The sequence below is a fragment of the Rhizobium sullae genome, assembly GCF_900169785.1.
Lineage (GTDB): Bacteria > Pseudomonadota > Alphaproteobacteria > Rhizobiales > Rhizobiaceae > Rhizobium > Rhizobium sullae.
In genome coordinates, this window is record NZ_FWER01000045.1 from 1 (window position 1) to 47757 (window position 47757).

Sequence of the window (47757 nt, forward strand, 5' to 3'; positions counted from 1 at the left end):
TGCCAATTGGACGGCCTAATCTGTCCCCGCGACTTCGCCTATCTTTCAAGGCATTCAAAAGAAAGGTGTAATCATGGAAAAGCGCATTCTCGGCCAGGGCCTTGAGGTGTCAGCCCTGGGTTTTGGCTGCATGGGCCTGAATTTCAGCTACGGCCATGCCCTCAGCAACGCCGACAGCGTCAAGCTCATCCGCGACGCCGTCGATCATGGCGTAACCTTCTTTGACACGGCCGAGGTCTACGGCCCTTTCACCAACGAAGAGATCGTCGGCAAGGCGCTGCGTCCGGTTCGCGACCAAGTCGTCATCGCCACGAAGTTCGGCTTCAAGATCGAAGACGGCAAGCAGACGGGCCTGGACAGCCGCCCTGAACACATCAAGGAGGTCGCCGAGGCGTCCTTGAAGCGTCTTGGCATCGACGCCATCGACCTTCTCTATCAGCACCGCGTCGATCCCAAGGTTCCGATCGAGGATGTGGCAGGTGCCGTAAGAGACTTGATCGCCGAGGGCAAGGTCAAACATTTCGGCCTTTCGGAACCCGGCGCGCAAACAGCCCGGCGCGCGCATGCCGTGCAGCCGGTAACGGCGCTGCAGAATGAATACTCACTTTGGACGCGCGGCCCCGAGACGAATGGCATCCTGGAGGCCTGCGAGGAGCTCGGGATCGGTCTCGTTGCCTACAGCCCTCTCGGGAAAGGATTCCTGACGGGGGCGATGGGCAAGGACAGCAAGATCGCCGAGAACGACTTCCGCAAGCTTCTGCCGCGCTTCACGCCCGAAGCCATGGAGAAGAACCAGGCGCTGATCGACCTTATCAGGCGCATCGGCGACGCCAGGAACGTGACGCCGGCCCAGATCGCGCTTGCGTGGCTCCTCGCGCAGAAGCCGTGGATCGTGCCGATCCCCGGCACCACGAAGCTGCATCGCCTTGAGGAAAATCTCGCCGCCGCCGCCGTCAAGCTGTCGACTGCCGAACTCGATGACGCGGCCGCCAAGATACAGGTCGAGGGTGACCGCTATCCCGAGCGGCTGATGAAGATGACGGGTCTCTAAAGGCCGTATGCCGGAGGAGGTTTGACGGCGCTTCGGCCCAATCTCTTTCCAGAAAGACGACAACCATGTCACACGAACTCGCGAGCTCTGCCGATGGCCTCGCAGCGCCCGTCGATACATCCTCCGTCAGCCCGCTTCCGCCCGGCAGGCGCGTCCTTGCCTTGCTCAGCGCCCTTATGGGATTCGCGTCGATCTCGACAGACCTCTACCTTCCGGCCATGCCGGCCATGGGCAGGGATTTCGGAGCGGATCCGGGTTCTATCGAGCTGACCGTGTCCGGATTCCTGATCGGCTTCAGTCTCGGCCAACTCTTCTGGGGGCCTGTCGGCGACAGGTATGGCCGCCGGCTTCCCGTGGCGGTCGGCCTTCTCCTATTTGTCATCGGGTCGGCCGGCTGCGCGATATCGGGATCGGCCGCTGAGATGATGTTATGGCGCGTCGTGCAGGCGATCGGCGCCTGCTCCGGCGTCGTGCTCGCACGTGCGATGGTCCGCGACCTCTACGAGGGAAGCCGGGCCGCGCAGATGCTTTCGATCCTCATCACCGTCATGGCCGTGGCTCCGCTTCTGGGGCCGATCGTCGGGGGCCAGATCCTCGCGATAGCCGGATGGCGCTCGATCTTCTGGGTTCTGGTCGCGGTGGGGCTGGCGACCCTGGCCGCTCTCTTTACGGTTCCGGAGACCCTGCCGGCATCACGGCGGAACAAGAATTCGATCACGGACGCCGTGCTTGGCTACGGCAAGCTGCTCGCTAACCGGCGCCTTCTCGGATTTGCTGCGGCAGGCGGCTTCTTTTATGCCGGCATCTACGCCTACATCGCCGGAACGCCCTTCGCCTACATCGACTACTACCATGTCCCGGTCGGACTATATGGCGTCCTTTTCGCCTTGGGGATTGTCGGGATCATGGTGACGAACATGGTCAACTCGAGGCTTGTGACCAGGCTTGGCAGCACGACCCTTCTGCGGTTCGGCACCTTCGGCGCGATGGCGTCCGGCTTTGCGATCCTGGTCGCGGGCGCGACCGGTTGGGGAGGCCTGTGGGCGCTCACAACACTGCTCTTCGTCTTCGTGTCCTGGTCCGGCCTCATCGTGGCCAATTCCATTGGCGGCGCCCTCCAGGACTTCCCCGAACAGGCAGGGGCGGTCTCCGCGCTCGTCGGAGCGATCCACTACGGCTCCGGCATCGCCGGCTCCGCGGCGGTGAGCGCCCTTGCCGACGGCACGCCCTGGGGATTGACGCTCGTAATAGGTGTCGCAGGCATCGGCAGCTTCGCGAGCCTTGTTCTTGTCGCTCCGGGACAGGCGCCTTGACCTTGCATCATTATGAGATGAAGTTGCGGTCATAAAGCCGCAGCCATTAGGGAGGTTCATGAATGAAGCGCGAGGAGCTTGCCGATCTCAGCGCCTTCCTGACCGTGGCCGAGGAACAGAACTTCACGCGCGCGGCGGCGCGCCTGGGGGCGTCACAGTCGGCATTGAGCCATACAATCAGACGGCTCGAAGCCCGCCTCGGAGTCCGTCTTCTAACCCGGACGACGCGTAGCGTCGCACCGACCGAGGCCGGTGAAAGGCTGCTTGCGACATTGCGGCCGGCGTTGGACAGTATCGGCGCAGAGCTGGCGTCCTTGAGCGAACTTCGCGACAAGCCGGCGGGAACGATACGGATCACGACGTCCGAACACGCCGCGACCACGGTGCTTTGGCCGGCCATTCAAAGGCTCCTTCCTGAGTACCCCGATATCCACGTTGAACTCAGCATCGATTCCAGCTTCACAGATATCGTGGCCGAACGGTTCGACGCCGGTGTCCGCCTGGGCGAAGCCTTGGCAAAGGACATGATCGCGGCCCGCATAGGTCCCGACCTCCGGATGGCCATCGTTGGATCGCCGGAGTACCTCACCGACCATTCGAAACCGACGACGCCGCAGGATCTCGCGTCGCATCGCTGCATCAACCTGCGTATGCTGAGCGGGGGCGGCCTATATGCCTGGGAGCTCGAAAAGGACGGGCGCGAGCTTCGCGTGCGTGTCGATGGCCAGCTCGCGTTCAACAACGTGAACATGATCGTCCGGGCGGCCGAGGCTGGATTCGGGCTCGGGTTCGTCATGGAGGATCATGTCATTGACCAGCTTTCCGACGGCCGCCTTGTGAGGGTGCTGGAGGACTGGTGTCCTGCTTTCGCGGGCTATCACCTTTACTATCCTAGCAGACGGCAGCCGTCGGCGGCTTTTTCGGTCTTGGTCGATGCTCTTCGGTATCGTGGCTGACCAGTTCATGTGGTGTCCGCTGCTGTGAAAGGAAGCCGCCTTCCGATGTCGGCCCTAAACCTCCGCGCGTGAGCGTGGAGGACGCGCTGAAATCGGCAGGCGAGGAAGCGGTCTACTACCGCACCCCTGTGACCGGCGCCTCCAACAGCCGTGCGAAGGCGCAAAGCGGCTTCGCGTCACCGCCACTTCTGTGGAAGGGTGCTTGATGCGTTGCCGCCATGGGGGTCGACCAATTCCGGGCCGCGCTTTCGTTCCGTGCGCCAACCATGACCGCGCAACGGCTCTCCTGATCCATGGAAGGGCAGCTGTGACCGCACTGCCCCCGCGGTTGAATTTCACCTGCACGGGGTACCTTATCGGTGGCGGGCGCTCTCCAACAGTGGCACATACTGATCTGTATTCACTCATAGGCAGGCTAGCAACCAGCACATCTCGCTTCGACTTTGATGGCAATCTTTGTCAGAACCTACGCAACAAGTGATCCATGGACATCAATCACGTTAGATACTTCCTCAATTTGGCCGAAACCCTGAACTTCACCGAGGCCGCGCGCCGAAGTGGCGTCTCGCAGCCAAGTCTCACGCGAGCAATCCAGCGTCTCGAGGAAGAATTGGGCAGTCCGCTGATCTATCGCGATGGCAAGGACAGCCGGCTTACGGCGCTCGGCCGCGACGTCCAGGCCGAGTTCATGCGGATTGAACTCGCACTTAGAAACGTGCGCGAGCATTCCGAGAGCACGGTGCTCGGCCGGCGGCGTATTCTCGACATCGCGGTTGCCCCGACCATCGGCCCCGCTGCCTTTGCCGCATTCTTCGATGACGCGCTTGGGGAGCTTTCTTCCATAAAGGTCCATATGCATCAGCTCTTGGCCGGAGAAGGTGCGGACGAAGTGCTTTCGGGCAAATATCACGCTTGCATCTTGCCGCGGGCGCCCCGTCCCAACCCCAAGCTCAACATTGTGCCGCTGTTTCGGGAGCGATTCCTCCTTGCCTGTGCGGAGAACCATCCGCTGGCGGGCAAAGACGTTGTCAGCACCGAGGCGATTGCAGCCTATCCCTATGTCGACCGGCTGGCCTGCGAGTTCCACACCGAGATCACCGAACACCTGATGGACCATGACGCGGTCATGCAACCGCGCTTCAGTGCGGAGCGCGAGGACTGGGTCCAGCAAATGGTAGCCGAAGGCCGCGCGATCTGCATCATGCCCGAGCGGTCCGTCGTAGTGCAAGGCATAGCGACCCGCCCGGTCGAGGGGATATCATTGGAGCGCGAACTGGTATTTGTAACGGTCTCCGGTTCCGGCACACCGCTCGAGATCCGCAAGATCGCGCAGATGGCCGCTCGGCACGACTGGGCGTGAGCGGGGCAGAACGGAATTTACCGTACGGCTATCGAATCTATGCACACCCGATATTGGGAATCCCCACGGGCCTTCGCCATATTCAGGCAACAAATCCAAGAACGGAGATAGGGCAATGACCTATATAAAGACCGACGAAGCGGTCAGCAAGCTCACACCCGAACAGTATCGGGTGACCCAACAGAACGGCACCGAACGCCCCTTCACTGGGGAGTATCATGACAACAAGAGACCGGGGATCTATGTCGACATCGTTTCCGGCGAACCGCTGTTTGCCTCCGCCGACAAGTTCGATTCCGGCTGCGGCTGGCCGAGCTTCACCAAGCCGATCGTGCCGGCAAACGTCAAGGAGCTGCGGGATGATTCTCATGGTATGACCCGTACGGAGGTGCGCTCGGCGCATGGCGGCAGCCACCTCGGCCACGTCTTTCCCGACGGTCCTCAAGACCAGGGCGGCCTGCGGTACTGCATCAATTCCGCCGCACTGCGCTTCATTCCGCGTGGGGAAATGGAGGCCGAGGGCTATAGTGCGTATCTCAACCAGGTGGAGGATATCTAAATGACCGAGAAAGCTGTTCTAGCTGGTGGTTGCTTCTGGGGAATGCAGGACTTGATCCGCAGGCTCCCCGGGGTCATTGGGACCCGCGTGGGCTATACCGGCGGCGATGTGGCGAACGCGACCTACCGCAATCACGGTACCCACGCCGAAGGCATCGAGATCATCTTCGATCCCCAGACGATCAGCTACAGGCGGATTCTGGAGTTCTTCTTCCAGATTCACGATCCGACGACAAGAAACCGACAGGGCAACGACGTCGGCGCCTCTTACCGCTCGGCGATCTACTACGTCGACGAGGAGCAGAAGCGAATAGCCGAGGACACCATCGCAGACGTCGACGCTTCGGGCCTGTGGCCGGGCAAGGTGGTGACCGAGGTCGAGCCGGCGGGAGACTTCTGGCAGGCGGAACCGGAGCACCAAGATTACCTCGAGCGCTACCCTAACGGCTACACTTGCCACTTCCCGCGTCCCGGCTGGGTGCTGCCTCGGCGGTCGGCGGCCGAATAACCGGCCGCCTGTCTCTGGCCGCACGGGTTGTCGGCGCATTCGAACCAACTCTGAAAAGCCCGGCGGATGCGCCGGGCGCACGGAATGGGCCCGCTGCGCAGTTTAGACGCCTCTCACCAAGGAGCGCCGGTAGTGCCGGCGCTACACTGACACGGCAGATCCGGGCAAAGATCCGGCTCGGGACGAACATCTACGCCAACGTCCAATCTGAGGCGGAAATTATTCACAGCCTATGAAGCCGGCAGTGTCCGGACTGCGCAAAAGCCATTGCGCAACGTCCGTAGACCTTATTGTATCTTGGTCCGGAACCTGCCTTTCGACTGACCGACGAATGACACTATGAAAAGTTGCTGCCTCCCAACCGAAATATCGAAGAGATCGGACGCCGGTTCGCCGACGCAGGCGCCAGTGCATCGAGCTCTATCTCCGGTCTCTGTCGATACGGCACAGATTCCAGGCGGGCTCGTGCTGGTCGGGACAGACAGGCCGTACCTGCCGGCGGACGGGGAGGGTCCGGTCCGCAAGCTCCGGCTCAAGCCGTTGCTGCTCGCCAAGGCAGCCGTCAGCAATTCGCAGTTCGCTGATTTCATTGCGGCCACGGGTTACATCACTGAGGCCGAGCAGCTGGGCTGGTCCTATGTGTTTTACCAGAATGTCGATCCTAAGGTTGCGACGTCAGGCGTCGTCGGCGCTGAATGGTGGCGGCGTGTCGAGGGCGCCTGCTGGCATGCGCCGTTCGGACCTGGTTCCGATGTCGAGGCATTCAAAGATCATCCTGTCGTTCACATCTCATGGCAGGACGCGGTTCGATTTGCCACTTGGGTGGGCGGACGGCTTCCAAGCGAAGCCGAATGGGAACATGCAGCGAAGGGCGGTCTCAGTGGCGCGATCTATCCCTGGGGCGACCGTCACCCGGATGATGATTTCACCCCGTGTAATATCTGGCAGGGCCGGTTTCCGGAGTTCGACAGCGGGGTGGACGGTTACAAGGGGCTTGCACCCTCCGTCTCGTTCGAGCCGAACGGATTTGGACTGTACAACATGGCGGGAAACTGCTGGGAGTGGACTGCGGACGTGTTTCGCGTGAGGTCCTTGCGCAAAACGTCGCAATCACTCAACGCCATGGCACGGCAGGAAAGCCGCCGCGTCCTCAAAGGCGGTTCATACCTCTGCCATGCGTCCTACTGCCACCGGTACCGTATCGCTGCTCGCATGGGCAGCACCGGCGATTCGACCACCGGGCATATTGGCTTCCGCGTCGCTTTCGACATTTGACCTGGACTTCGATTGACTTGGAGGGCCGCATAAGTTAATCCATTAACTTGCCGGTTTCATCGGGCCTTGAGGAGGGTTCCGGTGGAGAACACGCCGGCTTGTCGGATGTCTCTGGGAGAAGACACATGAAACTTGCCAATCGATTGAGCCGTTGCATTGCAGTTGCGCTGTGCCTGTATGGCGTTGGAGGCGCTGCGCGGGCCGAAACCCTTAAAGTCTATTGGAACGCCGGCCATGCGTATCAAGCATATGCCGACGTCATCAAGAAATTCGAGGCGGACCACCCCGGCTGGACGGTCGAATGGGGACGCTTCCAATGGCCGGATCTGCGCACCAAGCTGGTGGCCGATCTTTCGGTCGGAAATGCGCCGGACCTCGTTGCCGAGCCTGGCGGCTGGGTGCCGGAATTCGGCTTGCAGGGCATGATCACGCCGCTCAATGACTTTGTCGCAAAAGACGGCAAAGAGATGGGCTATCCGCAGGACTGGCAGGATTTCTCCGTCGAGCGCAACACGATCGACGGCAAGTACTACGGCATTCAGTTGCACCTGACCTGTGCGGCGTTGGTCTATAACGTGGACATGTTGAAGGAAGCCGGCTTCGACAAGCCGCCGGCCAATTGGCAAGAATTCCGCGAGGTCGCGATCGCGACCAGCAAGCGCGGCAGGTTCGGCTTTGCTCCCAACCAAGTGGCGACATACTACACGCCATGGATCTACCAGAATGGCGGCGCCTTATACGATGCCGCGGTCAAAAAGGTCGCTTTCGACAGCCCGCAGTCCGCACAGGCAATCCAGTTCGTGGCCGACCTCATTCATAAGGATAAAGCGGCACCCTTGCCGGTGGCCGGTGCCGACTACGAAGGCCCGCAGAAGCTGTTTACAGCCGGCCGGGCGGCGATGATCCTGACCGGCCCATGGGACGTTAGCCCGATCAAGACGGGCAATCCCAAGCTGAACTGGGACGTCGCACCGTCGCTGACGGAGAAGCAGCAGGCGACGATGGCAGGTGGCGTGAGCCTTTTCATCCCCAAGACGGCCAAGCATCCGGCCGAAGCGTGGGACCTGCTCAAGAGGTTCGTTGCGCTTGACACCGAACTTGCAGCCTCGTTGCCCAACGGCATGACCATGCCGCGCAAATCCTGGGCTGCCGATCCAAAGGTCAAGGCAGATCCCGTGCTCGGCAAATTCAGCCAATGCCTGCCTTACGCCGTCGATTCAGCCGCCAAGCTTGCGCTCACGGGCAAGAATGCTGTCGTACAGGATCTCTTCAAGACGGCCGTCCAGGACATCCTTTACAACGACAGGCCTGCGCAGGAGGTTCTCTCCGACTATGCGGCACGAGCCAACGCGGCACTCGCCAACAAGTAACGAAGCAGCAGCGGCCGTGCGTTTAGCACCGTCGCTGCCGCCCCCGAGATCAATGTTCTGACGGAGGTCGTCGGCATGAGGCTGCCTAACAGTCGCAAGGCCCGGGAGGCCGGATTCGCCTATATCGTCCTGCTGCCCGCCATCGCATATTTTCTGGTCTATTTCTTCTATCCGATCGTGGTGGAACTCTGGGCCAGTTTCTTTCGAGGTCAGCCGCTCATTGGCCAATCCGAATTTGCAGGCTTTGACAATTATCGTCAGGCCCTGATGGACCCCCGCGTGCGCGCCGCCTTCGGCCGCACCGTGGTGTTTGCAACACTCGGAACGGTTTTCACCCTGGTGCCAGCCCTTTGTCTGGCGGCCATTCTCAGCGGCCCGATCAAGGCGGCCACGACGATTCGCGCCATCATCTTCTTTCCCTATATCATCTCGTTCGTGATCGTTGCCCTGATGTGGAAGAGCCTGCTCGATCCCTATACCGGCATGCTAAACGCGCTGCTCTCCTATCTGGACCTTCCCACCCAGAATTGGCTGAGCACACCATCGACGGCCCTTCCGACAATCGTCGCGATCACCGTATGGAAGGACATCGGCTACGCGATGCTGATCTACATTGCCGCCATCCAGGGTATTCCCAAGGATCTCTACGAAGCCGCCGAGGTCGATGGCGCCTCGCCCGCGCAACGGTTCAGGCGGATAACAATTCCCTTGCTGATGCCGACGACACTCTTTCTTGCGGTCATCAGCACGATCGCTCACCTTCAAGATCTATCCGCGCCCTATCTGCTGACGGGTGGCGGTCCGGCCGAGGCGACCCGCCTTTACGCATTGCACGTCTACGAGGCGGCGTTCCTGGAGCTCAACATCGGCTACGCGTCGGCGCTCTCGTTCCTGATGTTCGTTGCGATCCTGGTGATAACGTTCCTTCAGTTCCGTTTCCTGAACCGGGAGGTGGTCTATTGATGATGGCCCGCTCCTCCCACCGCACGCCCCTTGCCACCTTTGCCGCCTATGGCACGCTCAGCTTCTTCGTCATCCTTGCGCTCTTTCCATTCTTTTACATGATCTCGCTCTCTCTGCAGAGCGACGCCGACCTCTCCAGCGGCGTGCCCGTGCTGGTTCCCTCGGTGCTGCAGTTCTCCAACTACGTGGCGATTTGGGAAAAGGCACCGTTTGCCCGGTTCATTCTCAACAGTTTCATCATCGCCGGCGGCATAACTGCGCTCCACCTCTTCTTCGACCCGCTCGTCGGCTATGTATTTGCAAAGCTGGAGTTTTTGGGAAAGCGGGCTATGTTTGCCGCGCTGCTCTCCACGCTGATGCTGCCATTCTTTATCCGGATGATCCCGCTTTACATCCTGACCGCAAAAATGGGCTGGTTGAACACCTACCAGGGCCTCATCATGCCGTTCGCCATGAGCGCTTACGGAATTTTCCTGATGCGGCAGTTTATCCGGCCGATTCCGGATGACCTGCTTGATGCTGCGCGTCTCGACGGGGCGTCGGAATGGCGCATCTATCGATCCGTCGTCTTGCCGCAGCTTGGCCCGCCGATGGCAACGCTCGGCCTGCTGACCTTCGTGTTCCAGTTCAACGAATTCCTTTGGCCCCTGGTGGTCGTAAGCTCCGTCGAGATGCGGCCGATTACGACAGGGCTGACTTTGTTCAATTCGGAGTTCTTCACGCAATGGAATTTGACGGCAACGGGCGGGGTGATCCTGTTTCTCCCGAGCTTCCTGTTGTTTGTCTTCATGCAACGCTATTTCGTGCAGTCGGTGATGACGTCCGGAATGAAATGAGCCATGGAAAGGTAGAGAATGAGTGCTTCTCCCAATGTCATCGTCTTTTTTACCGACCAGCAACGCTGGGATACGGTCGGGCTTCACGGTCACCCATTGAAGCTGACGCCGAATTTCGACCGCCTTGCCGAAGCCGGGATGTTCGTGCCGAATTCCTTCACCTGCCAGCCGGTGTGCGGACCCGCGCGCTCGGCGCTGCAGACCGGCCTTTATCCCACGACAACAGGATGCTACCGCAACAGTATCCCCTTGCCGAGCGGCCAAAAGACGCTCGCGCACTGGTTCCGGGAAGGAGGCTACGAGACCGGCTATATCGGCAAATGGCATCTTTCAGGCAGTGAGCCGGTTCCTGCATCTGAACGCGGCGGCTACGAGTATTGGCTGGCGTCCAACATTTTGGAATTCACCTCATATGCCTACGATACAGCGGTGTTCGATGGCGAGGGCGAGCGCGTCAAGCTTCCCGGCTACCGTGTCGACGCCCTGACTGACGCGGCGATCCGGTTTGTGGCGGCAGACCATGAAAAACCATACTTTCTTTTCCTGTCCTTCATCGAGCCGCACCACCAGAACGAGTTCGACAACTATCCTGCGCCTGTCGGCTACGAGGAGCGGATTCGAAAACAAATGGAATTGCCGCCTGATCTTGCGGCCCTTGGGGGATCCTCGGATGAGCACTATCCGGGCTATCTCGGAATGATCCAGCGTCTGGACGAGGCGCTTGGACGACTGACCGATGCACTGACGAGCCTCGGCCAGCTCGACAACACGATCATTCTCTTCACCTCGGACCACGGCTGCCATTTCAAGACGCGCAACAACGAATACAAGCGTTCTTGCCACGAGGCGTCGATACGCGTGCCGACCTTCTTTCACGGTCCCGGATTCATGGGACGTGGAAACCATCAGGGCCTGGTCAGCCTGATCGATCTACCGCCGACGCTTCTTGCTGCGGCCGGATTGAAGGTGCCTGCTGCGATGCAGGGAAGGTCGATCCTCGATCAACGGGCCGGCGGCGAAGAAGACGTGCTTGTGCAGGTCAGCGAACATCATGTGGGTAGGGCACTGCGGACGCGAAGATGGAAATATGAGGTCACCGCACCAGATCTCAGCGGTTGGGACGACATGGACAGCGCCAACTATGTCGAGACACATCTCTATGACCTTGAAAACGACCCTTACGAGTTGGAGAATCTCTGTGGCCGGGATGGCTATGAGGATATAAGAAGGCGGCTGCGCGAGCGGCTGTTGGAGCGGATAGTCGCCGCCGGCGAGAAATGCCCGAGGATTACGGCGACCTGAATGAGCAGCGAAGATATACATGACAGGGAGAGGCCGGCGACGAGAAACGAGCGATCCGTAACCGTTGCCGACGTTGCTCGGCTTGCCGACGTGTCCACCGCCGCCGTCTCCTTCTATTTCAGCAACCGCCAGGAACATCTGAAGCGCGTTGGGACGGAAGCACGCGAGCGCATCCGTGCCGCAGTCGAGGAACTGGGCTACGTCCAGAACAAAACCGCTCGCCACTTGCGTCGCCAACAGAGCGAACGCATTTGCATCGTCCTGCCGAAGCTTGGCATACCCTATGCCGACAAGATGGTTCACGATCTCGGATCGGTGGCTGTGCAGCAGGGGTTGCTGCCGATTGTGTTAACTGGCTCCACGATCGGTGCAGTCCAGAAAATCCTGGGCGAGGTTGAAGCAGGTCTGGCCGATGGCGTGATCGCTGAAGTCGGTTTCCTCACCGAGGAGCAGGTCGGGCAGGTATTTGCGCATTTCAACCGACCCTGTCTTGTCATCCATCCTACAGCACAACCTCGATCCTATTCTGTCCTTAACAACGGTCTGATCGACGCGCTTGAGTGTGCGTTTGATGATCTTCTGCACAAGGGACATCGCGATTTCGTCTACATTCAAAATGCCGAAATGCCGCATAATCCGCGAATTTCTGCGCTGAAGGCGCGTGCGGTGACTGCTGGTCTGTCTGTGCTGATCACCACAATGGTGGGAGCGGATGCTCGTGAGGCTACTGCTGGGTGCGCGCGACAGATCGCTGAAATGGCAAAGCGGCCGACAGCGATCCTGCTTGACTCCGACTATACGGCCGTGACGCTGATCGAGGAGTTTTCCCGCCTCGGCATTCGAGTGCCAAGCGACATTGCCGTCCTGGGCTGCGGCAACGCCGAGGAAGGCTTTTACTGCAATCCCCGCTTGACGACGATCGGTCCGGAATGGCTTTCGCTACTTGAAGCTGGCCAGCATCTCATCGAGAGTCTCGCCGCCCAGAAGCCCGTTGGGGCGAAGGCATTCTATACCCCCTGGAGGTTCATTCCGCGCGAGAGCGCGTGACGGCGGTGTTTTGGAGGATGCCGCGCCGCGAACTACGGATCGCCACTGCGTGATCCTACCGAATAATCGCCGCCCTCACGGAGAGCGGCGATAAGAGGATCATCTTGGGCATTAGGCCGGAAGTTGGAAGATCCAGTTTGCAATCAGCACAATCGCCAGACCGCCTGCAAGGGCGACATAGGGCAGAATGCCGGCCTTTTTCGTGCCAAGATCCTGGCCTGTCAGGCCCAGATCGTCCATCGCTCCTGCAGGGAATTTGCCGCCGTCCCGCACATAATGGCGATAGGCAAAGACCGGGAGGATGACGGCGGCGAAGGCGAAGCCGACCCAAAGTGCGTTGGCATAGCCCCAGACCTTGGCGCCGGCGCCCAGGAAGAGGGCGTTGACGAAGGCGAGAACCGTGTTGAGGCCGATCAGCCAGCTCGGCGCCTTCCAGGGACGTTCGACATGGCCGGAATCCATGCGATGGATCCAACCGGAGTTCAGGTTGAGGAAGTTGAAGATGATGTAGCCGACATTTGAGACCGCGAGCACGAAGAAGTAGCCGCCGGCATCCGAGGCGATCGACAATAGGAACAGGTTGAAGGCGAAGTCCGTCCACATGGCGCGGGTCGGCGCGCCGTTCTCGTTCACGTGGTCGAGGTATTTCGGCAGCCAGCCGTCTTTGGCGCCCTGATAGAGCGTACGTGAGGATCCCGCCATCGCTGTCATGATCGCCAGGAAGAGTGCCATGATCATCAGGACGACGAGAAGCTGGGTGATGATGCGGCCTGCGCCGATCAAACCGCCGAGGGCTTCCGCTACACCAGTACCGTCGACGATTCCAGGTGCCAGCATGCCGGCGTGGCCGAGCACACCTTGGAAGGCGAAGGGTACGAGGAAGAAGAACAAGCAGCATACAAGTCCGGAATAGAAGATCGCCTTGAAAGTATCGGTCTTCGGATTCTTTAGTTCCCGGGTGTAGCAGACGGCGGTTTCGAAGCCGTAGGTAGACCAAGCGGCGATATAGAGGCCGCCAAGGAAGAGCGTCCAGCCGCCGTTGCTCCATGTACCGTCCGCGTCTGAATATGCAGCGGTCGGCGGAAGGAGGCCTGTGACGTTCGCAGCAACGATCTGGCCGCTGAGGATAGGGTAGATGCCGATCAAAAGCAGCGGCACGAGCACGATGATCGCCAGCCACTTCTGCACGCTTGCGGTTTCCGAGATGCCGCGATGCTGGATAGCGAAGATCATCAGCATCAGGATGCCGCCGATGAAGAAAGTGGCGTTGATGTTGGCGGTGGCGAGGAACGGAATGCTGAAACTTGCGAGTGACCAGTTGCGGATCGCTGGCGTCAGCGCCGCTACTGCATCCGTGCCCAGCAAGGCTTTGATGGCATCGTCCGCCGTCGTGCCGGCATGGGCAACTATGTATTCTGCGACGCGCGGGCTATCGGCCGTTATCGAAGCGGCATGCGCAGCAATCCAGTCGAGGGCTGCTTGCGAGTCAGCCGCCGGAATTGGAAAAAATGCATTGAGCATATAACCGGCGGCGATGGCGCAACCGAGCGAAAGCACCGGGGACCAGGCAAACCAGTTGCACCAGACTGAAAGCGGCGCAATGAACTTCGAATATCGCAGCCAGGCGGTCGCGCCATAGACCGAGGCGCCGCCGGATTTGTTGCCGAACATGCCGGCAATCTCTGCGTAGGTGAAGGATTGCAGGAAGCCCATGATCATGGAAATGATCCAGACGACGAAGGCGAGCTTGCCTGTCGTGCCTGCAATGCCGCCGATGGAAAAAAGGACGAGCGGCGGCACGCCTGCAGCCACCCAGAATGCACCCTTCCAGTCGAGGGCACGTATAAGCTTACCTTCGGTGCCGGCCGAAATCCCGGCGTCCACTACGTCTGTCATTGCTGAAGTTCCCCATTCGATTGTTCCGGACGTCTCTTCGTGCGTCTCCTTGAACGTGCCTCTCCCGGGGCCTGCCCGGTTATTTGGCGATCCGCCTTGCCGCGGATTCTCGAGCTTTGACCTTGATGCATAGTGAAGATATTTTCTTTTTAGTCAATATGGGTTTACTTTCGGGCGGCATTTTGTAACGTTGTCTGGTGGGCGAAAGCGTGCTTCCAATCCCATGAGGGTCAAATGCGAGATCTCCATCCGGCGATGCTCGGGATACGGCCGGCCTCCCCGAGCATCGTCCGCTATCCTGGCATTCCCGCGCTACCGCAGGGCACGGAACGTTACCGCGTCAAGGGCGGGGGCTCGTTGGTCGTGCGCGTCGAGGTCGGCGACCACGTAACCGTCACCGACATGGAAGGCGGTCAGCCTTGCGAGCTTTCCTTTGTCGATGAGGCTGGGCGTTTCCTATCGGCTGGTCTCGGCGCGACGTTCACCAATGCCGCCAAGGGGCTGAAAGCCATCCTTTCGACGGAGAATGGCGATGCTGTCCGTGCCCGCGCAGCGCTTGCCCGTCGCGGCGCTGATCTTGCGTCGGCCGGCGCGCTCGGCCTCTTCGGAGCGGCAGCGACGCCCGGAAGCTCGGCGGAATTCACCATCGCCCTGAAAGGTCTCTTGATTATCGCTGCTCCCGCAGGCGCGATGTTGCCACAGGCGCAGGATACGGCGACGCCGATCGGGATTAGGATCAGGCGGAGCCAACTCATTCACGATTATTCCTCGGTCGTGCCCGAGCCGATAGCCGATCCGATCGAGGATATCCGCATCAAGGCGGCGACAGCCTCAGCCTATTTCGTCCGCGCCGGCGAATTCATTCAGATCATCGACGTCTATGGGCGGCAATGCACGGATTTTCAGGCTTTCGCCGCACGCAAGGTGGATAAAGGCCTCGATCTGGCCCTGGATTCGACGGTCACCCGCACCCTGCTCGGCCGCAGCTATCCGATGCCTGGCCTGCCGTCAAAGGCGTTCGATCGCGATTTCGAACCTCTCGTGGAGATTGTCCAGGACACGGTCGGTCGTCACGATGCCTTCGCGACCGCCTGCAATTCTCGCTATTATGACGATATGGGCTATCCCGGCCACGTCAATTGCACGGACAACTTCAACGCCGCGTTGGCGCCTTACGGGATTGCGCCTCGTAAGGGCTGGGAAGCGCTCAACTATTTCTACAATACAAACATCGATCACAATAATCAGCTGTACCTCGACGAGCCTTGGTCGCGCCCGGGCGATTATGTGATGATGCGGGCGCTGACCGATCTGGTCTGCGTCTCCTCCTCATGCCCAGACGATATCGATGCCGCGAACGGCTGGGATCCGACGGATATCCATGTCCGAACGTTTTCCGGAAAAGAGAAATTCTCACGAGCGGTAGCCTATCGCATGACACCTGACTCCGATGCTGAACTGACGCGCGAAACCGCCTTCCACCCACGCCTCTCGCCACTCACGAGGGACTACACGGAGTATCGCGGCTACTGGTTGCCGAACCGCTTTTCCTCCGCAGGCCCCATCGAAGAATATTGGGCCTGCCGGGAAAGGGCAGTCGTCATCGACCTCTCGCCGCTGCGAAAATTCGAAGTGACCGGTCCCGATGCCGAGGAGCTGCTGCAATATTGCCTGACGCGCGACGTGCGTAAGCTGTCGTCCGGACAGGTCGTCTATTCGGCCATGTGCTACGAAAATGGTGGCATGATCGATGACGGTACGCTCTTCCGGCTTGGCGACAAAAACTTCCGCTGGATCGGCGGTGATGATGCAAGCGGCATCTGGCTTCGCGAGCAAGCGGAAAAGAAAGGCTTTAAGGCCTGGGTCCGCTCGTCAACCGACCAGATGCACAATATCGCTGTGCAGGGACCGAGGAGCCGCAACATCCTGAAGGAAATTATCTGGACGGCGCCGCGCCAGCCGGCGATCGGCGAGCTCGAGTGGTTCCGCTTCACGGTTGGGCGCATCGGGAGCTTCGAAGGTGCCCCTGTCGTCGTCTCGCGCACCGGCTATACGGGCGAGCTCGGTTACGAGATCTTCTGTCATCCGAAGGACGCGCTAACAGTGTTCGACGCGCTTTGGAAGGCTGGTGAGCCGCACGGCTTGAAGCCTATGGGTCTCGAAGCCTTGGACATGGTGCGCATCGAGGCGGGGCTGATCTTTGCCCATCACGAGTTTACCGACCAAACCGATCCATTCGAGGCCGGCATTGGCTTCACCGTGCCGCTGAAATCCAAGGCGGATGATTTCATCGGCCGAGAAGCGCTGATCCGGCGCAAGGAACATCCGCGTCATCTGCTGGTTGGGCTCGACGTGCAGGCCAATGAGGCGGTCGGCCATGGAGATTGCGTTCACATCGGCCGCGCGCAGGTGGGCGTGATCACCAGCGCTACCCGCTCACCAATTCTTGGCAAGACGATTGCTCTCGCCCGTATTGACGTCATGCATGCGTCTGTTGGAATGGCGGTGGAAATCGGCAAGCTGGATGGCCACCAGAAACGCTTGCCGGCGGTCATAGTACCGCTCTCGCATTACGATCCTCAGAAGACGCGGCCGCGCGCTTAAGCTTCAGCCCGACTTGCGCTGGGCGTTCGAGATCGCGCGGGCAGCCTCCTCAGAGGCGTTGGCAAGCGCGCGCATTTCGGCTGCAAGCACGGCAAAGCCCGACCCTGCCGTACCCGCACGTGCCGCCTCGATTCCGGCATTGACGGCGAGCAGTTTCAAGTAGCGCAGTGATTGCAGGATCTCATTGGTCTTTGACGCCGTGACGCGCATACCCGCCGTTTGCTCGTCGATACGCTGGTAAAGGGACTTGATGTTAATGATGCTGCCTTCGAGGTAAAGCAATTCGCCATTCTCGTCCCAGACACCGCCGCCGGTTTCCGTCACCCAGATGAAATTCCCGTCCCGATGGCGGATCCGGTATTCCATCGTCCAGTCGGTGCGCTGTTCGAGCGCCAGGCCGACGACCTGGTCCATGATCGGCACATCCTCCTCACACATGATGGAGGTGAAGGTCCGCGTCCGGTTGCCGATCATCTCGTCAGCGCGATAGCCGAAGATGCGCTCGATGCCGTTCGTCATCTCCAGCATTGTGTAGTTTTCGTCCGCACGGCAGCGGTAGAGAAATCCGCTCATGCGGCTCAGAATGCTCTTTTGAAAATCCATAAAGGCCACGTTCGAAGTGAGTTGCAGATGAAATTGCTTCGTCTCATTTCAAAAACACCACGAAAAGGTCGCGATGAACGACCTTTTCGCGGTTGAGCGAGGACGTTGAAGGCTTCAGTTGCGCAGATACTCTTCCATCGAATCGTCGAGAGCTTCGACCCAGGGCGTATGGTGCTTCGGCGACATATTGCCGGTCATCAGCGATCGATAGGCGTGATCACGAAAGCCCATGATATTTTCCGCCTTGTGGTGTTCCCATTCCATGAAGGCGTTATTCGTGCCTTCGATGTCGAAGCTCGGGTAGTCGGTCTCGGCGAGCAGCTCCTTCACGTAGTCACCCTGATACCAGATCATCTGCTCGGCATCTTCGAGCGTCTCTTCGCGAGCACGCCACATGTCGAAATTCGCCTTCAGTTCTTCTGCCGGCGGCAGCTTGATGCGGCCCATCATGACATCGCGCGCCCACCAGGCCTGTACGTCGAACATGTTGAAGGTGTAGAACTGGTCCTGCATGCCGATGTAGAAGAGCTGTGGGTTCTTGTCGAAAATAACGCCCTTGTAGAGGCCATCTGCCCAGAGCCGGTTGGCAGTCTTCAGTCGTAGTTCGTCCGGCAGAAACGGAAAGTGGTGCTGGTAGCCGGTGCAGAGGATCAGCGCATCGACTTCCTTCATTGAGCCGTCGAGAAAATGCGCCGTCTTGTTTTCGAGCCGGGTCAAGAGCGGCCGCTCCTCGAAATTCTCCGGCCATTTGAAGCCCATAGGTTTTGACCGGTAGCTCGTCGTCACCGACCTGGCGCCGTATTTCCAGCATTGCGAACCAATATCCTCGGCCGAATAGCTACGGCCGACGATTAGGATGTCCTTGCCCTTGAATTCCAGAGCGTCACGGAAGTCGTGCGCATGCAGCACCCGGCCGTTAAAGGTCTTAACGCCCTCAAAATAGGGAACGTTCGGCGTTGAGAAATGACCGGTCGCAACAACGACATAATCGAATTCCTCGTCATACATGCGGTCCTCGATGCGGTTGTGGGCCGTCACCGTGAATTTCTTCATCTCCTCGTCGAAGCGGACCATGCGCACGGGCGTGCTGAAGCGCACCCAATCGCGAACATTCGCCTTTTCGACACGGCCCTTGATGTAATCCCAAAGGACCGCGCGCGGAGGATAGGAGGCAATTGGCTTGCCGAAATGCTCCTCGAAGGAATAATCGGCGAATTCCAGGCATTCCTTTGGACCGTTCGACCAGAGGTAACGATACATGCTGCCGTGGACCGGCTCGCCATATTCGTCAAGCCCGGTGCGCCAAGTGTAATTCCAAAGTCCACCCCAATCTGCCTGCTTTTCATAGCAGACGACCTCCGGGATTTCGGCGCCCTTCTGGGCGGCCGATTGGAAGGCGCGCAACTGTGCCAGCCCGGAGGGACCGGCGCCGATAACGGCAACTTTTGTCATGAAGCATTCCCCTCTTGATATACTGCATTGCTTCGGCGCATGGGCGCGTCAATCCGGGAAGACGCCGGGGCTGGTGGGCGCGCCGTCATCAAATTTCGAAAGCCAGTCGATCGTGTCCTCGCGGTAGCGGGTGAGCCCCTTATAGTCGATGAGTTCCGGCGGCAGGGTTCTCAGCACCCGTGGCATGCGTCGCGCCCATTTCGGCACGGTCACCAGCTCGTCCATGTTCATTAGGTAGCAACGGATAACGAAGAGGATGGCGTTCGAACGCGGCAGGCGCCACAGGCTCTGCAGCTCGACGCGCAGATGTACCTTCTCGCCAACATTCTCTGGTTTCACGGTCGTGCGATCCGGCCCCCATTTGTGGTAGTTTTCTGGGCTGGTATCAAGCCGTGGATTGATCGTCATCGTCCAGTTGAAGCGGCGCGTCGGCTTGCCCTGCTGCAGGTTCAGGAGGAATTTTAATGCGCGGTCGAAGACGCCGATCTGGTGGGCGAGTGGCACGGGTCCGTGCCACTCCATGAAATTCATGCCGATGTCGAAATCGAGCGACCAGTCGGCCTGAGTCGTCACCATTCCGGCATCCATCCAAAGATTGCCGTCGCGCTGGTCCACTATGCAGAAATCACCCTGCGCCTGCCGCGTGATATATTCGAAGGGCTCATAGGGCAGCGTCGAGACATCGCCGAAAGTGAACGTGTCGTCGATGCCGAGCGGCCGGTTGATCCAGCGCCACTGGTCGCCATTCCTCGCGAGGGTGAAGTGTTCGGGATAGCCAGCTGCCTGCTCTTTCATCAGAAGCTCGAGCGTATCCCACTGTGCGCTCATCATATGGGGCAGGGCCTGATAGCGGAGCGGATCCTCCTTCAGCACCAGCGTCCGGTCATGCATCTCGGCGACATAGTGTTCATCGACGTCGATCAGATTTTCGAAGGCGGTACCCGGTCTGCCGCGCACGTGGGGCTCCATGTTGACGGAATACATGTACTCGTCGCGATCGAAGGGGAACGGGAACCGGCTGATGTTCTCCGGGCTGTTCCGGTAGCTGAAATCGTCGCGGAAACTTTCCTGCTTGAAGGCGATTGCCATGTCCATTCTCCTTGTTCCGCTTTCAGTGCCGCTAGAGGTCGAGATGCAGCGTTTTCCCCTCGAAGCGGGAGACGCAGATCATGACCTTGCGGCCGGCCAATTTTTCCTCATCGGTCAGGTAGACGTCGTGATGCAGCAGCTTGCCATCGCAGGTGACGACCCCCGTCTCGCACTGACCGCAGGCACCACCTCGACAGAGGAAAGACGCATCGACGCCCGCCGCTTCGATGGCCTCCAGCATGCTTTCGTGATGGCCGACCCTCACGGTCTTGCCGGAGCGCACGAGCTCGACGGTGAAGGGCTTGCCCGGCAACGAGGAAAGGAAGCGTTCCGAATGCAGGTTCTGCTCCGGCCAGCCGGCCTCTATCCCGGCCCTTAAAACGCCGTCGATCATCCCGGATGGGCCGCAGACATAAAGATGCGTGCCGAGCGGCTGGCTGTCGAGCAGGCGGCCGAGCGGCATCGTCATGTCTTCGGCGTCGCAGTAGATCTTGATCCGTTGCGAGCCGTAGCGCTCGACCAGTTCCTTCCAATAGGCACCGCGATCGCGCGTGCGCACAGCATAATGCAGCTCGAAACTGGCCCCTTCGCGGGTGAACTGCTCCATCATGGCGATGAAGGGGGTTATGCCGATACCGCCGGCGATCAGTAGATGCTTGCGGCCGCGCCAATCCGGCTGGAAAAGGTTGACCGGATAGCTGACCTTCAGCTCGTCGCCTTCCTTGACCCTCTCATGCATGAAGGTGGAGCCGCCGCGCGAATCCTCGACATGCAGCACACTGATCTCATAAGCCGCGCAGTCGTGCGGTGGCGACATCAGCGAATAGGCGTTGCGGCGCACATGGCCGTCATCATTCATTGAGACAATGATATGCGCACCACCGGAGAAATATGGCATCGGCTTGCCGTCCAGCCGCTCGAAGCGGAAGCGCTTGATGCGCTCGGCCACTGGCGTAACCTTCGTCACGCGGACGGGAACTTCAGTACCACCACTCAAAGGAACAACTCCTCTGGATCGGGCGCGCTGCCCGGCTCTTCCGCATCGATGTTGACTCCCTGAAAGGCACCAAGCCGTCGCGAATAATGATCACGCACCAGAAGCGTCAGTGCGCAATGGCTGCAGGTGAAGGGGCTCGCCGTCACATCGTCAGTGATCCCCTTGCAATGCACGCACTGGACGCGCCGCGCCAGCGAGCCGCGATGTTCGGTGATGATAGAGGCGTGATCCATGCCGTGTTCGAGGCCCACCATCATTGCCTGCCCGATGAAACCTTCCGTTCCCGCGATATAGAGGCGCGCGCCCATGTGGGCGGTTGCCAGCAATCCCTTCAGCCGGAAAAGGAGCGTCGCAATCGTCGGCGCGGTCCAGAAGACATCTGTACCAAGGCTAAGTAGCGCCGTGTCATGGCACTGGCCCTTCGACCCGCGCGCGACATAGAGGACTTCGCTCCGTGACCGGATCGTTTCGTCGAGGGCCGGTTTCTGGTCGACGAGCGCGGTCGCGCCTTCACCCTCGAGCGCGAAGATATGCCGCTTGGCATGCGGCTCGATGTTCAGACCTTTGTAGACCGGACGGCTCTTGATGCCTGCAACGAGCATGGCGCGCTCCCTAACCTAAGGCGGTCCGCTTCTTCTTTTCCGGATCGTCAAAGGGAAGCGTATGGGCGCTGGCCATGGCCTTCACGCTCTTGCCGCGCACTTCGAGTTTCGTGCCGTCCACAGCCCTGTCGACGTCGAGTCGAGCGATCGCCATCGATTTCTTCGTCAGCGACGAATAGCTCGGGCAGGTGATGACGCCGACCTTTTGGCCGTCGGCCCAGACCTCATCGCCGAGATCGGCCGGGCCATCGGCATCGATCAGCATGCCGAAGATCTTGAAGCGCTCCTTGCCTTTGAGGCGCGCGTGCTCCTCGGCACCGCGGAAGCCGGTCTTGCCGGGACTGACGGTGAAATCGAGGCCAAGTTCCCAGAGGCTGTCGCCGGGCGGCTGATCGGCAAAAGGATACATCTGCGAATTATCATAGGGGTAAAAGAGTAAATAGCTTTCGACCCGCAGCATGTCGAGCACGCTGAAGCAGCAGGGAATGATGCCCATATCCTTGCCCTCTTCGACGACCCGATCCCAGACCATGACAGCATCCTGGCCGCGCACGAAGATCTCGTAGCCGCGCTCACCGGTATAGCCGGTGCGCGAGATCATCACCGGGGCGCCGAAGAGCGTCGTTTGCATATGGTGGAAATATTTGAGGTCGCGGATGCCGGGCACATATTTGGCGAGGTAGTCCACCGCCAAAGGACCCTGGAGCGAGAGATCATGCAGATCGTCGTCGAAGAGCACCGCACAATTGCGGCCAGCCGCCTGCTTGACGACCTCCTCGTGACCGGATCCGGAGCCATGCACCAGCATCCAGGAATTCGGGCCTGTGCGGTAGACGATGCAATCGTCGGTGAAATGACCGCTGTCATTGAGCATTGTGGCATAGACCGAGCGGCCGGGATAGATCTTCGTCATGTCGCGGGTGGTGACGTAGTCAAGTACAGCAATGGCATGGGGGCCGACTAAGTGCACCTTTTTTAGGCCGGAGACATCCATGATGCCGGCCTTGGTGCGGACGGCGACGTGCTCTTCCGACATGTCCTTCTCATAGGACCAAGCGGTTCCCATTCCGCTCCAGTCCTCAAGCTTCGATCCGAGAGCGCGATGCCGATCCGCCAAGGCGGAGAAACGCCAAGATAAAGCCATTCTTGTTCCCTCTTATTTCTTCTACGGAATATTTGTTTCCTGACTATAGTCGTCTTTTGCGTCGTGGCAAGCCGCTCCTACGGCATTCGATTCAAAACTTTTTGGGGAACACGCGCCCGCGGGGCAACGGTGTTGGACACTTTGAGCGCCGTTGCGGCGTAGTAGTTTGGGCGGAAGTCGAACAGAGGGATGCCGAGCTTTCTCGCCTTATCGCATCTTGCTGACAATGCCACGGCGATGGGTTCGAGCGGCTGCGCGCCCGGCCAAGAAAGAAGATCCCTGCGCTCAACTGCGCGTGAATTCCAGCCGACCGACACCATGATTGTCCGCTGCGCGTAGCGCTGCAAGCGACGCGCGCGCAGGCGGGCCCCGTTGGCGCGAAGCCGAGCCAGGACGTCTGTCTGCGCTGCCTCAACACCTTCATATCGATGTCCTTTTCCAAAACGTTTTGGCTTGATCTCCAAAACGTTTTGGTTCATATTGGCGCTGTATCTGGGAGGATACAGCAGTGTCTAACCTGAAACAGCTGGCCCAGTCGCTCGGTCTGTCGATCACCACGGTATCGCGCGCACTCGACGGCTATCCGGACGTATCGCCGGCAACCCGCGAACGCGTGCGGGAAGCGGCAGCGCTTACCGGTTATCGTCCCAATGCCTCTGCACGACGCCTGCGCAAACAGCGCGCTGAACTTGTCGCCGTCACACTCCCGAGTGATCCGGGTCACATCGGCCCGCCGCACTTTCTCGATATGCTCTCCGGCTGCGCCGAACATCTGGCCACAGCCGGCCTCAATCTTGTGATTGCCCCCGTACCGCGCGGCGAGAGCGAGCTCGACATGTGCCGCCGTTTCGTCGACGGGCAAAGGGTTGACGCCATGCTGCTCGTGCGCACGAAGCGCAGGGACGAGCGCGTGGAATTCCTGCAGGCGCGGGGCATTCCGTTCGTCACCAACGGCCGGACCGAGTCTGTCGTGCCGCATCCCTATCTCGACGGCGACGGTTTTGCCGGATTTCAAGCGGCAAGCCTTCGCTTTCATGCCGAGGGTCATCGCCGGATCGCTCATATCGCCGGCCCGCAGGACTATTACTTTGCCCATGTCCGCCGCATGGGCTGGCAGGCAGCCATGGAAGAAAGCGGCCTATCAACGGAACTTTGCGCCGAAGGCGCCCCGACCGAGCAGGGCGGATACCTGGCGGCGCTGGAATTGCTGCGCCATCCCCGTCGGCCAACCGCGATCGTCTGCGCGACAGATGAAATGGCGATCGGTGCTTTGCGGGCGCTTCGCGAAATTAAGGGCGGGGAGACGATCAGCATCGTCGGCCACGACGATCTGCCAACGGGCGCTTTTGCCAGCCCGCCGCTCTCCACTATGCGCATGGCAGGCGAGAACCTGGGCCGCAGCTTTGCCTCGCTGCTGCTTCGCGCCATTGCAGGCGAGCCTTCGGAAGAACTTCAGGAACTGCACCCGATCGAATTCGTCGACCGCGAGAGCCATCGGCGTGCGCCGCCAAATGCATAGAGAAGAACCAAAGAGGAGGAGAAAATGAAACATCTAGCGTCACTTGGAATTCTGGCATCGACCGTCCTTTTGGCCGCAACGCCGGTGCTTGCCGACACTGTATTCCTGTCCACGCAGCTTCGCCCGATCGCAGAAGCGACCGTGGTTCGCGAAGAGTTGCTCAAGGGCGTTCAGAACCCGGTCGACTACGTGGTCGAGGAGCCGCCGCAATTTGCCGTCCGCATGGAGGCCGAGCGCCAGGCCGGCGCGCACACGATCAGCCTGGTCGGCGCTTTGCATGGCGAACTGTCGCCGCTTGCCGACAAGGACGGACTTGAGCCGCTCGACGATGTCGCCAAGGCGCTCGCCTCGAAAGGCATGCCGCAGCCTCTGCTCGATCTCGGCAAGCTCGGCAAGTCCAGCCAGCAATATATCCCCTGGATGCAGGCGACCTATGTCATGGCCGCCAGGAAGGATGCCCTGCAATACCTTCCCCAGGGCGCTGATGTGAACAAGCTCACCTACGATCAACTGATCGAATGGGGCAAGAAGATGCAGGAAACAACCGGCCAGCCGCAGATCGGCTTTCCAGCCGGGCCAAAGGGACTGATGTCCCGCTTCTTCCAGGGCTACTTCTATCCGTCTTTCACGGGCGGCGTGGTGCGGCCGTTCCAAAATGCCGATGCCGCAGCCGGCTGGGAAAAGCTGAAGGAGCTCTGGGCCGTCGTCAATCCGAACTCCACCAATTACGACTTCATGCAGGAGCCGCTGCTTGCCGGCGAAGTCATGGTCGCCTGGGATCACGTTGCCCGCCTCAAGGAGGCGATTTCATCGGAGCCTGACCAGTATGTCGTCTTCCCGGCACCAGCTGGACCGAAAGGCCGTGGCTACATGCCCGTTGTCGCCGGTCTCGCCGTTCCGAAGGGCGCGCCCGACAAGGCTGGCGCAATCGCCGTCATCGAACACCTGACGACGCTCGACACCCAATTGCTCACCGCGCAGAAGGTCGGCTTCTTCCCGACGCTCGATGCCAAGCTGCCCTCCGACATCGATCCCGGCGTCGGCCTGCTGGCGGCTGCCGTCAACGCGACCCAGAGCTCGCCAGACGCGCTGATCTCGCTGCTTCCGGTCGGCCTTGGCGACAAGGGCGGCGAGTTCAACAAGGTCTATATGGACAGCTTTCAGCGCATCATCCTGCAGAACGAAGCCGTCGGCGACGTCCTGAAGGCGCAAGGAGCAACGCTTGCGAAGCTGATGAGCGACACGAAAGCCCCGTGCTGGGCGCCGGATGCCAAGAGCGACGGAGCCTGCCCTGTCGAATGAGCTTTGGCCCGGACGCCTTGTGTCCGGGCCTCTTCCTGGAAAGTCGCGAGGCGAAAGCCAATGCCGAACAACCGCCCCTGGATCCCCTATCTGCTGATCTTGCCCTCGGTGGCGTTCCTGGCGCTGCTCTTCGTCGTGCCGCTCGTGCAGACGATCTGGCTTGCCGTCTCCGACAATGGCATGCCGTCGCCTGCCAATGTCCAGCGTATGATCGGCGACCTCAATTTCACGCGCTCGGTTCAAAACACGTTTCTTCTGACGCTTGCCGTCGTGCCGGTGCAGATCGTCATTGCACTCGCCATGGGGACGATGGTCGCGAAAGTGGCGGCCGGTCGGGAAACGATCCTATGGATCTGGACCATTCCGCTTGGCATTTCCGATCTTGCCGCCGGTCTCGTCTGGCTGTCGATCCTGCAAAACAGCGGCTATCTCAATTCCTTCCTCTACGGCCTCGGCATCATCGAGCGGCAGGCGAGTTGGCTTTCCTACCAGACGCCATTCGCACTTTTTCTCGGCATAGCCGCCGCAGAGATATGGCGGGGAACGGCGATCGTGATGGTCATCATCGTTGCCGGCCTCAACCAGGTGCCGAAGGAATACCGGGAAGCGGCAGAGATCTTCGGCGCGGGTCCCTGGACGCGCTTTTACCGCATCACCCTGCCACTCATCCGGCCCGCGCTGCAGTCAGCGCTCATCCTGCGCACCGTATTGGCCTTCGAGGTTTTCGCCGTCGTCTATGCTCTTGGCGGCCGCAATTTTCCGGTGCTGGTTGGCGAGGCCTACAACTGGCAGAACCAGAACCAGAACTATGGCGTTGCCGCAGCCTACGCGGTTCTCATCATGCTGATCTCGCTTGCGGCCACCATGTTCTATCTGAAGGCGATCAGGGTCGATCCGGAGCGTCTTCCATGAGCACGATCGGCACCGCAAGCTTCGTGTCGTCCCGCCGCATTCTGCTGTGGAGCGGGATCGCCGTCCTCTGTGCCTGGGTTCTGGTGCCGATCTATCTGATCGCGCTCGGCGCCTTCGGCGGACGCAGTGCCGTCTACCTCTGGCCGAAGACCGGCCTGCCGACAGGCCTTTCCTTCGAGCCCTTCCTGCTTTTCCTGAGGACGGAAGGAGTTCTCGGCTCCTTCCTGAACTCACTTGGAGCCGCGGCGATCACGGTTGCCCTTTCCCTGCTTCTTGGAGCGCCCGCAGGCTATGCGCTGGCACGCTATAATTTTCACGGCAAGGATTCCTTCCGGCTCATGGTTCTTTTGACCCGCGCCTTTCCTTTGGCAATCCTTGCGCTTCCGCTCACCGTTTCCTTCATCCGTCTCGGCCTCTACGACACGGTCACTGGCGTCGGTCTCGTCCATACCGTCCTTGCCCTGCCTTTCGCGGTTCTTGTGACACAAGGCATCTTTCTCGGCGTTCCGAGAGAGCTCGAGGAAGCGGCATGGGTCTTCGGCTGCTCGCGTATCCAGGCGTTCTTCAAGATTGTCGCTCCCCTTGCCCTTCCGGGTATCGCAGCGACCGCCGTCTTTGCCTTCGTCATCTCCTGGAATGAGGTCTTTGCCGCTTCCGTGCTCACCGTCCGAAACCGGACGCTGACGGCTTACCTGCTGACCGTGTTGGCGGAAAGCCCGATGCATTACCGCTTTGCAGGCGGCCTCATGCTCATCCTGCCATCCGTGGTCTTCATCTTCGCGGTCAGGCGCTACCTCTTCGCGATCTGGGGCATTTCATCCAAGTAACGGGAACAGCTTCATGGCCAACATCGTAATCGACGGCATCCGGAAGAATTTCGGCGCCTTCCAGGCACTGAAGGAGGTCTCGCTGACGGTCAACGACGGCGAGTTCGTTTCACTTCTCGGCCCTTCCGGCTGCGGAAAGACGACGCTCCTGCGCATCATTGCCGGTCTTGAATCCGAAAGTGCCGGCGACATTCGGATCGGCGATCGCTCGGTGGTCGGGCTTCAGCCGAGGGACCGCGGCCTTGCCATGGTTTTCCAGAACTATGCCGTCTTCCCGCATATGACCGTCTTTGAGAATGTCGCCTTCGGCCTCAGGATGCAGAAGGCCGAAGAGGGGCGTGTCAGGCAGCAGGTCGAAAAAGCGGCAGCTCTCCTCCATATCGAGCCATATCTCGACCGCTATCCGAACAAGCTGTCGGGCGGCCAGCGCCAGCGCGTGGCCGTTGCGCGGGCGCTTGCCGTCGAGCCGAAGGTTCTGTTGATGGACGAGCCGCTTTCCAATCTCGATGCGCTGCTGCGCCTGGAAATGCGCACGGAGCTGAAGACCGTTCTCCAATCTTCCGGCACGACGACGATCTATGTGACGCACGACCAGACCGAGGCGATGGGCCTTTCGGACCGGATCGCCGTCATGCACGACGGCGAGATCGAGCAGGTTGGCCATCCCGTCGACATCTACAATCATCCCGCCACGCGGTTCGTCGGGGGCTTCATCGGCAATCCGCCGATGAATTTCATCCGCATGCCGGTGACGGACGGGCACGTGATCGCGGGCAGCGAGCGCTTCTCGGTGCCGCCGGAATCCGGGCGCGAGATCGTCCTCGGGATGCGCGGCGAAGCCGTCGTGCTTGCGCCGCCGTCAGAAGGATTTCAAATGCGCGTACGCGTCGCCGAGCCGATGGGTTCGCATCTACTTTTGACAGGATTGATCGAGAACCAGCCCGTTCGCGTCATCCTGCCGGCTGCCGAAAAGGTCGCAAGCGGCGACGTCATCGGCCTGAAACTCGATCCCGCGCGCATCTCTTGGCTCGCCCCCGATAGCGGCAAGGCCTATCTGGCGACCGCTGCCTGACGAATATCTGGAGTAAATGGCATGACGAAATACATCGATGAAGCCAAGGCGATTTTGGCGGCGAACGATCGTGGTGGCTACACCGTTCCGACCGACCGGCTTTATCCCTTTCAGTGGAACTGGGATTCGGCCTTCGTAGCCATGGGGTTTGCCGCCTACGACATCGATCGCGCCTATCGTGAGCTCGAACGCCTGGCCGAGGGACAATGGGCCGACGGCATGATCCCGCACATCGTATTTCATCAGCCGAGCGACAGCTATTTCCCAGGGCCTGACGTCTGGCGCACGGATCATGTCATCCCAACCTCCGGTATCACGCAGCCGCCGGTCTTCGCGATGGCTCTTCGGCAGATTTACGAAACGGCGGTGGCAACGGGCTCCGTCGCAGAGGAGAGAACCCTGGCGCTCTACGAAACTGCCCTGAAGTGGCACCGGTGGTGGTACCGTGCGCGTGATCCGGAAGGCACCGGTCTTGTCGCCCTATTGCATCCGTGGGAAAGCGGCAGCGACAACTCACCCGCCTGGGATATCGCGCTTGCCCGCGTGCCGACCGTCACACAAACCGTAGTCGTTCGAAAGGACACAGGCCATGTGGACCCAGCGATGCGCCCCCGCGACGAGGACTATAACCGATTCATCCACCTTCTTGACACCTATGCGGACTGCGGATGGGATCCGGCTAGGCAATGGCAAAGAGCCGAGTTCAAGATCGCGGATGTCCAGACCAGCGCGATCCTCCTCAAGGCCGGCGAAGACCTGCAATATCTTGCCGGCGTGCTCGGGCGCGGAGACGAAGGCGACGAGATCGCAGCGCTGAACGAGCGCACGCGGCAGGCCCTGAAGGCGCAGTGGCGTCCTCATTTTTCGCGTTTCGTCTCGCGCGATCTGCTTGCCAGCCAGGATGTCGCCGCTGCCACGCAGGCCGGCTTCATTCCTCTTCTTGCGCTCGATCTTGATGAGGCGACAGCCGAAGCTGCAGGGGCGGAAATGCGAAAATGGTGCAGCGGTATGCAAGTCGCCTTCCCGACGACCGAGCCCGGATCCGCAAGTTTTGAGGCCAAGCGCTATTGGCGCGGCCCCGCCTGGGCGATCATCAACTGGCTCCTGATCAAGGGATTACATCGTAACGGCCAGGCAGGATTTGCAGAAGAATTGCGCCGCTCGACGATCAGCGCGATCGAGAAGGAAGGCTTTGCCGAGTATTTCGACCCGAAAACCGGCGAAGGATGCGGTGGGCTCGGATTCTCCTGGACGGCAGCGGCTTACATCGCGCTTGAAAGGGCGGACAGTTCCGCAATTGTATAGGAGCCACCACCACCAACTCCGAAATCCGGTGCCCGGTTGGAGGGGCTTAACGCGGCCGGGCGCTAATTGCTTCCAAGCTAGAGTTTAATGCGATTCTCCCCGAGTGCACGACTATGCCGCCCTATGCCACCGTTGTTGAGGGAGCGACGGGCCCGCCAGTCTGCGACGCCTATTCGATGACGTGCTGTGGTGCCGACGTCGCAGTTGAAGGGAACGCGGCTGTTCTTGCCAATTTTTGCCATTGCTGCGATGGTCGATGGTCCTCCGTATGAGCACGTTAACATCTTCCCCGCCGTGAAGGAGGGGATTTTCAGGGGCGGCTTTAGGCCGCCCTTTCGAGTCCTCGGCTCCCGCCGGAAGTCTCCGACGCCGCCGATGGCAGTGTTCCAGCCAGGAGTATGTTGACCGCCGCGTTGACGTCGGCGTGGTCTGCGTGTCCGCAGGAGAGGCAGAGGAACTTCGCTTGGTTTTCGCGGTTTGCCTTGTCTCTCGACCCACACTTTGAGCAGGTCACGGACGTGTATCTCGGATCGACCTTCACGACGGTTCCGCCGCGGAAGGCAAGCTTGTAAGTCAGCAACAGCTCGAAGCGGTACCACGCCGCCGCGAGGATCGAGCGATTGAGGCCAGCCTTCCGGGCGACGTTCTTGCCCGGCTCCTCGACGGTCCCTTTCGCCGAGGCGCTCATGTTCCTGATCTTCAGGTCCTCGAGGACGACTGTTCCGAAGCGCCGCGCGATGCGCGTCGTCGTCACGTGTTGCCAGTGCAGCCGTTGGCGCGCCGCCTTCGCCGCGATGCGCGCGGCGTGGCGTCTCGCCTTGGCCTGGCGCTTCGAACGGCTCTTGCGCCGTGAGGCGGTCCGCTGCCACGCCTTGTGGCGGTCGTCGAGGTTGGTCGGCGGCATCGCGTGCATCTCGCCGGTGGAGAGCGCTAAGGTGTTGACGATGCCCCGGTCGATGCCGACGGGCGGATTGTCGTTTGCCGGCGTCTCGTGTTCGAACGCGCAGGAAAAGACGATGTGCCATCCGTTGGCCTCGCGCACGACCGTGACGTTGCCGACCTCGCCCCTGATCGGGCGGGTGTAGCGGAACTTCACGGCGCCGATCTTCGGGAGCCGCACCCGCGCCCACTTCGCGTTCAGCACCTCGATTGCGCCGACGCGGCTCGACGGGAAGCGCAACGCGTCGTTGACGAACTTGCGCCGCGGCTTCGGGTACCGCGCCCGTCCGGCAAAGAAATTCTGGAACGCCTGGTTGAGGTCACGCAGCGCCTGTTGCTGCGCGTCGATCGGGCATTGTGCCACCCACGGCACCTCGGCGCGGATCGCCGTCAGCTCGCGCGCCTGGGACGGGTAGGAGATGGCCTTTCCCTCGGCCTTCCTGAACTGCCGCCAGAAGGAGGATCGCTGCTCAAGGGCGATGTTGTAGACGAGGCGCACGACGCCGCAGCAGCGGGCGAAGAATTCCGCTGTCTGCTGGTCGGCGTAAATCCTGTACTTGTAGGCGCGGTTCGTCATGCCATGGTTGTATCAATTGGCCGGCGGCATTTGCAATACGGAGTATCGCACGGGAAGACATCGTGTTTTGCGTTGCACGTTCATTTGGTCCAGCTGTCGAAGCTCGTCAACAGTCTCAAGGGCGTGTCGAGCCGACTGCGGGAAGCGAGGCCGGAAGTGGCGGGGCGCTCCTTCAAGGGCGTGTTGTGGTCGCCGTCATATTTCGCCGCGTCATGCGGCGGCGCGCCTTTGGACATTATCCGCCAGTATGTCGAGACCCAAAGGTCGCGCGCTTCCTCCCCGCCCTTGAAGGACGGCATTTCCGCGCGCGGTTCCGATGATCTGATCACCAGCCATCCGGTGGCCGGATCATTGCGGTCTGCATACGAGTTGGGACTACCTGACGTGCGGAGCGTTTCGATGAAGCGATATCCCTATCTCATCCTTAATCATGACCGGCCAGATCATGTCGACGTATGGCGTGTGCTTCATGCTAAACGCGACATTCAGCAGTGGATGCAGTGGCCGGACAACCATTGAATTCGAACGGTTCCGCAGCTATGGGACCTTGAAAATTTGCGAAAGATCGGCCGTCGCCGTCTTTGTTTGATCATCGTTGGCTTAGGACCTGCTTTCTTTATCCCGACGGTAGTCGTGCCATCAAACAGCTCGAAGTCTGGTGTTGCAGTACATCAAAAGCCCAATACCGCTGATTCCAAAGAGCGCTCCGATAATCGACGTCCCCGAATAGGTCGTGATGAAACTGCCGATGGCGAAGACGAGCGCGCTCACGCCCGCGCTGAGAAAGATGTTGACGGAGATCAAGGCGCTACCAAGGCCTGGTCGCTCTGCAATGAGATCCTGGAGGTAGGTGATGGGGATGCTGATCAGCGCTGCCGCGCCAATGCCGCTGATGACCGTCAGGGCGTAAACGTGCCAGCGCTCTGAAGCAAGGCCGAGCAGCAACAGGTAGGCGGCGTATATGATCGTGCCGGTTACCAGTGCCGTAACCTGACCCGTCTGCTTGAGAATCCGCGCCCATGCGATGATGAAGACGATCTCAAGGACAGCGACAACGCCGACGATAATGCCGACATCGGCCAATGTGCCGCGAGCGGCGTCGGTGACGATCAAGGGTAGGATCGCGTCGTTGATGTGGAGCGTGCTCGTGATGAGGGCCACGGCAATCACGCGCGCAAGGATTCTGGGCGAAATCACCTCGCCAAGCGCTGCGAGATGAGAAAGGTGATGTGTCGCCGCCTTGTCCGTACCCTTTTGGCGCGGCGGGAACCGACTGATCAGGCCGAAGCAGCAAATGCACGAGATGCAGGCGAAAAGATAAGCCGGCAGCATGCTAGCAGATTCGGAAAGCAAGACGCCTGTGACGCCTGGCACGAGCACCCAGGAAAGGGAAATCATTGACCGGATGCCGGAGTTGACTGTCGCGATGTCCGTGCCGGACATGCCCCTGGTCGCCGCCCGTGCGTTGGCAAACAAAAGCGAGTTCAAAGAACCGTAGACCGGCAGGAGCAGAAGGACGCTGAGAACGAAAATGCCCTGAGATGGAAAGATATAGATTGCCCCATATCCCGCAATTCCGAATGCGGCCGCGAGGAACATCATGGAACGATATTCGCCAAGTCGGTCGGCGAGATTGCCGAGTAGGATGCTGACGATGACGTTGACCGCAGCGGCGGCAAAAATGAGTGCCGAGTACAGGCCGTTCGAAAGGCCGAGCTCGCGGATAGCGACGACCGACCGGTAAGGTCCCGTCGCGGCGCTTGCAAACCCGAAAGTGAAGATCGCAATCATGCTGACGCGGATAGCGGGACTGCGGAAGACGTCGGGAAAGAGACGGTGCATGGTGGTCCGGATAAAAAAGAGAGGCAGGCGGCGGATGTTAGCCTTTGTCCGGGGCCCGAAACGAAAGACAATCAGTCATGCCAGCGCGCTGAAAAGCACGCCTGCCGTTGTCGTCGAACTTGCGGCCGACCGGTCGCGTCCGGCGAACAATGGCAAAATGAACCTTGATCTTCAAATCCGCGAAATTCTCGGCGATAAAGGCGGGGTTTAGGATCAGACATTGCACATCAGCTCCTCCGACCAGTTCGTCTTATGCCGCGTTGGTCCTCGTCTGTTCGCATGATTCAGTGTGCGCCGCTCTGGATGGTTGCCAGCGAGACGCACGACCTTGCCATCTCATTTGATGCGCGCTCGGTGATCACCCGCAGCAGCCGTTCATCTGCCGTCACGAACCTCGACCTCGTTTGGGCCGCTGCCGCCAAGTAGGCGCAATCATATGCCGGGTGCGAAAGTTCGATTGCAAGTCTCGTTGCCCGCTCCAGTAAGCCGGTCACCGAGAGGACCGCTATTCCGGAGCGTTCAAGCAACCGCGCTGCAAGGACTGCTTCATCATGCATAAGCTCACCGCGTTGTGTCTTCTTCCAGAGAATGTTGGCGCATTCCGGAATGAGAAGCTCCGGGGCAGCAAACCTGAACCGCGAGCGCAGATCGACGGCGGCGTGAGTGCCCTCTTCCTCCACGACCCATTTTATCGCGATACTGGCATCGATAATCAGCGTCTCCATTACCGCTCGTCTCGGTCTTCGCGTAGGAGCACCTCGGAGGGTGTCTGTTTGCGTGAGGCCGTCAGCTTCCGCAGTTCGGCCGCGAGATCGTCGAAATCAGGTTCGGACTCGTTTGCCAGCGCCTGGCGCAGGATCTCCCGATGCTCGGCTTCCGCCGAGCGGCCGTGGCGGGCGGCGCGCATCTTCAGCTTCGCGATCAGGTCATCATCAAGATTGCGTACATGCAGGTTTCCGGCCATCGATATGGCTCCAATGCTATCATTGAGGGCAATGATAGCAGGCCCGTCATGTCCGCGCAATCACGGGAAGGAAGGGGAAGAAAGGATCTTAAATAGACGTCAAACGACATAAAAGGCAGGCGCGAAATGAAAGACATCAGTCCTGCCAACGCGCCGAAAGACGCGCCTGCGGTTGGTAGTCGAATTTGCGGTCGAGCGGGAAGACCGGTCGCGTTCGGCGACGGCTGGCAAGACGTTCGATGTCCTGGTTCACGACGCCCTCGGTCAGCGCCATGAGGTTCGGATTGGCAATCGGCGCAAGCTCGGGCGAAAGATAGCCCGATTTCACGACGAGCAGTCGAACCGATCGGAGATCGAGCCCCAGCCGCGTGAAATCCGCGATGTTGTGATACGGACGCCTGCTGGCGGCAAGAACCACCGTCACACCGCCGGCCCTCACCACTGCCTGGCGTTCGGCCTCGGGGCCGGGATCGTCGAGCCGGATCACCTCGGCTTCGATGCGAACGGGAAAGCTCGCTGGATCGAGACTGCCGCCGATTGAGAGCGGCACGGTCGCTCCCTTGCCGGCTGCAAAGCAGGCCTCGACGGCCGGCCGGTCGGTGATGCCGGCAAAAAGCGTGTTTTCGAACTTGCGGGAAAGGACGGCGCTTAGGACATCGGCTCGGTCGCCCACGCCGCCGCCGGTCGGATTGTCAGCGGAATCGGCGAGAATGACCGGTGCGGTCTTCATATCTGCTGCGATGTCGAGCATGTCGTCGAGTGGACCGGTGACCGGTCCGAAGCGGAAGTCCTCGCGGGCATTCCAATAGGAAAGGGCGATCTCCTCTGCGGCTTTTGCGGCAGCAGCTTTGTCCGAGCCTGTCACCACGGCGCAGGCCGTCGCCCTGGGCTCGTCGGCCCAGACATAGCCGATCATAAGATTGGCATCGAGAACGCCGTCGCGGCCGTCGAACTCAGCAAGCGCGTGATAGAGGTCCTTTGCCGGCTCATCTTCTGTTGAAGTCCGCTCGCCTGGCCACAGTACGGGCACCGACGCCCAGGCCACGCCCGGCCGGTTCCCGCTCTTCAGCGCGACGACGAGCATCGACCAGGCGCGTGCCATGGTCTCGCGCACATCGATATGCGGCGCCGTGCGGTAGGCTGCGAAAATATCGAGCTGGTCGACGATTTTCTGGCTGACATTCCCATGCAGATCGTAGCTCGCAGCGACGACGCAGTCTGGACCGACGACGGCGCGGGCCGCCGAAATCCAGTCGCCTTCGGCATCATCCAGTCCCTCGACATTCATCGCCCCGTGCATGGCGAGATAGAGACCGTCAAGCGGCATGGACGCTTGCAGCCGGTCGAGGAACTCCGTCTTGAACGCTTCGTAGGCGGCGCGCGACACCGGCCCGCCGGGAATGGCACGCGCATGAAGCAGCGGGAGGGGGTCGATCCCTTCCGCCTTCAGGAAGCTGAAATAGTCGGATACGAGAAGGTCTGCCCCGCGCAGGACGCGAAAATCCTCGATCGCCATCAGCACCGGCGAGTATGTGCTGCATTCCGTATGAATTCCGCCGACTGCAATCCGCATCGCTACCGTCCTGGAGTTTCGGGCCTAGAGTTTCGGGCTCAGCGGGACGATGGCCGCAAAGCGGTCCCAGTCCTTCTTGGCCTTCGGGGTCCATGCCGCCTCGGCGATCGCCGGAAGGCGCGGAAACACCAGGCGGTTGAAGTAGCCGCGCGACAGGAAGTGTTCGGACCAGATGCAGGCCTGCACGCCTTTCATCTTGTCGGTGAGCTCCTCGGGAAATGCGCCTTCTGCTTCATAGGCATAGGTGTGTGCCGGCGGTACCGTTCCTGCCCAGCTCGCCCCCGGCTCCTGGAAGGCTTCTGCCTGCACCATGTCCAGATAATAGGCCTGGCCGGGCGTCATGACGACGTCGTAGCCCTCTCGGGCGAGATCGATACCCACCTGCGGATTTTCCCAGGCCATCAGCAGCGTGTCTTTCGCTGCAACCCCGCCGCCGTGGGCCACCTCATTCCAGCCGGCGAGCTTGCGCCCGCGCGCCGCCAACATGTCCTTGACGCGTTTCAGGAAATAGGACTGCAGGCCGAATGTGCCGGAAATGCCTTCCTCGGCCATCAGCTTCTTTGCCAGCGGAGAGGCAAGCCATGACCCGTTTGCCACTTCGTCGCCGCCCACATGGATGTAGGAAGAAGGGAAGAGCTCGACCATCTCGTCGAAGACCCTTTCCAGGAATTCATAGGTGAGCGGCACGGCCGGATTCAAGGCATTGTTCGGATAGCCCTGAACGGAATGATAGCTGTCCGGCGCCTCCTGGCCATCGGTCAGTTCGGGAAGAGCGGCCAGCGTTGCGGCATTGTGGCCGGGAATATCGATCTCCGGCACGACCTCGACGTTCAAGGTCTGAGCATGGGCAACGATGTCACGGATATCGTCCTGCGAGTAGAAGCCGCCGACCGGCTCGGCGCCGTTGCCGAGCTGCGGCAACAACGGCTCGTCCGGGCCGCGCAGAACCCCGGTTGTGGTCAGCTGCGGATAAGCCTTGATCTCCAGCCGCCAGGCCTCGTCGTCGGTCAGGTGCCAATGAAAGATATTGAGCTTGAACCAGGCAAGGATATCGATCAGCCGTTTGACGTCGGCGACGGGATAGAACTGGCGCGATACGTCGAGATGGCAGCCGCGCCAGCCATAGCGCGGCTTGTCGGAGATGCTGCCGGAGATCGGGAAGCGGAACTTGCCCTTGGTCGTGCGCGCGCCGTTGAGCAATTGCGCAAGCGAGGTCAGGCCGTACTGGCGCCCGGCTGCATCGGAATAGGAAAGCGTGACCTTGTCGGAGGCAAAGGTCAGCCGGTAACTCTCCGCACCGAGCAAAGCCTGGCGATCGAGAACCAGCGCCCGGCCCTGCGGAGATGGCGTCAGGCTGAAGACGGAATGGTCGCTCTCAAAGAGGCGGCGCGAAAGGGAAATTACCGTCGAGATCGAAAGCAGCTCGTCGGAGCTTGCCCCTTCCGGATAAAGCACGACCGGAAAGCTGTCGCCTGGCTTGGCATCGATTTCTGCCGGCCAGGGCTGAAGCGCGAAGGGAACGTCAACGCGGCCCTCCGGCAGCAGCACCGGCGGCGGCTCGCTCACGCGGCCTTCAAGAAGCAGATCGGACACGGCGACGGCGGCATGCGTGCCGTCGGCCAAGGTCAGATAAGCGGACTTTGCCCCGTCCGTGCAATGCTGCGCCTTGCGGTGAAGGCCGGAGACCGTGAAGGTCCAGCTTTGCCCGGGTGCGATGCTGAGCCCCGCAGGCGGCGAAAATTCGTGGAAGTTCGCGTTCCGGCGCAGGAACCGGGCGTTTTCGCAGGCTGCGGGGTCGCTCACGCGCGTCAAGGACGTATAGACGAGCCTGAAGCCGGAAAGCGGGCTTTCGCAGAGGTTGAAGAGCGTAAAGGTGAAACGGCCGTTCGGTCCGCCGTCCGGGGTCCAGCTGTTTTCCAAGCGATAGTAAACCGGCTTCATGTCCTGTTCCTCTCTTTGATTATGGCTTCAGTAATGGTCGGATTGCGAGAAGGTGCGGGCAAGCTCCGCCTGGCCCGCCGTCAGGCCGCAATCAACGGGCAGGCAAACCCCGCTGATGGCCGCCGCCTGCGGTCCGGCCAGAAAGGCGACGGCATTGGCCACATCCGTCGGGTCGACGACCCGCTGAAGCGGATACCATCGCCGTGCCTCCTCGAAAACGTTGGGATTGGCAGCCGCGCGCGCTTCCCAGGCCCGGGTTCTGACCGTGCCGGGGGCGACCGCATTGGAGCGGATGCCAAACTTGCCGTATTCGACGGCAACCAGCCGCGTGAAGTGGATAAGACCCGCTTTTGCCGCGCTATAGGCCGGATGCCCGAAGACGTTCATGCCGTTGACGGAGGCGATGTTGATGACCGAGCCTTTTGACGCCTTCAGCATGTCTTCGACGGCGCGAAAGCATAAGAATGCGGCTTCGAGGTTGAGCGCATTGTCCATGCGCCAGATGGCAGGCGTGGTATCGTGAAGGCTGACGGCACGTGCCGCGCCGGCATTGTTGACGAGCGTTCGCAATTGTCCGAGCTCCGCACAGCGCCTTGCAAGATCAGAAACGCTCGTCTCGCTCGTGACGTCGCATCCGGCTGCAACGAAGCGGCTCTGCGCACCAAGCGTGGCCGCAACGGCCGCGGCCGCCTCAAGATCGATGTCGGCGAGGAGGACAATGTCATGGTCATCGGCGAGTCTAGCGGCGATAGCAGCGCCGATGTCTCCAGCAGCTCCCGTCACGATAGCGACCGATTGCGTCATGCTTCATGCTCCTTTTGTACGCCCTCAGTCTCCGAGGAGCTGACGGTCGTCGCCGTCGCGATGGGTAACGAGTTGCTGTTTGATGCGTCGCAGCGTCACCGCCGCCTTCGGTTGGATGGCATAGGCGACAAGGCTCGCGATGATGTCGACGGTTGCGATGTAGGCGATGCGGGTGGAGGTGGGGCGGAAGATGTTGTTTCCTTCCGGCAGATCGATCGGTACGACGATCTCGGCCGCCATTGCCACCGGGCTGCCGGTCTGCGTCAGTGCAATCGTCGTGACCTTTGCTTCGCGTGCCAGCCCGAAGGCGCGAACGAGTTCGGCATTGCGCCCCGAAAAGGACGAGCCGATCAGCACGTCGCCCGCTCGTGCTGCCGCCGCCATCATCAGTTGCATGCTGTGGTCCGAACTGGCTGTGATACGCAGCCCCAGACGGAAGAGGCGGTTCTGGAATTCGTCTGCGATCATCGAGGAGTTGCCGCCCGATCCGAAGGCGTAGATCATGTCCGCCTTGGCGATCTGCTCGGCGGCGTGCCCGATTGCGGCAATGTCGAGAGAGCGGTGCAGCAGGAACAGCGCGTTTTGCGCTTTGGTGATGATGTCCTGCGCAACGTCAGCGGGATCACTGCTTTTAGACTCAGGCTTCAGATAGCGGACGCCGATATGCGCCGTGCGGGCGAGCTGGACTTTGAAGTCGGAGAAGCTCTCGCAACCGAGACGGCGGCAGAAGCGCGTCACGGTCGGCGGCGAAACCTTGGCCTTTTCGGCAAGTTCGATGATGGAGGCGTTCACGGCAAATTCGAAATCGTTGACGATGATTTCGGCAATCCGGTTCTCCGATGGAGAAAGGCGGCCTTTGTCTTCCTGCAATGTGGAAAAGATATCCAACCGATCCTCCCGGTGATGGCGCCCTTACTGGTCTTTCTTCTTATAAGCGACGCAGTCGATTTCCACCTTGCAATCCACCATCATCGAAGACTGCACGCAGGCGCGCGCCGGAGGATGCTCGCCGAAATATTCCTGATAGATCTTGTTGAATGACCAGAAATCGCGGGGGTCGTCGAGCCAGACGCCGACGCGCACAATATCCTCGGCGCGGTAGCCCGCCTCTTTGAGGATCGCAAGCACATTGGCGATGGTTTTATGGGTCTGGGCGATAATGTTGCCGTCAATGATCTCGCCGTTTTCCATTGCAACCTGACCGGAAACATAAAGCCAGCCATCGGCTTCGACGGCGCGCGCAAACGGCAGAGGTTTGCCGCCGGCGCCGGTTTGAACAGTGCCATAGCGCTTGATGGACATTCCGGATCCTTGCAAATTATTTTCTTGATAAGTTGACAAATGACCACAGAAAGCGGAGTTTTGCCAGCGGAAAACACTCTTTATGAAAAGAATTTAAATCCGGGGCGGATATGCGCGATCCTTTCAAGAATCCCTTCCCATCGTCCGACGTAGCCAGGCATTCCATCTGGGAGATGCTCGTTCCACGCGATATCGACGCGTTTCTGGCTGCCGATTGGTCGATGGTCGAAAACGACTTCCTGGAAGACGGTTTCATCGGCATCGACAGCCGCAGGCAGGTGAGCCCGGACAAATGGCGCCTTGCCTTTCCGGCGCTTGCCGCCTATCGCGACGAATGGCTGCGGCAGGCCAAGGAGTTTGCGAACGAGAACTTCGCCGAAGATGCGCGCACAGCGATTTTCACAACGACGACGCTCGAGGACATCGAAATCGAAGGCGACATGGCGCTCGTGCACAAGAAGTTCGATGGCGGCATCGGCAAGGCCGACGGCAGCCGCGATGTCATGCAGTGGCAGACGCTCTATTACTGCCGGCTTCACGAGGGGCGCTGGAAGATCTGCGGGTTCACCGGCTATCTGCCGAATCCGATGGGTTGAGGCCTGCCGACAACATAAAGGCCAATCTCTTGCGCATTTTTACCGCGGCTCTGGCAACCGAGACCAACACCTTCTCACCGATTTGCGTCGACCGGCGGGCTTTCGAGGCCTCGCTTTACGCGCCACCGGGGCAGCATCCAGAAACGCCGACGCTTTGCACCGCGCCGATCACCGTTGGCAGGCGGGTCGCTGCGGCAAAGGGCTGGGAGCTGATTGAAGGAACGGCAACCTGGGCGGATCCGGCCGGGCTCGTCAACCGTTCTACCTATGAAGACTTGCGCGACGAGATACTCGCGCAGCTGCGCGCGGCAATGCCGGTTGATGCTGTAGTCCTCGGACTTCACGGAGCCATGGTGGCGGCGGGCTACGAAGATACCGAAGGCGACACCCTGTCGCGCATCCGCGAGATCGTGGGACCCGACATTCTCGTCTGCGCCGAACTCGACCCGCATAGCCATCTAACCGCCAAGCGCGTGGCGGCCCTCGACTTTGCCGTCTACTTCAAGGAGTTCCCGCATACGGATTTCGTTGATCGCGCCGAAGATCTGTGGCGCATCGCCGTCGATACGCTTGAAGGCAGGGTCAAGCCCGCCGTTTCCGTCTTCGATTGCCGCATGATCGACGTCTTCCCCACGTCGCGCGAACCTATGCGCTCCTTCGTCGACAAGATCATTGAGATCGAAAAGAGCGATCCGGACGTATTGTCGATCTCGGTGATCCACGGTTTCATGGTCGGCGACGTTCCCGAAATGGGAACAAAGATGCTCGTGGTGACGGATGACAAGCCGGAAAAGGGGGCAGCGCTTGCCCGTGAACTGGGGCTTGAGCTGTTTGCCAAGCGCGGAACCTTCATGGCGCCGCAGATCGACGAGAAGGAAGCGGTCGTGCGCGCTCTGGCCGCTACTGCCTGGCCCGTCGTCATCGCCGATGTCTGGGACAATCCGGGCGGCGGTACCGCAGGCGATGCAACGGTCATCCTCGAAGAATTGATGGCCCATGGGGCGCGGGAGACGGCAATCGGCACGATCTGGGACCCGATGGCGGTGCAGATCTGTTTTGCGGCAGGCGAGGGAGCTGAGATTCCGCTCCGCTTCGGCGCAAAATCGGCGCCTGGCACCGGAAATCCGATCGATGGTACCGTGAGGGTCGTCAAGCTCGTGAAGAACGCCGAGATGCAGTTCGGTGAGAGCTTGGCACCCTTCGGCGATGCCACCCACGTGATTCTCAACGGCATCGACATCATCTTGAACTCGACGCGCGCCCAGAGCTTCGACACCAGCCTTTTCACGGTCATGGGCATTGATCCGGCCAGGAAGAAGATCCTCGTCATCAAGTCCACGAACCACTTTTTTGCGTCCTTTTCAAAGATCGCCGCCGAGATCTTATATTGTTCCGCAGGGACACCTTATCCGAACAATCCGGCCAAGACGGCCTATCGCCGGGCGCCAAAAAACATCTGGCCGATGGTGGCCGATCCTCACGGACGAGAGCGTTGAGCCGCGTAGATGCAGGAAAACCGGTTTGCCGTGATCGCCGAGCCAGGCGATAGGATCGCGGATCTTTCGACGCCGCGACCGATCATCGACGAAGAACGGCTGGCGGCAAACATCAGCCGGGTGCAGGCCTATATGGATGCGCACGGCCCGCGTTTTCGTCCGCACATCACGACGCACAAGATCCCGGCTCTTGCCGCAGCGCAGGTCACCGCCGGTGCAAAAGGCATCAATTGCCAGACGATCTCCGAAGCCGAGGTTTTGCGGCAGCGGATTTCGAACACATCCTCATCACCTTCAATATTCTCGGTCCGCAAAAGCTCGAACGGCTCTCGGCACTCAACGAGAATATCGCCGAGGTGAAGGTCGTTGCCGACAGCGCGGTGACGGTTGACGGCCTGTCTACGCATTTTGCCGGCCGCACGCTCGCGACGTGTTCGAATGTTTGGAGCGTTATCGAAGCTGTCGTACCTTTTGCGCGGCGCAATGAAAACTTTAGGTCAGCGATGATCGACCATCCGGCCGTTGAGGCTGCCGTTTGCGCCCCGGAGCGCTTTGCAGGTTATAATCGTGCGTTTGTGGCCGCCGGGTAGCGATCATCATAAGGCAGATCGAGGGGTGCAGGCAGCCTCAGACACCGTCCTTGACGCGCTCCCATGCGTTCTTCAGGTGCCGTCCGAGTGCCTCTGACAACGCAGGCTTATTGCGCTGTTCCAGCGCGACGATCATCTCTTCATGCTCGGCAACTGCGGCCGCCCATTTCTCCGGGCCTTCGTGACCGACGAAACGAATGCGCTTCAGCCTCGTCTGCAACGTCCCATGCATGTTCGAGAGCGTTGCGTTGTGCGCCATCTGAACGATTGCCGTATGGATCGCCTGGTTGAGCTTGTAGTAGTTAAGCCGGTCACCCGACCTGTATTTCTCCAGCATTTCGTCGTGAAGAGCGCGAACATGGGCGATTTCCTCGACCGAGCCGAGCTCGCAGGCGAGCCGTCCGGCCAGCTCCTCCATCGACTGCAACACCGTCAGCATGTCTTCGACATCCTTCGGACTGAAGCGCTTCACGACCGCTCCGCGGCTGGGGACGAGCTCGACGAGCCCTTCGCTCGCCAGATATTTAATCGCCTCGCGCAACGGCGTCCTCGAAACGCCAAGCTGCTCGCCGAGCTGGCCTTCGTGGATACGGCTTCCCGGCGCGAGATTGCCCTCGATGATCATGTCGCGCAGGTGGTTCACAAGAGTGTCGTGCAAGGCTGTTCGCTGCAGCGGCGCAACGCCGCTGACATCACCCGCGCCCATGTTGATTGAGTTCGTCCGGACCACGCTGATTCTCCATTGAGGGCGCTCGCTGAGGTCACGTAATGAGACTCCGAGGCGATCAAGTCAACGGAATATTCTGCATACAGAATACAGTGCTCTTGATATTGAATGCCAAACTGTTGTATCTGCTGTTCCGAGGAGAAACATGTGGAGAGGCCCATGACCAAAGACGGCACAGCCGAAACGCGTCCAGTGATCGCCCTTGCAATGGGCGATCCGGCAGGCATCAGTCCCGAACTTACCGCCCGCATCATCGCCCTTCCGGAAGTTCGCGAAGCCGCGCACCTTGTCGTAATAGGCGACCGTCGTATTCTTCAGGGTGGAGCCAAGGAGGCGGGCGTTGAACTGAACCTTGCCAGCGCGTTGCTCCACAATTTTGAGGAGGCGGGTAAAGATCGCCATGTCTTCATCGATCTCGGCCATCTCGATCCTGCCGACGTGGTACGGGGCGAGGCGACGCTTGCAGGCGGCACTTTTGCCACGGCAAACTTCCGCACTGCGCTGGAGCTTGCCCACGCCTGCCGAGCCCACGCCGTCTGCTTTACCCCCTTCAACAAGAAGGCGATGCGTTACGCATATCCCGGCTACGACGACGAAATCCGCTTTGTTGCCGACGTCATCGGGTTCACCGGCAAAGCGCGCGAATTCAATGTTCTCGAACGGGTCTGGAACGCACGCGTGACTTCGCACATACCTCTAGCAGACGTTGCAGCCGCTCTATCGGTGGAAGGTATTCTCGCCGAACTGGAACTGACACAGGCGTGCCTGAAGAGCGCCGGTCGCGAAAATCCGAGGATCATCGTCGCAGGGCTTAATCCGCATGCCGGCGATGGCGGCAATTTCGGAACGGAGGAGATCGATATCATCGAACCGGCCGTAGCAGCCGCCCAAAAGGCCGGCTTCGACGTCGCAGGCCCGTTCCCTGCCGATACCGTCTTTCTGCGGGCACTCAAGGAAGAGTTTCATGCCGTTCTGACCATGTATCACGATCAGGGCCAGATCGCGATGAAGCTGATCGGTTTCGACAAGGGCGTGACCATGATCGGTGGCCTGCCGTTCCCGCTCTGCACGCCGGCTCACGGCACGGCCTACGACATCGCTGGAAAGGGTATCGCCGATGTAGGCGCTACCCGCGAGGCGTTGCTTCTGGCGGCACGCATGGCCAGAAGGGCTGCAGCGCTGTCTGCGGCGGCTTGACTTCAGAAATCTGCAGCATCTACCGGCATGGAGGAGGGTTCGTGCCGGATGAGTTCAAAGGAGGAGTAAAGATGAAGAAGCCTTTTTCTGTTGCATGCACGATCCTGGCGGCGTTAACCGCGGCCAGCCAGGCATTCGCATTCGAACCGAACCGCCCGGTCGAGTTCGTCGTCGCCTCGGGCGCCGGCGGTGGTACCGACAACTTCGCCCGCACCATCCAGTCCATCATTACGAAGTACAAGCTGATGGATCAGTCGATGGTCGTCCTCAACAAGGGTGGCGGCAGCGGCGCGGAGGCGTTTCTCTACGCAAGGCAGAACAAGGGTGACGCGAACAAGCTCTATTTCGGAACGAACAACGCCTATTTGCTGCCCCATGTGGCCAAGATGGCCTATTCGACCAAGGATCTGACGCCCGTTGCCGCTCTCGCGTTTGACGAATTCCTGATCTGGGTAAAGTCCGACTCTTCCTATGCGAAGCCGACGGACCTCGTTGATGCCGCCAAGGCAAAGCCTGGAACGGTCGCCTTTGCCGGCAGCCAGTCCAAGGACACGGACGAGACACTCGTTGCCCTGATCGAACAGCAGACCGGTGCGAGCTTCAAGTACGTGCCGTTCAACGGTGGCGGTGAAGTCGGCGTGCAGCTGGCGGGTGGTCACGTGACTGCAAACGTCAACAACCCGAACGAGAACATCGGCCAGTGGCAAGCTGGAGCCGTCAAACCCCTCTGTGTCTTCTCGTCCAAGAAAATGGCAAAAAGCGAGCCGATCCATGACGGCAAGGGCTGGCAAGACATTCCGACCTGCGTCGAGGCCGGTATTCCGATTGAGTCCTACAAGATGCCGCGCACCGTCTGGACTGCGGCTGATATTCCGGACGATGCCCTTGCCTACTACACCGAGGTGCTTCGCAAGGTGAGCGAAACCCCGGAATGGAAAGAGTATGTGGGCAAGACTTCGCAGACCGGGGATTTCCTGACCGGTAAGGCGCTCGGCGAGTTCATCGCAACCAGCGAGACGAATGCCGTCAAGGTCTTCAAGGCCGAAGGCTGGCTCGTGCAGTGAGATGACCGGTCCGGCGAACGCCGCCGGACCGGCCCTTTCTCATAAGGGAGGATAGCAAATGCACATAAGACGCATCCACATGGAGCTGATCGTCGCGACAGTAACCGCAGGCATCGGACTTCTTGCTGCGAGCGGATCGCTCGATCTTGGAGTGGGTTGGGAAAGCTCCGGCCCGCAACCTGGCTACTTTCCCTTTTATGTCGGACTGATCGTGCTCTTGGCGAGTGCCGCTTCCGCCGCGCAGACGCTTTTCGCACTCCGACAGGACGGAGAAAAGCGCCGGGAGATCTTCCTGGAGCGCGAACAGGTCAGGCGTCTGGCTTCTTTTTTCGTGCCGATGGCGGTTTTCGTGGTCGTTGCCATCCAGCTCGGTCTTTATGCCGGCAGCGCACTCTATCTCTTCTACGTTTCGTGGAGACAGGGAAGATATCATTTCCTTGCAGCCGTTTCCCTCGGTCTCGGATTTGCCTTGGCTCTTTATCTGATTTTCGAGATCGTCTTCCAGATCCCGCTGCACAAGGGTCCGCTCGAAAACATGTTCGGCGTTTACTGAAGGCCAGGGAGGCTTCGATGGGAGATTTTGGGCTGCTGCTGGACGGGTTCCAGATCGCTTTGACGCCCTACCACATCATGCTCATGGTGGTGGGCGTGATGCTTGGCTTGATCGTCGGCGTGCTGCCGGGCCTTGGCGCGCCGAATGGTGTGTCCTTGCTCATTCCGCTGACGTTTTCGATGGATCCGGTTTCGGCCATCATCCTGCTCGCGTCGATGTATTGGGGTGCCCTGTTCGGGGGATCGACCACCTCCATTCTGTTCAACATTCCAGGCGAGCCGAGTTCGGTCGCTACTACGTTTGACGGCTATCCGATGGCCCGCGCAGGCCAGCCCACGCGCGCGCTGACACTTGCCTTCATGTCGGCGGGCATCGGTGCTCTTGCCGGGGTCATCGTCATTACGCTTTTGTCTTCGTGGGCAGCAGGCTTCGCCTTGCGCTTCGGCGCGCCGGAATATTTCGCCGTCTATTTCCTTGCCTTCTGCGCTTTTGTCGGGATGGGCAGCGCTGCCCCGTTGAAAACGGTGGTTTCGTTGGGACTTGGGCTTCTCTTCTCGACAGTTGGCATGGATACCGTCACCGGATCGCTCCGTTTGACATTCGGGCTTGACGTGCTCCTGGGCGGCATCAGCTTTCTTGTGGTCGTCATCGGACTTTTCGGGATCGGAGAGATCCTCGCGACGGTCCAGGACGGGCACAAATTTCGCGGTCTCTCGTCAAGGATCGATCTCCGCGACGTACTGCGCACCATCGCTGAACTGCCCAGATACTACACGACAGTCATCCGTTCTTGCGCGATCGGTATCTGGATGGGCATCACTCCGGGCGGACCGACTGCGGCGTCATTCATGAGCTACGGTATCGCACGGCAATGCTCCAAGCCAGGTCCGGCCTTTGGCAGTGGGCGCGCGGAAGGCATCGTTGCGCCGGAAACAGCCGATCATTCGGCCGGAACCTGCGCGATGCTTCCCATGCTGGCGCTCGGCTTGCCGAGTTCGGCGACTGCCGCGGTGATGATGGGAGGGCTGATGATCTGGGGCCTCACCCCCGGACCGATGCTCTTCACAACGAAGCCCGATTTCGTCTGGGGCCTGATTGCCAGCATGTATGTGTCGAACATCGTCGGCGTGGTTCTGGTCCTTGCCACGGTTCCGATGTTTGCAGCACTCCTGCGCGTTCCATTTTCGATCATCGGGCCAATCATCGTCGCGATCTGCTTCGTCGGCGCCTATACGGTCTCCAGCGAAACGTTCGACCTCTGGCTGGTGATCATCTTCGGCGTCGTAGGGTTCGTCTTCAACAAGCTTGAATTCCCGATTGCGCCGCTGGTGCTTGCGATGGTGCTTGGCCACAAAGCCGAAAATGCCTTCCATCAATCGATGATCATCGCGGATGGCTCTCTTGGCGTCTTCTTCTCCAATCCGCTCGTCGGGACCATCACCACGCTGGCGCTCGCGCTCGTTGTCGTTCCCAAGGCCATCAAGCTGCTCTCCCGGTTGCGGCGGCGCGATGCGGCAAGCTCGGCCCGCTAAGGCCGTCTGCCGCTTTTTCTTATGAGGTCGGAGTCATCATGAACTACCACAGCTACTTCCCCAAAAGCTCCGCCCCCGTGGAATGCTGCATCGTCGGCACCGGCGCGTTCGGGCGCAGCTTCCTCGACCAGAGCCGCAGAACGCCGCTTATCAGCGCGCGTGTCGCGGTCGATCTTTCGGCGGAAACTGCAGTGGCG

The 47757-nt window shown here is 60.3% G+C and carries 43 protein-coding genes and 4 pseudogenes; 29 read left to right on the forward strand and 18 right to left on the reverse strand.

Annotated elements, in window-relative coordinates; genetic code table 11:
• The first annotated feature begins 73 nt into the window (after positions 1-73).
• From BN1800_RS28850 to BN1800_RS28910, 13 genes and pseudogenes are all read left to right on the forward strand, one after another.
• Positions 74-1051 carry an aldo/keto reductase gene (locus tag BN1800_RS28850; protein WP_087002377.1) on the forward strand — a complete coding sequence of 326 codons (978 nt, stop codon included), beginning with the start codon at positions 74-76 and terminating at the stop codon, positions 1049-1051.
• A 65-nt stretch (positions 1052-1116) separates the two neighbouring features.
• A complete protein-coding gene (locus BN1800_RS28855) occupies positions 1117-2364 on the forward strand; it encodes a multidrug effflux MFS transporter (RefSeq protein WP_087002379.1) in 1248 nt (415 codons plus the stop codon).
• Positions 2365-2426: 62 nt separating this feature from the next.
• On the forward strand, positions 2427-3320 hold the full coding sequence (locus BN1800_RS28860; protein WP_087002381.1) for a LysR family transcriptional regulator: 894 nt from the start codon (positions 2427-2429) through the stop codon (positions 3318-3320).
• Positions 3321-3373: 53 nt separating this feature from the next.
• Positions 3374-3526, forward strand: a pseudogene (locus BN1800_RS28865) (NAD-dependent epimerase/dehydratase family protein); the annotation flags it as partial.
• Positions 3527-3804: 278 nt separating this feature from the next.
• Positions 3805-4680, forward strand: coding sequence for a LysR family transcriptional regulator (locus BN1800_RS28870; RefSeq protein WP_087002383.1), 876 nt, complete (start codon positions 3805-3807; stop codon positions 4678-4680).
• Positions 4681-4795: 115 nt separating this feature from the next.
• Entirely contained in the window at positions 4796-5239 is a 444-nt protein-coding gene (gene msrB / locus BN1800_RS28875) for a peptide-methionine (R)-S-oxide reductase MsrB (RefSeq protein WP_087002385.1), read from the forward strand.
• A complete protein-coding gene (msrA, locus tag BN1800_RS28880) occupies positions 5240-5746 on the forward strand; it encodes a peptide-methionine (S)-S-oxide reductase MsrA (RefSeq protein ID WP_087002386.1) in 507 nt (168 codons plus the stop codon). It abuts the gene before it with no gap.
• 339 nt (positions 5747-6085) lie between these two features.
• Positions 6086-7021 carry a formylglycine-generating enzyme family protein gene (locus BN1800_RS28885; RefSeq protein ID WP_087002388.1) on the forward strand — a complete coding sequence of 312 codons (936 nt, stop codon included), beginning with the start codon at positions 6086-6088 and terminating at the stop codon, positions 7019-7021.
• A 125-nt stretch (positions 7022-7146) separates the two neighbouring features.
• A complete protein-coding gene (locus tag BN1800_RS28890) occupies positions 7147-8391 on the forward strand; it encodes an ABC transporter substrate-binding protein (protein WP_027511331.1) in 1245 nt (414 codons plus the stop codon).
• A 75-nt stretch (positions 8392-8466) separates the two neighbouring features.
• A complete protein-coding gene (locus tag BN1800_RS28895) occupies positions 8467-9354 on the forward strand; it encodes a carbohydrate ABC transporter permease (protein ID WP_087002390.1) in 888 nt (295 codons plus the stop codon).
• The gene (locus BN1800_RS28900) at positions 9354-10190 is read left to right on the forward strand and encodes a carbohydrate ABC transporter permease (RefSeq protein WP_244564696.1); all 837 of its coding nucleotides are present in this window, start codon (positions 9354-9356) and stop codon (positions 10188-10190) included. Before BN1800_RS28895 ends, BN1800_RS28900 begins: the two co-directional genes overlap by 1 nt.
• A gap of 18 nt (positions 10191-10208) precedes the next feature.
• Positions 10209-11492, forward strand: coding sequence for a sulfatase family protein (locus BN1800_RS28905; protein ID WP_087002392.1), 1284 nt, complete (start codon positions 10209-10211; stop codon positions 11490-11492).
• A complete protein-coding gene (locus tag BN1800_RS28910) occupies positions 11493-12539 on the forward strand; it encodes a LacI family DNA-binding transcriptional regulator (RefSeq protein ID WP_087002393.1) in 1047 nt (348 codons plus the stop codon).
• A 111-nt stretch (positions 12540-12650) separates the two neighbouring features.
• Here BN1800_RS28910 and BN1800_RS28915 read toward each other — a convergent pair whose 3' ends face one another.
• Positions 12651-14435 (reverse strand): trimethylamine N-oxide permease, encoded by a 1785-nt coding sequence (locus BN1800_RS28915; protein WP_087002395.1) that lies wholly within the window; start codon positions 14433-14435, stop codon positions 12651-12653.
• A gap of 234 nt (positions 14436-14669) precedes the next feature.
• On the opposite strand from BN1800_RS28915, the gene BN1800_RS28920 reads away from it, so the two are divergent.
• Positions 14670-17039, forward strand: coding sequence for a trimethylamine N-oxide demethylase (locus BN1800_RS28920; RefSeq protein WP_087002397.1), 2370 nt, complete (start codon positions 14670-14672; stop codon positions 17037-17039).
• Positions 17040-17042: 3 nt separating this feature from the next.
• Here the strand turns inward: BN1800_RS28920 and BN1800_RS43505 are convergent, their stop codons facing one another.
• The 7 genes from BN1800_RS43505 to BN1800_RS28955 all read right to left on the reverse strand — a co-directional run bounded on the left by BN1800_RS43505 (position 17043) and on the right by BN1800_RS28955 (position 23405).
• The gene (locus BN1800_RS43505) at positions 17043-17642 is read right to left on the reverse strand and encodes a methyl-accepting chemotaxis protein (RefSeq protein ID WP_087002399.1); all 600 of its coding nucleotides are present in this window, start codon (positions 17640-17642) and stop codon (positions 17043-17045) included.
• 114 nt (positions 17643-17756) lie between these two features.
• The gene (locus tag BN1800_RS28930; RefSeq protein ID WP_087002401.1) at positions 17757-19094 is read right to left on the reverse strand and encodes an NAD(P)-binding domain-containing protein; all 1338 of its coding nucleotides are present in this window, start codon (positions 19092-19094) and stop codon (positions 17757-17759) included.
• A 48-nt stretch (positions 19095-19142) separates the two neighbouring features.
• Positions 19143-20183, reverse strand: a complete 1041-nt coding sequence (locus tag BN1800_RS28935) for a heme-dependent oxidative N-demethylase family protein (protein ID WP_087002403.1) — start codon at positions 20181-20183, stop codon at positions 19143-19145.
• A 31-nt stretch (positions 20184-20214) separates the two neighbouring features.
• Positions 20215-21180 carry a PDR/VanB family oxidoreductase gene (locus tag BN1800_RS28940; RefSeq protein ID WP_087002405.1) on the reverse strand — a complete coding sequence of 322 codons (966 nt, stop codon included), beginning with the start codon at positions 21178-21180 and terminating at the stop codon, positions 20215-20217.
• The gene (locus tag BN1800_RS28945; protein ID WP_087002407.1) at positions 21177-21782 is read right to left on the reverse strand and encodes a dimethylamine monooxygenase subunit DmmA family protein; all 606 of its coding nucleotides are present in this window, start codon (positions 21780-21782) and stop codon (positions 21177-21179) included. The genes BN1800_RS28940 and BN1800_RS28945 overlap by 4 nt, the downstream gene beginning before the upstream one ends.
• A gap of 10 nt (positions 21783-21792) precedes the next feature.
• Complete coding sequence (locus tag BN1800_RS28950) at positions 21793-22926, reverse strand: aminomethyl transferase family protein (protein WP_087002409.1); 1134 nt, start codon at positions 22924-22926, stop codon at positions 21793-21795.
• A gap of 77 nt (positions 22927-23003) precedes the next feature.
• Complete coding sequence (locus BN1800_RS28955) at positions 23004-23405, reverse strand: hypothetical protein (protein ID WP_087002412.1); 402 nt, start codon at positions 23403-23405, stop codon at positions 23004-23006.
• Positions 23406-23434: 29 nt separating this feature from the next.
• Between BN1800_RS28955 and BN1800_RS28960 the strand changes: the two genes are divergently transcribed.
• From BN1800_RS28960 to BN1800_RS28985, 6 genes are read left to right on the forward strand one after another with little or no spacing between them, the layout of a single operon-like run.
• Complete coding sequence (locus BN1800_RS28960; protein WP_087002414.1) at positions 23435-24445, forward strand: LacI family DNA-binding transcriptional regulator; 1011 nt, start codon at positions 23435-23437, stop codon at positions 24443-24445.
• A gap of 24 nt (positions 24446-24469) precedes the next feature.
• Positions 24470-25747, forward strand: coding sequence for an ABC transporter substrate-binding protein (locus BN1800_RS28965; protein WP_087002416.1), 1278 nt, complete (start codon positions 24470-24472; stop codon positions 25745-25747).
• Positions 25748-25807: 60 nt separating this feature from the next.
• Positions 25808-26659, forward strand: a complete 852-nt coding sequence (locus BN1800_RS28970; RefSeq protein ID WP_087002418.1) for a carbohydrate ABC transporter permease — start codon at positions 25808-25810, stop codon at positions 26657-26659.
• Entirely contained in the window at positions 26656-27486 is an 831-nt protein-coding gene (locus BN1800_RS28975; protein WP_087002420.1) for a carbohydrate ABC transporter permease, read from the forward strand. The genes BN1800_RS28970 and BN1800_RS28975 overlap by 4 nt, the downstream gene beginning before the upstream one ends.
• A gap of 13 nt (positions 27487-27499) precedes the next feature.
• The gene (locus BN1800_RS28980; RefSeq protein ID WP_087002422.1) at positions 27500-28558 is read left to right on the forward strand and encodes an ABC transporter ATP-binding protein; all 1059 of its coding nucleotides are present in this window, start codon (positions 27500-27502) and stop codon (positions 28556-28558) included.
• Positions 28559-28579: 21 nt separating this feature from the next.
• Positions 28580-29863 carry an MGH1-like glycoside hydrolase domain-containing protein gene (locus tag BN1800_RS28985; RefSeq protein WP_087002424.1) on the forward strand — a complete coding sequence of 428 codons (1284 nt, stop codon included), beginning with the start codon at positions 28580-28582 and terminating at the stop codon, positions 29861-29863.
• 322 nt (positions 29864-30185) lie between these two features.
• Here BN1800_RS28985 and BN1800_RS28990 read toward each other — a convergent pair whose 3' ends face one another.
• Positions 30186-31379, reverse strand: coding sequence for an RNA-guided endonuclease InsQ/TnpB family protein (locus tag BN1800_RS28990; RefSeq protein WP_087002426.1), 1194 nt, complete (start codon positions 31377-31379; stop codon positions 30186-30188).
• Positions 31380-31454: 75 nt separating this feature from the next.
• Here BN1800_RS28990 and BN1800_RS42910 point away from each other — a divergent pair.
• Both BN1800_RS42910 and BN1800_RS42915 read left to right on the forward strand, forming a co-directional pair.
• A pseudogene (locus tag BN1800_RS42910) lies at positions 31455-31646 on the forward strand (IS200/IS605 family transposase); the annotation flags it as partial.
• A 57-nt stretch (positions 31647-31703) separates the two neighbouring features.
• Positions 31704-31898: pseudogene (locus tag BN1800_RS42915) on the forward strand (type II toxin-antitoxin system RelE/ParE family toxin); the annotation flags it as partial.
• A 120-nt stretch (positions 31899-32018) separates the two neighbouring features.
• Here BN1800_RS42915 and BN1800_RS29005 read toward each other — a convergent pair.
• The 8 genes from BN1800_RS29005 to BN1800_RS29040 all read right to left on the reverse strand — a co-directional run bounded on the left by BN1800_RS29005 (position 32019) and on the right by BN1800_RS29040 (position 39805).
• Entirely contained in the window at positions 32019-33221 is a 1203-nt protein-coding gene (locus BN1800_RS29005; RefSeq protein ID WP_087002427.1) for an MFS transporter, read from the reverse strand.
• A 284-nt stretch (positions 33222-33505) separates the two neighbouring features.
• Positions 33506-33946: a type II toxin-antitoxin system VapC family toxin gene (locus BN1800_RS29010; protein ID WP_087002428.1), complete on the reverse strand. Its 441-nt coding sequence runs from the start codon at positions 33944-33946 to the stop codon at positions 33506-33508.
• On the reverse strand, positions 33946-34185 hold the full coding sequence (locus tag BN1800_RS29015) for a FitA-like ribbon-helix-helix domain-containing protein (protein WP_027512918.1): 240 nt from the start codon (positions 34183-34185) through the stop codon (positions 33946-33948). The genes BN1800_RS29010 and BN1800_RS29015 overlap by 1 nt, the downstream gene beginning before the upstream one ends.
• 136 nt (positions 34186-34321) lie before the next feature.
• Positions 34322-35758 (reverse strand): M81 family metallopeptidase, encoded by a 1437-nt coding sequence (locus BN1800_RS29020; protein ID WP_087002430.1) that lies wholly within the window; start codon positions 35756-35758, stop codon positions 34322-34324.
• A 24-nt stretch (positions 35759-35782) separates the two neighbouring features.
• Entirely contained in the window at positions 35783-37699 is a 1917-nt protein-coding gene (locus BN1800_RS29025) for a beta-N-acetylhexosaminidase (protein ID WP_087002432.1), read from the reverse strand.
• 27 nt (positions 37700-37726) lie between these two features.
• The gene (locus tag BN1800_RS29030; protein WP_027512915.1) at positions 37727-38503 is read right to left on the reverse strand and encodes an SDR family oxidoreductase; all 777 of its coding nucleotides are present in this window, start codon (positions 38501-38503) and stop codon (positions 37727-37729) included.
• Positions 38504-38527: 24 nt separating this feature from the next.
• Positions 38528-39391 carry a MurR/RpiR family transcriptional regulator gene (locus BN1800_RS29035; protein ID WP_027512914.1) on the reverse strand — a complete coding sequence of 288 codons (864 nt, stop codon included), beginning with the start codon at positions 39389-39391 and terminating at the stop codon, positions 38528-38530.
• A gap of 24 nt (positions 39392-39415) precedes the next feature.
• Complete coding sequence (locus tag BN1800_RS29040) at positions 39416-39805, reverse strand: RidA family protein (protein ID WP_087002433.1); 390 nt, start codon at positions 39803-39805, stop codon at positions 39416-39418.
• 110 nt (positions 39806-39915) lie between these two features.
• Between BN1800_RS29040 and BN1800_RS29045 the strand changes: the two genes are divergently transcribed.
• From BN1800_RS29045 to BN1800_RS29055, 3 genes and pseudogenes are all read left to right on the forward strand, one after another.
• Positions 39916-40401: a hypothetical protein gene (locus BN1800_RS29045; protein WP_087002435.1), complete on the forward strand. Its 486-nt coding sequence runs from the start codon at positions 39916-39918 to the stop codon at positions 40399-40401.
• 29 nt (positions 40402-40430) lie between these two features.
• Positions 40431-41897 carry a M81 family metallopeptidase gene (locus BN1800_RS29050; protein WP_087002441.1) on the forward strand — a complete coding sequence of 489 codons (1467 nt, stop codon included), beginning with the start codon at positions 40431-40433 and terminating at the stop codon, positions 41895-41897.
• A gap of 9 nt (positions 41898-41906) precedes the next feature.
• A pseudogene (locus BN1800_RS29055) lies at positions 41907-42313 on the forward strand (D-TA family PLP-dependent enzyme); the annotation flags it as partial.
• Positions 42314-42524: 211 nt separating this feature from the next.
• On the opposite strand, the gene BN1800_RS29060 reads toward BN1800_RS29055, so the two are convergent.
• Positions 42525-43193 (reverse strand): GntR family transcriptional regulator, encoded by a 669-nt coding sequence (locus BN1800_RS29060; protein ID WP_027512908.1) that lies wholly within the window; start codon positions 43191-43193, stop codon positions 42525-42527.
• Between the two features lie 180 nt (positions 43194-43373).
• Here BN1800_RS29060 and BN1800_RS29065 point away from each other — a divergent pair, with 180 nt between their 5' ends.
• The 4 genes from BN1800_RS29065 (at position 43374) to BN1800_RS29080 (ending at position 47560) form a co-directional block, all read left to right on the forward strand.
• Positions 43374-44411 carry a 4-hydroxythreonine-4-phosphate dehydrogenase PdxA gene (locus tag BN1800_RS29065; protein WP_027512907.1) on the forward strand — a complete coding sequence of 346 codons (1038 nt, stop codon included), beginning with the start codon at positions 43374-43376 and terminating at the stop codon, positions 44409-44411.
• A 71-nt stretch (positions 44412-44482) separates the two neighbouring features.
• Positions 44483-45475: a Bug family tripartite tricarboxylate transporter substrate binding protein gene (locus BN1800_RS29070; RefSeq protein WP_027512906.1), complete on the forward strand. Its 993-nt coding sequence runs from the start codon at positions 44483-44485 to the stop codon at positions 45473-45475.
• 58 nt (positions 45476-45533) lie between these two features.
• Complete coding sequence (locus BN1800_RS29075) at positions 45534-46028, forward strand: tripartite tricarboxylate transporter TctB family protein (RefSeq protein ID WP_027512905.1); 495 nt, start codon at positions 45534-45536, stop codon at positions 46026-46028.
• 17 nt (positions 46029-46045) lie between these two features.
• Entirely contained in the window at positions 46046-47560 is a 1515-nt protein-coding gene (locus BN1800_RS29080; protein ID WP_087002437.1) for a tripartite tricarboxylate transporter permease, read from the forward strand.
• Positions 47561-47757: the final 197 nt, after the last annotated feature.

Bases quoted from the DNA above. Each gene is read 5' to 3' on its own strand.
- BN1800_RS29075 (WP_027512905.1), top strand. From the start codon at position 45,534: ATGCACATAAGACGCATCCACATGGAGCTGATCGTCGCGACAGTAACC.
- BN1800_RS28910 (WP_087002393.1), top strand. From the start codon at position 11,493: ATGAGCAGCGAAGATATACATGACAGGGAGAGGCCGGCGACGAGAAAC.
- BN1800_RS28975 (WP_087002420.1), top strand. From the start codon at position 26,656: ATGAGCACGATCGGCACCGCAAGCTTCGTGTCGTCCCGCCGCATTCTG.
- BN1800_RS29015 (WP_027512918.1), bottom strand. From the start codon at position 34,185: ATGGCCGGAAACCTGCATGTACGCAATCTTGATGATGACCTGATCGCG.
- BN1800_RS28980 (WP_087002422.1), top strand. From the start codon at position 27,500: ATGGCCAACATCGTAATCGACGGCATCCGGAAGAATTTCGGCGCCTTC.
- BN1800_RS28895 (WP_087002390.1), top strand. From the start codon at position 8,467: ATGAGGCTGCCTAACAGTCGCAAGGCCCGGGAGGCCGGATTCGCCTAT.
- BN1800_RS29070 (WP_027512906.1), top strand. From the start codon at position 44,483: ATGAAGAAGCCTTTTTCTGTTGCATGCACGATCCTGGCGGCGTTAACC.
- BN1800_RS28890 (WP_027511331.1), top strand. From the start codon at position 7,147: ATGAAACTTGCCAATCGATTGAGCCGTTGCATTGCAGTTGCGCTGTGC.
- BN1800_RS28985 (WP_087002424.1), top strand. From the start codon at position 28,580: ATGACGAAATACATCGATGAAGCCAAGGCGATTTTGGCGGCGAACGAT.
- BN1800_RS28900 (WP_244564696.1), top strand. From the start codon at position 9,354: ATGATGGCCCGCTCCTCCCACCGCACGCCCCTTGCCACCTTTGCCGCC.
- BN1800_RS29045 (WP_087002435.1), top strand. From the start codon at position 39,916: ATGCGCGATCCTTTCAAGAATCCCTTCCCATCGTCCGACGTAGCCAGG.
- BN1800_RS28990 (WP_087002426.1), bottom strand. From the start codon at position 31,379: ATGACGAACCGCGCCTACAAGTACAGGATTTACGCCGACCAGCAGACA.
- BN1800_RS28920 (WP_087002397.1), top strand. From the start codon at position 14,670: ATGCGAGATCTCCATCCGGCGATGCTCGGGATACGGCCGGCCTCCCCG.
- BN1800_RS28935 (WP_087002403.1), bottom strand. From the start codon at position 20,183: ATGGCAATCGCCTTCAAGCAGGAAAGTTTCCGCGACGATTTCAGCTAC.
- BN1800_RS28965 (WP_087002416.1), top strand. From the start codon at position 24,470: ATGAAACATCTAGCGTCACTTGGAATTCTGGCATCGACCGTCCTTTTG.
- msrA (WP_087002386.1), top strand. From the start codon at position 5,240: ATGACCGAGAAAGCTGTTCTAGCTGGTGGTTGCTTCTGGGGAATGCAG.
- BN1800_RS29065 (WP_027512907.1), top strand. From the start codon at position 43,374: ATGACCAAAGACGGCACAGCCGAAACGCGTCCAGTGATCGCCCTTGCA.
- BN1800_RS28905 (WP_087002392.1), top strand. From the start codon at position 10,209: ATGAGTGCTTCTCCCAATGTCATCGTCTTTTTTACCGACCAGCAACGC.
- BN1800_RS43505 (WP_087002399.1), bottom strand. From the start codon at position 17,642: ATGGATTTTCAAAAGAGCATTCTGAGCCGCATGAGCGGATTTCTCTAC.
- BN1800_RS29040 (WP_087002433.1), bottom strand. From the start codon at position 39,805: ATGTCCATCAAGCGCTATGGCACTGTTCAAACCGGCGCCGGCGGCAAA.
- BN1800_RS29010 (WP_087002428.1), bottom strand. From the start codon at position 33,946: ATGGAGACGCTGATTATCGATGCCAGTATCGCGATAAAATGGGTCGTG.
- BN1800_RS28970 (WP_087002418.1), top strand. From the start codon at position 25,808: ATGCCGAACAACCGCCCCTGGATCCCCTATCTGCTGATCTTGCCCTCG.
- BN1800_RS28915 (WP_087002395.1), bottom strand. From the start codon at position 14,435: ATGACAGACGTAGTGGACGCCGGGATTTCGGCCGGCACCGAAGGTAAG.
- BN1800_RS29005 (WP_087002427.1), bottom strand. From the start codon at position 33,221: ATGCACCGTCTCTTTCCCGACGTCTTCCGCAGTCCCGCTATCCGCGTC.
- BN1800_RS29020 (WP_087002430.1), bottom strand. From the start codon at position 35,758: ATGCGGATTGCAGTCGGCGGAATTCATACGGAATGCAGCACATACTCG.
- BN1800_RS29030 (WP_027512915.1), bottom strand. From the start codon at position 38,503: ATGACGCAATCGGTCGCTATCGTGACGGGAGCTGCTGGAGACATCGGC.
- BN1800_RS28855 (WP_087002379.1), top strand. From the start codon at position 1,117: ATGTCACACGAACTCGCGAGCTCTGCCGATGGCCTCGCAGCGCCCGTC.
- BN1800_RS28955 (WP_087002412.1), bottom strand. From the start codon at position 23,405: ATGAACCAAAACGTTTTGGAGATCAAGCCAAAACGTTTTGGAAAAGGA.
- BN1800_RS28950 (WP_087002409.1), bottom strand. From the start codon at position 22,926: ATGGCTTTATCTTGGCGTTTCTCCGCCTTGGCGGATCGGCATCGCGCT.
- BN1800_RS28930 (WP_087002401.1), bottom strand. From the start codon at position 19,094: ATGACAAAAGTTGCCGTTATCGGCGCCGGTCCCTCCGGGCTGGCACAG.
- BN1800_RS28850 (WP_087002377.1), top strand. From the start codon at position 74: ATGGAAAAGCGCATTCTCGGCCAGGGCCTTGAGGTGTCAGCCCTGGGT.
- BN1800_RS28870 (WP_087002383.1), top strand. From the start codon at position 3,805: ATGGACATCAATCACGTTAGATACTTCCTCAATTTGGCCGAAACCCTG.
- BN1800_RS28885 (WP_087002388.1), top strand. From the start codon at position 6,086: ATGAAAAGTTGCTGCCTCCCAACCGAAATATCGAAGAGATCGGACGCC.
- BN1800_RS28945 (WP_087002407.1), bottom strand. From the start codon at position 21,782: ATGCTCGTTGCAGGCATCAAGAGCCGTCCGGTCTACAAAGGTCTGAAC.
- msrB (WP_087002385.1), top strand. From the start codon at position 4,796: ATGACCTATATAAAGACCGACGAAGCGGTCAGCAAGCTCACACCCGAA.
- BN1800_RS29025 (WP_087002432.1), bottom strand. From the start codon at position 37,699: ATGAAGCCGGTTTACTATCGCTTGGAAAACAGCTGGACCCCGGACGGC.
- BN1800_RS28860 (WP_087002381.1), top strand. From the start codon at position 2,427: ATGAAGCGCGAGGAGCTTGCCGATCTCAGCGCCTTCCTGACCGTGGCC.
- BN1800_RS29060 (WP_027512908.1), bottom strand. From the start codon at position 43,193: ATGGGCGCGGGTGATGTCAGCGGCGTTGCGCCGCTGCAGCGAACAGCC.
- BN1800_RS29080 (WP_087002437.1), top strand. From the start codon at position 46,046: ATGGGAGATTTTGGGCTGCTGCTGGACGGGTTCCAGATCGCTTTGACG.